Origin of the sequence: Oceanicella actignis (genome assembly GCF_900111545.1) — a bacterium.
In the GTDB taxonomy this organism is placed as follows: domain Bacteria; phylum Pseudomonadota; class Alphaproteobacteria; order Rhodobacterales; family Rhodobacteraceae; genus Oceanicella; species Oceanicella actignis.
In genome coordinates, this window is the sequence record NZ_FOHL01000003.1 from 391132 (window position 1) to 447159 (window position 56028).

49 protein-coding genes and 2 tRNA genes (1 of these 51 only partly in view) are annotated in these 56028 nt (G+C 74.2%); 29 read left to right on the top strand and 22 right to left on the bottom strand.

Features of this window, described 5'->3' with window-relative positions:
• From BMW67_RS07020 to recN, 9 genes are all read left to right on the top strand, one after another.
• Positions 1-675: the 3' portion of an APC family permease gene (locus BMW67_RS07020; RefSeq protein WP_072746572.1), read on the top strand. Its footprint begins 546 nt before the window's first position; only the last 675 of its 1221 coding nucleotides appear in the window; its start codon lies off the left edge, out of view; it ends in the stop codon at positions 673-675.
• Positions 672-1721, top strand: a complete 1050-nt coding sequence (gene murB / locus BMW67_RS07025; protein WP_072746241.1) for a UDP-N-acetylmuramate dehydrogenase — start codon at positions 672-674, stop codon at positions 1719-1721. Before BMW67_RS07020 ends, murB begins: the two co-directional genes overlap by 4 nt.
• A gap of 91 nt (positions 1722-1812) precedes the next feature.
• Entirely contained in the window at positions 1813-2745 is a 933-nt protein-coding gene (locus BMW67_RS07030; RefSeq protein WP_072746240.1) for a D-alanine--D-alanine ligase, read from the top strand.
• Positions 2733-3707, top strand: a complete 975-nt coding sequence (locus tag BMW67_RS07035) for a cell division protein FtsQ/DivIB (RefSeq protein WP_072746239.1) — start codon at positions 2733-2735, stop codon at positions 3705-3707. Before BMW67_RS07030 ends, BMW67_RS07035 begins: the two co-directional genes overlap by 13 nt.
• Entirely contained in the window at positions 3704-5035 is a 1332-nt protein-coding gene (gene ftsA / locus BMW67_RS07040; protein WP_072746238.1) for a cell division protein FtsA, read from the top strand. Before BMW67_RS07035 ends, ftsA begins: the two co-directional genes overlap by 4 nt.
• A 107-nt stretch (positions 5036-5142) precedes the next feature.
• Positions 5143-6699 carry a cell division protein FtsZ gene (gene ftsZ / locus BMW67_RS07045; RefSeq protein ID WP_072746237.1) on the top strand — a complete coding sequence of 519 codons (1557 nt, stop codon included), beginning with the start codon at positions 5143-5145 and terminating at the stop codon, positions 6697-6699.
• A 120-nt stretch (positions 6700-6819) separates the two neighbouring features.
• Entirely contained in the window at positions 6820-7776 is a 957-nt protein-coding gene (gene lpxC / locus BMW67_RS07050; protein WP_072746236.1) for a UDP-3-O-acyl-N-acetylglucosamine deacetylase, read from the top strand.
• A gap of 124 nt (positions 7777-7900) precedes the next feature.
• Positions 7901-8731, top strand: a complete 831-nt coding sequence (locus tag BMW67_RS07055) for an outer membrane protein assembly factor BamD (protein ID WP_072746235.1) — start codon at positions 7901-7903, stop codon at positions 8729-8731.
• A 3-nt stretch (positions 8732-8734) separates the two neighbouring features.
• On the top strand, positions 8735-10387 hold the full coding sequence (gene recN, locus BMW67_RS07060; RefSeq protein ID WP_072746234.1) for a DNA repair protein RecN: 1653 nt from the start codon (positions 8735-8737) through the stop codon (positions 10385-10387).
• A gap of 465 nt (positions 10388-10852) precedes the next feature.
• On the opposite strand, the gene BMW67_RS07065 is transcribed toward recN, so the two are convergent.
• Positions 10853-11290 (bottom strand): DUF1330 domain-containing protein, encoded by a 438-nt coding sequence (locus tag BMW67_RS07065; RefSeq protein ID WP_072746233.1) that lies wholly within the window; start codon positions 11288-11290, stop codon positions 10853-10855.
• Positions 11291-11307: 17 nt separating this feature from the next.
• Positions 11308-12681, bottom strand: coding sequence for an FAD-binding oxidoreductase (locus tag BMW67_RS07070; RefSeq protein WP_072746232.1), 1374 nt, complete (start codon positions 12679-12681; stop codon positions 11308-11310).
• Between the two features lie 147 nt (positions 12682-12828).
• Here BMW67_RS07070 and BMW67_RS07075 point away from each other — a divergent pair, with 147 nt between their 5' ends.
• On the top strand, positions 12829-13383 hold the full coding sequence (locus BMW67_RS07075; RefSeq protein WP_083581134.1) for a thioesterase family protein: 555 nt from the start codon (positions 12829-12831) through the stop codon (positions 13381-13383).
• Positions 13384-13677: 294 nt separating this feature from the next.
• On the top strand, positions 13678-15318 hold the full coding sequence (locus tag BMW67_RS07080) for a chloride channel protein (RefSeq protein ID WP_072746570.1): 1641 nt from the start codon (positions 13678-13680) through the stop codon (positions 15316-15318).
• A 459-nt stretch (positions 15319-15777) separates the two neighbouring features.
• On the opposite strand, the gene BMW67_RS07085 is transcribed toward BMW67_RS07080, so the two are convergent.
• The gene (locus BMW67_RS07085) at positions 15778-17583 is read right to left on the bottom strand and encodes an aminopeptidase P family protein (RefSeq protein WP_072746231.1); all 1806 of its coding nucleotides are present in this window, start codon (positions 17581-17583) and stop codon (positions 15778-15780) included.
• Positions 17584-17756: 173 nt separating this feature from the next.
• On the opposite strand from BMW67_RS07085, the gene BMW67_RS07090 reads away from it, so the two are divergent.
• Complete coding sequence (locus tag BMW67_RS07090) at positions 17757-18224, top strand: DUF2147 domain-containing protein (protein ID WP_083581133.1); 468 nt, start codon at positions 17757-17759, stop codon at positions 18222-18224.
• Between the two features lie 12 nt (positions 18225-18236).
• Here BMW67_RS07090 and BMW67_RS07095 read toward each other — a convergent pair whose 3' ends face one another.
• The gene (locus BMW67_RS07095; RefSeq protein WP_072746229.1) at positions 18237-19124 is read right to left on the bottom strand and encodes a hypothetical protein; all 888 of its coding nucleotides are present in this window, start codon (positions 19122-19124) and stop codon (positions 18237-18239) included.
• 183 nt (positions 19125-19307) lie between these two features.
• Between BMW67_RS07095 and BMW67_RS07100 the strand changes: the two genes are divergently transcribed.
• From BMW67_RS07100 to BMW67_RS07110, 3 genes are all read left to right on the top strand, one after another.
• Positions 19308-19835 (top strand): cold-shock protein, encoded by a 528-nt coding sequence (locus BMW67_RS07100; RefSeq protein ID WP_072746569.1) that lies wholly within the window; start codon positions 19308-19310, stop codon positions 19833-19835.
• The gene (locus tag BMW67_RS07105; protein WP_245728477.1) at positions 19832-20359 is read left to right on the top strand and encodes a DUF192 domain-containing protein; all 528 of its coding nucleotides are present in this window, start codon (positions 19832-19834) and stop codon (positions 20357-20359) included. Before BMW67_RS07100 ends, BMW67_RS07105 begins: the two co-directional genes overlap by 4 nt.
• A 145-nt stretch (positions 20360-20504) precedes the next feature.
• Positions 20505-20581, top strand: a tRNA-Pro gene (locus BMW67_RS07110).
• Between the two features lie 26 nt (positions 20582-20607).
• Here BMW67_RS07110 and BMW67_RS07115 read toward each other — a convergent pair.
• Entirely contained in the window at positions 20608-21585 is a 978-nt protein-coding gene (locus BMW67_RS07115) for a GlxA family transcriptional regulator (RefSeq protein WP_072746228.1), read from the bottom strand.
• Positions 21586-21743: 158 nt separating this feature from the next.
• Here BMW67_RS07115 and BMW67_RS07120 point away from each other — a divergent pair, with 158 nt between their 5' ends.
• The 3 genes from BMW67_RS07120 (at position 21744) to msrP (ending at position 25470) form a co-directional block, all read left to right on the top strand.
• Complete coding sequence (locus tag BMW67_RS07120; protein ID WP_072746227.1) at positions 21744-23123, top strand: class II 3-deoxy-7-phosphoheptulonate synthase; 1380 nt, start codon at positions 21744-21746, stop codon at positions 23121-23123.
• 10 nt (positions 23124-23133) lie between these two features.
• Positions 23134-24018 carry a phosphoserine phosphatase SerB gene (gene serB / locus BMW67_RS07125; RefSeq protein WP_072746226.1) on the top strand — a complete coding sequence of 295 codons (885 nt, stop codon included), beginning with the start codon at positions 23134-23136 and terminating at the stop codon, positions 24016-24018.
• A 465-nt stretch (positions 24019-24483) separates the two neighbouring features.
• The gene (msrP, locus tag BMW67_RS07130) at positions 24484-25470 is read left to right on the top strand and encodes a protein-methionine-sulfoxide reductase catalytic subunit MsrP (RefSeq protein WP_072746225.1); all 987 of its coding nucleotides are present in this window, start codon (positions 24484-24486) and stop codon (positions 25468-25470) included.
• Positions 25471-25678: 208 nt separating this feature from the next.
• Here msrP and BMW67_RS07135 read toward each other — a convergent pair whose 3' ends face one another.
• Positions 25679-26569 (bottom strand): LysR family transcriptional regulator, encoded by an 891-nt coding sequence (locus tag BMW67_RS07135; RefSeq protein ID WP_072746567.1) that lies wholly within the window; start codon positions 26567-26569, stop codon positions 25679-25681.
• A gap of 150 nt (positions 26570-26719) precedes the next feature.
• Between BMW67_RS07135 and BMW67_RS07140 the strand changes: the two genes are divergently transcribed.
• The 4 genes from BMW67_RS07140 (at position 26720) to BMW67_RS07155 (ending at position 30333) form a co-directional block, all read left to right on the top strand.
• On the top strand, positions 26720-27640 hold the full coding sequence (locus tag BMW67_RS07140) for a hypothetical protein (protein ID WP_072746224.1): 921 nt from the start codon (positions 26720-26722) through the stop codon (positions 27638-27640).
• Positions 27641-27662: 22 nt separating this feature from the next.
• Positions 27663-28325, top strand: coding sequence for a maleylacetoacetate isomerase (gene maiA / locus BMW67_RS07145; protein ID WP_072746223.1), 663 nt, complete (start codon positions 27663-27665; stop codon positions 28323-28325).
• A 79-nt stretch (positions 28326-28404) separates the two neighbouring features.
• Positions 28405-29382 carry an iron exporter MbfA gene (mbfA, locus tag BMW67_RS07150; protein WP_072746222.1) on the top strand — a complete coding sequence of 326 codons (978 nt, stop codon included), beginning with the start codon at positions 28405-28407 and terminating at the stop codon, positions 29380-29382.
• A gap of 138 nt (positions 29383-29520) precedes the next feature.
• Entirely contained in the window at positions 29521-30333 is an 813-nt protein-coding gene (locus tag BMW67_RS07155) for a hypothetical protein (RefSeq protein WP_072746221.1), read from the top strand.
• A gap of 34 nt (positions 30334-30367) precedes the next feature.
• Here BMW67_RS07155 and BMW67_RS07160 read toward each other — a convergent pair whose 3' ends face one another.
• The 6 genes from BMW67_RS07160 to BMW67_RS07185 form a co-directional block, all read right to left on the bottom strand.
• Entirely contained in the window at positions 30368-31162 is a 795-nt protein-coding gene (locus tag BMW67_RS07160; protein WP_072746220.1) for a TerC family protein, read from the bottom strand.
• Complete coding sequence (locus BMW67_RS07165; RefSeq protein ID WP_072746219.1) at positions 31159-31410, bottom strand: hypothetical protein; 252 nt, start codon at positions 31408-31410, stop codon at positions 31159-31161. Before BMW67_RS07165 ends, BMW67_RS07160 begins: the two co-directional genes overlap by 4 nt.
• On the bottom strand, positions 31407-32492 hold the full coding sequence (locus BMW67_RS07170; protein WP_072746218.1) for an Mrp/NBP35 family ATP-binding protein: 1086 nt from the start codon (positions 32490-32492) through the stop codon (positions 31407-31409). Before BMW67_RS07170 ends, BMW67_RS07165 begins: the two co-directional genes overlap by 4 nt.
• A 79-nt stretch (positions 32493-32571) precedes the next feature.
• Positions 32572-33354 carry an exodeoxyribonuclease III gene (xth, locus tag BMW67_RS07175; protein WP_072746217.1) on the bottom strand — a complete coding sequence of 261 codons (783 nt, stop codon included), beginning with the start codon at positions 33352-33354 and terminating at the stop codon, positions 32572-32574.
• 102 nt (positions 33355-33456) lie between these two features.
• On the bottom strand, positions 33457-35520 hold the full coding sequence (recQ, locus tag BMW67_RS07180) for a DNA helicase RecQ (protein WP_072746566.1): 2064 nt from the start codon (positions 35518-35520) through the stop codon (positions 33457-33459).
• 344 nt (positions 35521-35864) lie between these two features.
• Positions 35865-36194, bottom strand: a complete 330-nt coding sequence (locus tag BMW67_RS07185) for a HesB/IscA family protein (protein WP_072746565.1) — start codon at positions 36192-36194, stop codon at positions 35865-35867.
• Between the two features lie 156 nt (positions 36195-36350).
• Between BMW67_RS07185 and BMW67_RS07190 the strand changes: the two genes are divergently transcribed.
• The 6 genes from BMW67_RS07190 (at position 36351) to scpB (ending at position 43535) form a co-directional block, all read left to right on the top strand.
• On the top strand, positions 36351-37532 hold the full coding sequence (locus BMW67_RS07190) for a deoxyguanosinetriphosphate triphosphohydrolase (protein ID WP_072746216.1): 1182 nt from the start codon (positions 36351-36353) through the stop codon (positions 37530-37532).
• Between the two features lie 445 nt (positions 37533-37977).
• Positions 37978-39717: an arginine--tRNA ligase gene (gene argS / locus BMW67_RS07195; protein WP_072746215.1), complete on the top strand. Its 1740-nt coding sequence runs from the start codon at positions 37978-37980 to the stop codon at positions 39715-39717.
• A 75-nt stretch (positions 39718-39792) separates the two neighbouring features.
• Positions 39793-40740 (top strand): SPOR domain-containing protein, encoded by a 948-nt coding sequence (locus BMW67_RS15670; RefSeq protein ID WP_177174487.1) that lies wholly within the window; start codon positions 39793-39795, stop codon positions 40738-40740.
• Positions 40737-41747, top strand: coding sequence for a glycoside hydrolase family 3 N-terminal domain-containing protein (locus BMW67_RS07205; RefSeq protein ID WP_072746213.1), 1011 nt, complete (start codon positions 40737-40739; stop codon positions 41745-41747). The genes BMW67_RS15670 and BMW67_RS07205 overlap by 4 nt, the downstream gene beginning before the upstream one ends.
• Positions 41748-41784: 37 nt before the next feature.
• On the top strand, positions 41785-42579 hold the full coding sequence (locus BMW67_RS07210) for a segregation and condensation protein A (protein ID WP_072746564.1): 795 nt from the start codon (positions 41785-41787) through the stop codon (positions 42577-42579).
• Positions 42580-42923: 344 nt separating this feature from the next.
• Complete coding sequence (gene scpB / locus BMW67_RS07215; protein WP_072746563.1) at positions 42924-43535, top strand: SMC-Scp complex subunit ScpB; 612 nt, start codon at positions 42924-42926, stop codon at positions 43533-43535.
• Positions 43536-43553: 18 nt separating this feature from the next.
• Here scpB and BMW67_RS07220 read toward each other — a convergent pair whose 3' ends face one another.
• The 8 genes from BMW67_RS07220 to BMW67_RS07255 form a co-directional block, all read right to left on the bottom strand.
• Positions 43554-44660, bottom strand: coding sequence for a 2'-deoxycytidine 5'-triphosphate deaminase (locus tag BMW67_RS07220; protein ID WP_072746212.1), 1107 nt, complete (start codon positions 44658-44660; stop codon positions 43554-43556).
• Positions 44661-44730: 70 nt separating this feature from the next.
• Positions 44731-44807, bottom strand: a tRNA-Pro gene (locus BMW67_RS07225).
• Between the two features lie 115 nt (positions 44808-44922).
• On the bottom strand, positions 44923-45462 hold the full coding sequence (locus BMW67_RS07230; RefSeq protein WP_245728478.1) for a MerR family transcriptional regulator: 540 nt from the start codon (positions 45460-45462) through the stop codon (positions 44923-44925).
• 93 nt (positions 45463-45555) lie between these two features.
• The gene (ihfA, locus tag BMW67_RS07235; protein WP_072746210.1) at positions 45556-45885 is read right to left on the bottom strand and encodes an integration host factor subunit alpha; all 330 of its coding nucleotides are present in this window, start codon (positions 45883-45885) and stop codon (positions 45556-45558) included.
• A gap of 168 nt (positions 45886-46053) precedes the next feature.
• Entirely contained in the window at positions 46054-47031 is a 978-nt protein-coding gene (locus BMW67_RS07240) for a beta-ketoacyl-ACP synthase III (RefSeq protein ID WP_072746209.1), read from the bottom strand.
• Complete coding sequence (gene plsX, locus BMW67_RS07245; protein ID WP_083581130.1) at positions 47028-48182, bottom strand: phosphate acyltransferase PlsX; 1155 nt, start codon at positions 48180-48182, stop codon at positions 47028-47030. The genes BMW67_RS07240 and plsX overlap by 4 nt, the downstream gene beginning before the upstream one ends.
• Positions 48183-48214: 32 nt before the next feature.
• The gene (rpmF, locus tag BMW67_RS07250) at positions 48215-48418 is read right to left on the bottom strand and encodes a 50S ribosomal protein L32 (protein WP_072746208.1); all 204 of its coding nucleotides are present in this window, start codon (positions 48416-48418) and stop codon (positions 48215-48217) included.
• 269 nt (positions 48419-48687) lie between these two features.
• Positions 48688-49344, bottom strand: coding sequence for a YceD family protein (locus BMW67_RS07255; RefSeq protein ID WP_072746207.1), 657 nt, complete (start codon positions 49342-49344; stop codon positions 48688-48690).
• Between the two features lie 540 nt (positions 49345-49884).
• Between BMW67_RS07255 and bamE the strand changes: the two genes are divergently transcribed.
• Complete coding sequence (bamE, locus tag BMW67_RS15675; RefSeq protein ID WP_177174488.1) at positions 49885-50349, top strand: outer membrane protein assembly factor BamE domain-containing protein; 465 nt, start codon at positions 49885-49887, stop codon at positions 50347-50349.
• 27 nt (positions 50350-50376) lie between these two features.
• Here the strand turns inward: bamE and BMW67_RS07265 are convergent, their stop codons facing one another.
• Together BMW67_RS07265 and BMW67_RS07270 are read right to left on the bottom strand one after the other, a co-directional pair.
• Positions 50377-51630 carry an MFS transporter gene (locus tag BMW67_RS07265; RefSeq protein ID WP_072746561.1) on the bottom strand — a complete coding sequence of 418 codons (1254 nt, stop codon included), beginning with the start codon at positions 51628-51630 and terminating at the stop codon, positions 50377-50379.
• A gap of 362 nt (positions 51631-51992) precedes the next feature.
• On the bottom strand, positions 51993-55469 hold the full coding sequence (locus BMW67_RS07270) for an indolepyruvate ferredoxin oxidoreductase family protein (protein WP_072746205.1): 3477 nt from the start codon (positions 55467-55469) through the stop codon (positions 51993-51995).
• Positions 55470-56028 lie beyond the last annotated feature (559 nt).

The window sequence follows — 56028 nt, forward strand, 5'->3', positions numbered from 1 at the left end:
CAGGCGTTGGACGCCCACGGGCCGGGGCCGGTTCCGGCGGGGCTGGGCGCGGCGGTGGTGCTGGCCTTCTTCGCCTTCATCGGCTTCGAGGACATGGTGAACATGGCCGAGGAAACCCGCGATCCGGCGCGCAACATGCCGCGCGCGGTCCTGGGCGCGCTGGCGCTGGTGGCGGCGCTTTACGCGCTGACGGCGCTGGCGGCGATGCGCGCCGTTCCCGTCGCCGAGCTTGCCGCCAGCGACCGGCCGCTGGCGCTGGTGGTCGAGCGGGGCCTGCCCGGCTGGGGCGGCGCGCTGGCGCTGGCGGCGGCGGCCGGGGCGCTCAATGGCATCCTGGCGCAGGTGGTGATGGGCTCGCGCATGCTTTACGGCGTGGCGAAGTCCGTTCCGGCGCTGGCCTTCTTTCGCCATGTGCATCCGCGCCTCGGGGCGCCGGCGCGCGCGGCGGCGGCGGTGGCGGGGGCGCTGACGGCGGCGGCGCTGGCGGCGCCGGTGCTGTCGCTGGCCCATGCCAGCGCGTCGGTCGTGCTGGCGGTGTTCGCGGCGGTGAACGTGGCGCTCATCCGCCTCAAGCGCGCCGGACCGCCGCCGCCCGGCGCGCCGGACGTGCCGCGGGCGGTTCCGTGGATCGGCGTCGCCCTTTCGCTGGCCGCCCTTGCAGGAGGACAGGCATGACCGCCCCCCGCGCTTTCGATCCCGATGCGCTGGCCGCAAGCCTGCCGCGCCCGCGCGGGCGCCTGACGCCCATGCGCCCGCTGGCCGATCTGAGCTGGCTGCGCGTGGGCGGCCCGGCCGAGCTGTTCTTCCAGCCCGCCGACGCCGAGGATCTGCGCGCCGTGCTGGCCGCGGCGCCCGAGGGGCTGCAGGTGACGCCGCTCGGGGTGTGCTCGAACCTGATCATCCGCGACGGCGGGCTGCCGGGGCTGTCGGTGCGCCTGGGGCGCGCCTTCGCGCAGGTGCGCGTCGAGGGCGAGCGCGTGATCGCGGGGGCGGCGGCGCTGGACTCGCATGTGGCGCGGGCGGCGGCGGCGGCGGGCGTCTCGGGGCTCGAGTTCCTGCGCACCATTCCCGGCGCCGTCGGCGGGGCCGTGCGCATGAACGCTGGCTGCTACGGCGCCTACATGGCCGACGTGGTCGAGGAGATCGCCGCCATCGACCGCGCGGGGCGCCTGGTGCGCCTGAGCGCGGCCGAGATCGGCTTCGCCTATCGCAGCAGCGACCTGCCGCCCGACCTGATCGTGATCGAGGCGACGTTGCGCGGCGCGCCGGGCGATCGCGCGCGCATCGAGGCGCTGATGCAGGAATACGTCGCCCGCCGCGAGGCCAGCCAGCCCGTGCGCGCGCGCAGCTGCGGCTCGACCTTCCGCAACCCGGCGGGCTATTCCTCGACCGGGCGGGCGGACGACGTGCACGACATGAAGGCCTGGCGGCTGATCGACCAGGCCGGCTGCCGCGGCCTGCGGCGCGGCGGGGCGATGATCTCGGACAAGCACGCCAATTTCCTGCTCAACGTCGGCGGCGCGACGGCGGCCGATCTCGAGGGGCTGGGCGAGGAGGTCCGAAAAAGGGTTTTCGAGAACAGCGGCGTGCGGCTAGAGTGGGAGATAGCGCGGATCGGCGTTCCGGCTCCGCCCGAGGCCGCCGGCGAAGGGATCGCCGGCGAAGGGGCCGCGGGGCAGGGGGCGCCGGGCGCGCCGGCGGCGCGAGTTAACGGTTCCTAAACCATTTGCCGTCAATGATTCGTCAAACGCCGTGAACAGGGCGTAAACAACGATAAGGCGGCCTGAAAGGCCGCAAGGGAACGAGGCGGGCATGTCGAGCAGGGCATCCACCCGCGTTGCGGTCCTCAAGGGGGGCCGGTCGGCCGAGCGCGAGGTCTCTCTCGTCTCGGGCGCGGCCTGCGCCGAGGCGCTGCGCGCGGCAGGATACGCCGTCGAGGAGATCGACGCCGGAGACGATCTGGACGCGCGCCTGTCCGAGGCCGCGCCCGATGTCGCCTTCAACGCCCTGCACGGGCGCTGGGGCGAGGATGGCTGCGTGCAGGGCCTGCTCGAGTGGCGGCGCATTCCCTACACCCATTCGGGCGTGCTGGCCTCGGCGCTGGCCATGGACAAGCTGCGCGCGCGCCAGGTCTTCGCCGCCGCCGGCCTGCCCGTGGCGCCGGGGCGCGCGCTGTCGCGCGCCGAGCTGGGCGACGCGCACCCCATGGAGCCCCCCTATGTCGTCAAGCCCGTGGCCGAGGGCTCGTCGGTGGGCATCCTCATCGTGCATGAGGGCGACCCGCCCCCGCCGCCCCCCGGCCCCGACATGCCCGAGCGGCTGATGGTCGAGGCCTTCGTGCCCGGGCGCGAGCTGACCGTGGCCGTGCTGGGCGAGGCGGACGGGCCGCGCGCGCTGACGGTGACCGACATCGTGCCGCGCGCCGGCGCCTGGTATGACTATGCGGCCAAATACGCGCCCGGCGGGTCCGAGCATGTGGTTCCCGCGCAGATCCCCGACGCGGTCTTCGCAGCCTGCCTCGACATCGCCGCGCGCGCCCATGCGGCGCTGGGCTGCCGCGGGCTGAGCCGCGCGGATCTGCGCTGGGACGAGCGCCGCGGCCTCGAGGGGCTGGCGCTGCTCGAGGTCAACACCCAGCCGGGCATGACGCCCACCTCGCTGGCGCCCGAGCAGGCGGCGGCATGCGGCATCTCCTTCGAGGCGCTGAACGCCTGGCTGGTCGAGGACGCCTCATGCGACCGCTGAGCCCGCGCCCCCTCTCGGCCGCGCCCGGCCGGCCGCGGCGCGGGCGGCGCGATCCGTCGCCCTCGCTCTGGCGCTTCCGGCTCGAGCGGCTCATGCGCCGCGCCTCGGTGCGCTTCGCGCTGCGCCGCCTGGCGCCGCCGGCGCTCTTGCTGGCGCTGGGCGCGTGGCTGTGGGGGCAGGAAGCCGCATGGGTGGCGGCGCGCGAGGGGCTGCAGGACCTGCGCCGCGCGCTGGCCGAGCGGCCCGAATTCGCCGTCTCGCGGCTCGAACTCGAGGGCGGCTCGGCCGAGCTGCGCGCGCGCGTGGCGCGGCGGCTGGACCTGCGCCTGCCGGCGTCGTCGCTGGACCTGGACCTTGCCGCCCTGCGCGCCGAGGTCGAGACCGTGCCCGGCGTGCTGAGCGCCTCGGCCGCGATCACCCCGGCCGGCGCGCTGCGCGTGGCGCTGACCGAGCGCGCGCCCGTCGCGCTGTGGCGCTTCGAGGGGCAGCTGCTGCTGGTTGACGCCGAGGGCGTGGCGATCGGCCCCGTGGTCCGCCGCGCCGACCGTCCCGACCTGCCGCTGATCGCCGGGCCGGGCGCGAACCGGGCCGTGCCCGAGGCGCTGGCCCTGGCGCGCCGCGCCGCGCGGCTGGCCGACCGGGTGCGCGGGCTGGTGCGCGTGGGCGACCGGCGCTGGGACCTGGTGCTGACCGGACCGGCGGCGGCCGAGTATGCCCGCGCCCGCGCGCAGGGCGCGGTCGTCGAGCACGACAGCCCCGACATGCGCGTCATGCTGCCCGAGACCGGCGCCGAGGATGCGCTGGCGCGGGTGCTGGCGCTGGACGCGGCCGAGGACCTTCTGTCGCGCGACCTTCTGGCGGTGGACATGCGCGACCCGTCGCGGCCGACCCTGCGGCTGACCGGCCGCGCCCTGACGCAGCTGTTGCGGCTGCGCGCGATCAAGGAGGGAGAAGACGCATGAAAAGCGCCGCCTTCGCCGCGCAACGCCACATGCGCGAGCATCTCCGCTCGGCGCTCCGACGCGGGCTTGTGGGGGTTCTGGACGTGGGCACGGCCAAGACGGCCTGCTTCATCCTGCGCGTCGATCCCGCGCGGCTGGCGGCCGCGGGGGCCGAGGACGGACGCCTGGGCGGCTTCGGCGCCATGCGCGTCGTCGGCGCCGGCGTGACGCAGTCGCGCGGCGTGCGCCTGGGCGAGATCGTGGACATGGAAGAGGCCGGGCGCGCCATCCGCACCGCGCTGCAGACGGCCGAGAAGATGGCCGGCGTGCGCGTCGATCAGGTCATCGGCGTGCTGCCGGGCGCGCGGCCGGTCAGCTTCGGCGCCAGCGCCGACGTGGACGTCGAATCGGGCGAGGTGACCGAGGCCGACGTGGCCCGCGCCCTGGCCGCCTGCCCCGAGCCGCCGCTCGAGGAGGGGCGCGAGATCCTGCACGCGCTGCCGGTCAACTTCACCGTGGACGGGCAAAGCTTTCTGAACGATCCGCGCGGCATGAACGGCCGGCGGCTGTCGGTGGACATGCACGTGCTGTCGGTCGCCTCGGGCCCGCTGCGCAACCTCGCGCGCTGCGTGCGCCGCTGCGACTTGGAGCTGGCGGGGGTGGTCTGCGCGCCCTATGCGGCGGGGCTGTCGAGCCTGGTCGAGGACGAGCAGGAGCTGGGCGCCGCCTGCGTGGACATGGGCGCCGGAGTGACCTCGGTCTCGATCTTCCTGCGCAAGCAGCTGATCTACGCCGACGCGGCGCGGGTCGGCGGCGCGCATGTGACGCGCGACGTTTCCGAGGCCTTCTCGATCCCCTTCCAGCAGGCCGAGCGCATCAAGACCCTTCACGGCGGCGCGGTGGCCACCGGCATGGACGACCGCGAGCTGATCGCCGCCCCGCGCCTGGGCGCGGCCGAGGACGAGCGGCGCATCTCGCGCTCGGCGCTGATCGGGGTGATCCGCCCCCGGCTCGAGGAGATCCTCGAGGAGGTGCGCGCCTCGCTCGACCGGGCCGGGTTCGAGGCGCTGCCCTCGCGGCGGGTGGTGCTGACGGGGGGCGGCTCGCAGGTGCCGGGGCTCGAAGAGGTGGCGCGGCGCATCCTGGGCCAGCGCGTGCGCGCGGGGCGGCCGCTGCGCATCGGCGGGCTGCCGCAGTCGGCCTCGGGGCCGGCCTTCTCGGCCATCGTCGGGCTGGCCGCCTACGCGGTGCGCCCGCAGGACGAGTTCTGGGACTTCGAGGCGCCCTCGGCGCTGGACGGCGCGACGCGGCTGCGGCGGGCGGTGCGCTGGTTCCGGGACAACTGGTGACCGGCGCGGGCGCAATTCGCGCGTGACCGGCCTGTCGCTTTGAGATACTTTCGTCGCAAAGACAAAAAGAACGACACGAGCAGCAGCAACAAGAACAGGCGGTTCCAATGTCCCTCAATCTGGTAATGCCGGAGCAGTCCGAGCTCCGCCCGCGCATCACGGTGTTCGGCGTCGGCGGCGCGGGCGGCAACGCGGTCAACAACATGATCGACAAGGCGCTCGAGGGCGCCGAGTTCGTCGTCGCCAACACCGATGCGCAGGCCCTGCAGCAGTCGCGCGCCACGCGCCGCATCCAGCTGGGCACGGGCGTCACCCAGGGGCTGGGCGCCGGCGCCAAGCCCGAGGTGGGCTGCGCCGCGGCCGAGGAATCGCTCGACGAGATCGTCGAGCATCTGTCGGGCGCGCACATGTGCTTCATCACCGCGGGCATGGGCGGCGGCACCGGCACCGGCGCCGCGCCGGTCATCGCCCGCGCCGCGCGCGAGATGGGCGTGCTGACCGTGGGCGTGGTGACCAAGCCCTTCCACTTCGAGGGCGCCAAGCGCATGCGCCAGGCCGAGGGCGGGATCGCCGAGCTGCAGAAGGTGGTGGACACCCTCATCATCATCCCGAACCAGAACCTGTTCCGCCTGGCCAACGAGCGCACCACCTTCGCCGAGGCCTTCATGATGGCCGACGACGTGCTGTATCAGGGCGTCAAGGGCGTGACCGACCTGATGGTGCGGCCGGGCCTGATCAACCTCGACTTCGCCGACGTGCGCTCGGTGATGGACGAGATGGGCAAGGCCATGATGGGCACCGGCGAGGCCGAGGGCGAGAACCGCGCCATCCAGGCCGCCGAGAAGGCCATCGCCAACCCGCTTCTGGACGAGATCAGCCTGAAGGGCGCGCGCGGCGTGCTCATCAACATCACCGGCGGCTACGATCTGACGCTGTTCGAGCTGGACGAGGCCGCCAACCGCATCCGCCAGGAGGTGGACCCCGACGCGAACATCATCGTCGGCTCGACCCTGGACCCCGAGATCGAGGGCGTGATGCGCGTCTCGGTCGTGGCCACCGGCATCGACGCCGAGGCCCCCGCGGCCGCGGGCGAGGCGCCGCGCCGCGACGTGGCGACGCCGGTCTCGGACATCGCCGCGCCCGCGCGCCAGGAGGCCGCCCAGGCCCCCGCCGCGCGCGCCGAGGCCCCCGCGGCGCCGGCCCCCGAAGCCGCGCCCGCGCCCGAGGCGGCCCGCGTCGCCCCGGCCGCCGTTGCGCGCGACGACGCCTTCATCGCGCCGCCGCCCGAGACCCCGGCCCAGGCCGCGCGCGAGGTCGAGCCCTCGCCCGAGGTGCTGGCCCGCCTGCGCGAGGCGGTGCGCAAGCAGCCCGAAGACGCCGCCCCGCGGCCTCAGCGCCCCGCCGAGCGTCCGGCCGAGCGCCCCGCCGCCGCGCCCGCCCAGCCCGCGCGCCCGGCCGCGTCCGCGGCCCGTCCGGCCGCCCCGCGCGCCGACGATGCCGAGCGCGGCCGCTTCGGCATCAGCAGCCTGATCCACCGCATGACCGGCGGCGCCGAGGCCGCCGCCCCGCGCCCGCATCGCGAGCCGCGCGTGGGCGGCGCCGATCTGACCGACGAGGACCGCCAGCGCGACATCCCCGCCTTCCTGCGCCGTCAGGCCAACTGACGCGGCGCCGCGTCCCAGGCTTTGGCCCGCCCGGTTCGCCGGGCGGGTATTTCTTTGCGCGCAATGCCTTGTCCCCGCTCCGTGAGCGATGTTGCAAAGCGACATAATGCTTTATTTGCCTTGAACGTTCCCATTCCGTATCTCCACGATCACAACAAGAACGACAGGCGAGAGGACGAAGCGGTGCAGACCACGGTCAAGAGCGAGCTGAGTTTCGAAGGACGCGGCCTTCACAGCGGCGCGCCCGCGCGCATGCGCATCCTTCCCGCCTCGGGCGAATACGGCATCTGGTTCAAGCGCACCGACCTGCGCGGCGTCGATCCGATGATCCCCGCCCGCTACGACGCGGTGTGCGACACGCGGCTGTGCACGCGCCTGGCCAACGCCGACGGGGCCTCGGTCTCGACGGTCGAGCATGTAATGGCCGCCCTCGCCGGCTGCGGCGTGGACAACGCGCTGATCGAGATCGACGGCCCCGAGGCGCCGATCATGGACGGCTCCTCGCGGCCCTTCGCCGAGGCCATCGCCCGCGTCGGCCTGCGCCTGGTCGAGGGCGAGGACCGCGTCATCCGCATCCTCGCCCCCGTCGAGGTGCGCGAGGGCGGGCGCCTGGCGCGGCTCGAACCCTCGGACAGCTTCGAGATCGACTTCGGCATCGAGTTCGACGACCCCGCCATCGGCGCCCAGTCCAAGCGCCTGCGCCTGGTCAACGGCGCCTTCCTCGAGCATCTGCACGACAGCCGCACCTTCTGCCGCAAGGAAGAGGTGGACATGCTGCGCAGCATGGGGCTGGCGCTGGGCGGCTCGCTCGAGAACGCGATCGTGGTCGATCGCGGCGCCGTCCTCAACCCCGAGGGCCTGCGCCACCCGGACGAGTTCGTCCGCCACAAGATGCTGGACGCGGTGGGCGACCTGTCGCTGGCCGGCGCGCCGATCGTGGGGCGCTACGTCGCGCGCAAGGCCGGGCACGAGATGACCAACCTGCTGCTGCGCGAGCTGTTCCGCCGCCCCGACGCCTGGCGCTACGAAAGCTCCGAGCCGGGGGGCTGGCGCACGCTGGGCATCGCCGCGAACTGAGGGCGCGCGCGCCTCTTGGCGTGACGCGCGGCGCAAGGTTGTGCTAACTGACGAGGCCCGCCGCGGGATGCATCCTCCGCGGCGGGCCTCGTGGCTTGAACAGACCTGCTGGAGAAAGGCGCCCATGCCTCGTTTCGCCCTCATCGCCGCGGCCATTCTGGCGCTGTCCGCCTGCTCTTCGGGCGGCGACAAGGACCCCTTCGCAGATCCGTACGCGGGGCGTTCGGCCGCCAGCATCTACCAGGAGGCCGAGGCGCAGCTGAACGACGGCGACCCGGTCAAGGCCGGCGAAACCTTCGAGGAGCTCGAGCGCGTCCACCCCTATTCGGAATGGGCGCGGCGGGCCATGATCATGGCCGCCTTCGCCTATTACCAGGGCGCCGAGTTCGACCGCGCCATCGCGGCGGCGCAGCGCTTTCTGGACTTCTTCCCCTCGGACCCCGACAGCCCCTATGCGCAGTATCTGATCGGCATGTCGTGGTATGACCGCATCCTCGACGTCAAGCGCGACCAGCGCGCCGCGCGCATGGCGCTGCAGGAGCTGGAAGAGGTCGTGCGCCGCTACCCGGATTCGGAATACGCTCGCGAGGCGCAGCTCAAGATCGACCTGACGCGCGACCAGCTGGCCGGGCAGGAGATGCTGGTCGGCCGCTATTACCTGGGGCAGGGCAACTACATCGCCGCCATCAACCGCTTCAAGGTGGTGCTGACGCGCTACCAGACCACCTCGCACACCCCCGAGGCGCTCCACCGCCTGGTCGAGGCCTATCTGGCGCTGGGCGTCGAGGACGAGGCGCGCACCGCCGCCGCCGTGCTGGGCTACAACTTCCCCGGATCGGACTGGTATCAGGCCAGCTACGCGCTGTTGCAGGGCGCCGACATCGCGCCCTTCGAGAACCGCGAAAGCTGGATCAGCCGCGCCTTCCGCCGGGTGGTCACGGGCTCGACTCTCTGACCCATGCTGCGCAGCCTCGAGATCCGCGACATCGTCCTGATCGAGCGGCTGTCGCTCGACTTCGCGCCGGGGCTCAACGTGCTGACGGGCGAGACCGGCGCCGGCAAGTCGATCCTGCTCGACGCGTTGGGCTTCGCGCTGGGCGGGCGTGGGCGGGCGGACATGCTGCGCGCCGGCGCCGCGGAGGGCTGGGCCGCGGCCGCCTTCGAGCTGCCGCCGGGCGCGCCCGCCCGCGCCGTGCTGGACGAGCTGGGCATCGACGCCCCCGATGACGAGCTGGTGCTGCGCCGGCGCGTGGCGGCGGGCGGGCGCAGCGCCGCCTTCGTCAACGACCGCCGCGTCTCGACCGAGGCCCTGCGCCGACTGGCCGAGACGCTGGTCGAGGTCCACGGCCAGCATGACGACCGCGGCCTTCTGAACCCGCGCGGGCATCGCGCCATCCTCGACGCCTATGCCGAGGCCGAGGCCGATCTGGCGCGCCTGCGCGCCGCCTGGCGCGCCGCGGCCGAGGCCGACGCCGCCCTGGCCCGGGCGCGCGCGCGGCTTGAAGAGGCCGCCCGCGACGCCGATTTCCTGCGCCATGCCGTGGCCGAGCTGGAAGAGCTTGCGCCCGAGCCGGGCGAGGACGAGCGCCTGGACGCCGAGCGGCGCATGCTGCGCGCCGCCGCCCGCATCCGCGAGGACGTCGCCCGCGCCGCCCAGGCGCTCGGCCGCGACGGCGCCGAGGGGGCGATGAACGACGCGCTGCGCTGGCTCGACGGCGCGGCCGAGGCGGCCGAGGGGCGGCTCGACGGGCCGCTCGCCGCGCTCGAGCGCGCGCTGGCCGAGTTGGCCGAGGCGCAGGCGGGGGTCGAGGACGCGCTCGAGGCGCTCGACCTCGACCCGATGCGGCTCGAGGCGGTCGAGGAGCGGCTTTTCGCCCTGCGCGCGCTGGCCCGCAAGCATCGCGTCCAGCCTGACGAGCTGCCCGAGCTGGCGCGCGCCCTGTCGGCGCGTCTGCGCGACCTTGACGCGGGCGAGGACCGCATCGCCGAGCTCGAACAGGCGGCGCGCGCGGCGCGGGCGGATTACGACGCGGCCGCGCAGGCGCTGTCCGAGCGCCGGCGCGCGGCCGCGTCGCGGCTGGACGCCGAGGTGGCGCGCGAGCTGGCGCCGCTGAAGATGGAGCGCGCGCGCTTCGACACCCTGATCGCCCCCGACTCGCCCGGCCCCGAGGGCGTCGATCGGGTCGAGTTCATGGTCGCGCCCAACCCCGGCGCGCCCGCCGGCCCGCTGGCGCGCATCGCCTCGGGGGGCGAGCTGTCGCGCTTCTTGCTGGCGCTGAAGGTGTGCCTGGCCGGGCGCGGCGGCGCGCAGACCATGATCTTCGACGAGATCGACCGCGGCGTCGGCGGCGCCACGGCCGATGCGGTGGGCCGGCGGCTGGCGCGGCTGGCGCAGGGGGCGCAGGTGCTGGTCGTGACGCACTCGCCCCAGGTGGCGGCGCGCGCGGCGCATCACTTCCACATCGCCAAGGCGGTCGAGGGCGGCGTGGCGCGCACCACCGTCAAACCCCTGTCGGCGGCCGAGCGCGAGGACGAGCTGGCGCGCATGCTGGCGGGCGAGTCCATCACCGACGCCGCGCGCGAGGCCGCCCGGGCCCTGCTGGCGGGCTGACCGCCCGGCGCGCACCGAACCGGCGCCCCGCGGCGGCGCGGGCCGAAGGGGCCGGGGGCGCCGGCCCGCCGGGGGGCGCGCCCCGGCCGCGCCCCCGGACCCGCTCCGGCGCCGATCAATTTTCCGTCATCGGCGCCGGGCCTACGCGGCGCGAAACACGCGGCCCGGCCCGGCCCGACCCGCAGCCCGTCGCGTCCGGCGCCGGCCCGGCGCGACGCTGGGCGCGCGCCCGGCGGCAGCCTTGGGCGCGCCCCGCGCCGTCGGCGGCGGGCGCCGCGAGCGATGCGGGGCGGTTTCGAAGGCGCGGCCTCTCGCCCCGCGACCGGCGGACGCGGCGCGGCATTGCGCGTTCGCGCGCGGGAAAGGGGCGCGGCGCCGTCATCCTGGCGATCGGCGCGGCCGGAGCGGGTGCGCCGCGGCGCCGGGCCGGGGCGAAGGCGCCCCGACGGCCCCGCCGCGCGTCCGTCAGCCGAAGGCGTCGGCCCCCTCGGCGGGGGCGCAGCGGATGAGGCGCGAGGTGCGCACCGCCGCCTGTCGATGCGTCACCGCGCGGCGGTATTCGGGATCGGTGACCATGGCCAGGAACGCCGCCGTATCGGGATAGCGGGCGACGAAGGCGATGTCCCAGCGCTCGTCCCGTGGGCCGATCAGCGTCAGCTCGGGGCGCCCGCGCCAGACGATGCGCCCGCCCACGCGCTTGAACACGGGCGCCGAAGCGGCGCCGTAGCGCGCATAGGCCTGCGCGCCGGTCAGCCCCTCGGCCGCCTCGGGGCGGTCTTCGGGATAGGCCGCGCGCGCGCGCAGGGCGACGAGGTTGAGCATCTCGATCGGCGCGTCGCGGGGCAGGGCCTTGAAGGCCTCGAAGGCCGCGCGCTCGGGGTCGATATGGGCTTCGGCGGGCATGGGCGCTCCTTTCACCGTCAGTTGATCTGCACGACCTTGCCGGGGTTGAGGATGTTCAGCGGGTCCAGCGTGCGCTTGATCTGCGCCATGACCTGCCAGGCCTCGCCATGCTCGGCGGCCATGTAGGGGATCTTGCCGCGGCCGACGCCATGCTCGCCCGTCACGGTGCCGCCCAGCGCCAGGGCGTTGAGGTTCATGCGGTGGGTCAGGCGCCTGGCCTCTTCCAGGTCCTCGGGCGAGTCGGGGTCGAGCAGGTAGGCGACGTGGAAGTTGCCGTCGCCCACATGGCCCAGGATCGAGCCGCTCAGGCGGCTCTGGGCGATGTCGGCGGCGGCCGCCTCGATCGCCTCGGCCAGGCGCGAGATGGGCACGCACACATCCGTCGTCAGCGCCCGCGCGCCGGGGCGCTGCGCCTTAAAGGCGAAATAGGCGTTGTGCCGCGCGGACCACAGGCGGTTGCGCTCCTGGGCGTCGGATGTCCAGCGGAAGCCCTGCGCGCCGTGCTCGTCGGCGATCTCGCCAAAGCGCGCGGCCTGCTCGGCGACCCCGGCCTCGGAGCCGTGGAACTCGAGGAACAGGTGCGGGCGCACGGGCAGGTCGAAGCCGGCGTAATCGTTGAAGGCGGCGATCGAGGCGGCGTCCAGGAACTCGATGCGCGCGACGGGGATGCCGCTCTGGATCGTCTCGATGCAGGCGTTGACCGCGCCGCCCACGGTCTCGAAGGCGCAGGTCGCGGCGCTGACCGCCTCGGGCTGGCCATGCAGGCGCACGGTCAGCTCGGTGATGACCGCCAGCGTGCCCTCCGAGCCCACGATCAGGTTCTTGAGGTCATAGCCCGACGAGGACTTGCGCGCCCGCGTGCCGGCGCGGATCACGCGCCCGTCGGCCAGCACCGCCTCGAGCGCCAGCACGTTCTCGCGCATCGTGCCGTAGCGCACCGCGTTGGTGCCCGAGGCGCGCGTCGCGGCCATGCCGCCCAGCGTCGCGTCCGCGCCCGGATCGACCGGAAAGAACAGGCCCGTGGCGCGCAGCTCCTCGTTCAGGCGCTTGCGCGTCACGCCGGGCTGGACCACCGCGTCCATGTCGGCCTCGTGCACCTCCAGGATCCGGTCCATGCGGCTCATGTCCAGGCTCAGCCCGCCCTCGAAGGCCAGGGCGTGCCCCTCGAGCGAGGTGCCCACGCCCCAGGGCACGATCGGGCAGCGCTCTTCGGCGCACAGGCGCACGATGGCGGCCACCTCCTCGGTCGTCTCGGGAAAGGCGACGGCGTCGGGCGGGGTGACGGGGTAGTAGGTCTCGTTGCGGCCGTGGTGTTCGCGAATGGCGGCGGCGGTCGACAGCCGCGGCCCCAGCATCGCTTCCAGCCGTTCGATGGCGTTCTCGATGGACATGCGCGCCCTCCCTTGCTCGGCTTCGACGATAACGGCGCGCGCGCCCGGCGCAAGGCGCGCGGCGCGGGCGCGGGGCGGGGCGCTTGCCATGGCGCGGAAAAACGTGTGCTCTTCGCGGGCCAAGCGACAGCAAGGAGGACGGACCCCATGACAGATCGCGCGGACGCCGCCCCGCAGGGCGCATCCGGACAAGCCCCGGGCGCCGGCGCGCCCGTTTTCGAGGCCGCGCCCATCCGCGGCCCCGAGCTGGTCGTGCCGCCCGAGTGGATCGACTACAACGGGCACATGAACGTGGCCTACTACACCATGGCCTTCGACAAGGGCGCCGACCACATCTTCGACGAGGTGCTGGGCATCGGCGAGGCCTATGCCCGCGATCACCGCATGGGCCCCTATGTGGTGCAGCAGACGCTGCATTATGTGGGCGAGCTGCTCGAGGGAGAGCGCTTCTTCATCGAGATGCGGCTGCTCGACCATGACGAGAAGAAGCTGCATCTCTACATGGAGATGAAGCGCGCCTCGGACGGGTCGCTGCGCGCGACGACCGAGCAGCTGGTGGTGAACGTGGATCTGGAAAGGCGCCGCTCGACGCCCTATCCCGACTGGGCGCTGGCGCGGATCCGCGCGCTGGCCGAGGCGCAGGCGGGGCTGCCGCGCCCCGAACGGGCGGGGGCCAGCGTGGGCATCCGCCGCAAGGGCTGAGGCCGCACGCGCGCAGGCGAAGGCGGCCGGCGGGGCCGCCCCGCGAAAGGGCGAGAGGGCATGGGGAACGACGAGGCCAAGGCGCGCCGAGGGTTGGCCGCCGCCGGAGGCGACGCGGGGAACGAGGCTGGGGACGACATGGGGGACGACGCGGCGGGCGCGGCGCCCGGGCCGTCAGGCGCGGCCGGCGACGGGTCGGCGCGCGGCGGCGCCGGCGCAGCCGCGCCCCGAGCGCGCGAGCGCCTGCGCCGTCATGCCAGACGCCGCGCCGCCGCGGCCCTGCGGCGCGGGCGCGTGGCGGCCCGCCGCGCCGCCGTCGAGGGCTGGAGCGCCTTGCGCCAGCGCGGCCCGGGCCAGGCGCAGTTCTGGCTCATGGCCCTGTTCCTGGGCCTGGCCGCGGGGGGCGCGGCGATCCTGTTCCGCCTGGCGATCTCACAGATCCAGACTCTGATCTACGGCGCCGACGACGTGCGGCTGCACTCGACGCTCGAGCGCACGCACTGGGCCGTGGTGGTGGGCGTGCCGGTGCTGGGCGGGGCGCTGGTGGGATGGATCCTGAGCCGCTTCACCGATGACGGCAAGGCGCGCTCGGTGGCGCATGTGATCGAGGGCGCGGCCCTGCGCCGAGGCAGGGTCGAGCTGCGCGCGGGGCTGGCCTCGGCGGCGGCGTCGCTGGTGACGCTGTCCACCGGCGGCTCGAGCGGGCGCGAAGGGCCGGTGGTGCATCTGGCGGCGGTGATCTCGTCCTGGGTGTCCGAGCGCATCCGCGCCACGCCCATGACCGCGCGCGACCTGATGGGCTGCGCCGTGGCGGCCGCGGTGTCGGCCAGCTTCAACGCGCCCATCGCCGGCGCGCTGTTCGCGCAGGAGGTGATCCTGCGTCACTTCGCCCTGCACGCCTACGCGCCGATCGTCATCGCCTCGATCGCGGGGGCGGCGCTGGGCCGTGCGACGATGGGGAACGTGACCGAGTTCGTTCTGCCGCCCCAGTCGCTGAGCTTCTATCAGGAGCTGCCGGCCTTTCTTCTGCTGGGGCTGGTGTGCGGGCTGACGGCGGTGGCGCTGATGCGCGCCATCTTCCTGGCCGAGGATGTGGGCGACCGGGCGCAGGCGCTGCTGCGCATCCCGGCCTGGGCGCGCCCGGCGGCGGCGGGGCTGCTGCTGGGGCTGATCGCGCTGCGCTTTCCGCACATCATCGGCGTGGGCTACGAGACCACCTCGCGCGCGCTGACCGGCGCGTTGGGCCTGCGCGAGGCGGTGCTGTTCGCCGTGGTCAAGGCCGCGGCGGTGGCGATCACCTTCGGCGGGCGCATGGGCGGCGGCGTGTTCTCGCCCTCGCTGATGATGGGGGCGCTGACGGGGCTGGCCTTCGGCACGGTGGCGGTGGCGCTCTTTCCGGCCATGTCCGGGGGGCAGACGCTTTACGCCCTGGCGGGGATGGGCGCGGTCGCGGCGGCGGTGCTGGGCGCGCCGATCTCGACCACGCTGATCGTGTTCGAGCTGACGGGCGACTGGCAGGCGGGGCTGGCGGTGATGGCGTCGGTGTCGCTCTCGACCCTGGTGGCCTCGCGCATGGTGGACCGCAGCTTCTTCCTCACCCAGCTTGAACGGCGCAACCTGCATCTGGCCGAGGGACCGCATCGCTGGGCGCCCGCCACCATCGCGGTGCGCGACGTGATGCGCCTGGCCGGCGCCGAGGACGGCCCCTCGCTGAGCGCGGCGCAGGCCCTGATCGAGCAGGGGGCGGTTCTGCGCATGGACGACACGCTCGAGCGGGCGCTGCCGATGTTCGCCCGTCATTCTGGCCCGATGCTGCCCGTGGTGGCCGAGGGCGAGGACGGTCGCCCCGAGCTGATCGGCGCGGTCTTTCACCTGGACGCGCTGCGCGCCTATGTGCGCGTGCTGGAGGAGAACCTGCGCGAAGAGCATGGCTGAACGCCCCGCGCCGCCGCCCGTCCGCCGCCCGTCCGCCGCCGCCCGTCCGCCGCCGCCCGTCCGCCGCCGCCCGTCCGCCGCCGCCCCGCGCTTGCCCCCGTCGCGGCCGGGGCCCGCCGGCCGCTGCGCCTTGGGCCGGGACGCGCGCGGCCGCGGCGGCGATGCGGCAAGGCGGCGCCCCGCAGCGACGCCGCCCCGAAGCCGCCCCGAAGCGGCCCCGAAGCCGCTTCAAGCCGCCGCGCGGCGGCCCGGCGGGCGCGGCAACGCCGCCAGGCGCCGCGTCCGCGCCCGCGTCCCGGCCAGGAGATCGCGCACGGATCGCCGGGCCAGGTCGCCGGGCCAGGGTCGCGGGGCCAGGCCGCCGCGTCCGGGCGCGCGCGCCGGCCGGGCCCTGTCGCAAGGCGCATGGCGCGCACGGACCCCGGCGGCGGGATCGCGCCGCCCCTGCGCGCAAGGCGCTCAGAGCGGGGCGCAGGCCTCGGCCAGCCAGGCGGCGTCCTCGTCCTCGAGCAGCGGCCCGATCTCGGCCAGCACCCGCGCGTGATAGGCGTCGAGCCATGCGCGCTCGTCGGGCGCAAGCAGATCGGGCGCGATCATCGCCCGGTCGATGGGCGCAAGGGTCAGCGTCTCGAAGCTCAGCATCTCGCGCTCGCCGCCCTCGGGGATCTGCGCGGGCGCGACGGCCAGCAGGTTCTCGATGCGGATGCCCCATGCGCCCTCGCGATAGACGCCGGGCTCGTTGGACAGGATCATGCCGGGCAGCAAGGGCTCGTCGGTGCGGCGCGACAGGCGCTGCGGCCCCTCGTGCACGCTCAGGAAGGCGCCGACGCCATGGCCCGTGCCGTGGTCGTAATCCAGCCCCGCGCGCCACAGCGCCGCGCGCGCCAGCGGGTCCAGATCGCGGCCCGTCAGCCCCTTGGGCCAGCGCGCGCAAGACACCGCGATCATGCCCTTGAGCGCCAGGGTGAAGGCGCGCCGCGCCGCCTCGGGCGCGGCGCCGACGGCGACGGTGCGGGTGACGTCGGTGGTGCCCTCGGGATACTGGCCGCCGCTGTCGATCAGCAGCACGTCGCCCGGCCGCACCGCGCGGTTGGTGGCGCGGGTGACGCGGTAATGGACGATCGCCCCATGCGGGCCGGCGCCGCAGATCGTGTCGAACGAGATGTCGTGCAGCCGCCCGGTCTCGGCGCGCATGCGCTCGAGCTGGACGACGACGTCGATCTCGGTCAGCGCGCCGCCCGGCGCCTCGGCCGCCAGCCAGCGCAGGAAGCGGCTGAGCGCGGCGCCGTCCATGCGATGGGCGGCGCGCGCGCCGGCCAGCTCGGCGGCGTTCTTGACCGCCTTGGGCAGGATGCACGGATCGCGCCGCCACACGATCTCGGCCCCCGCCGCGCTCAGCCGCTCGGACACCGCCGCCGGCGCGCTGGCGCGGTCCACCGCCACCTTGCGCCCCTTCATGGCGTCGAGCGCGGGGCCGAAATCCTCGGCCCGCGCCAGCGAGACGTCGGGGCCCAGATGCGCGCGCAGCTGCGCGTCAAACTTGGCCGGATCGGCGAAAAGCTGCGCGCGGCCATCGGCATGCAGCAGCGCGAAGGCCTGCACCACCGGGGTGCGCGGCACGTCGGCGCCGCGGATGTTGAGCAGCCAGCAGATCGAATCGGGCAGCGTCAGCGCGGCGGCGTCCAGCCCCTCGGCGGCCAGCTCGGCGCCCAGCCGCGCGCGCTTGGAGGCGGCGCTTTCGCCCGCCAGCCGCTCGGGGTGGATGAAGGCCGGCGCGGACGGGGCCGGGGGCCGGTCGGTCCAGATCGCGTCCACAAGGTTCTCGACCGGCGCCATCTCGCCGCCGCGCGCGCGCACGGCCCTAGTCAGGCGGTCGAGCTCGTCGCGCGGATGCAGCCACGGATCGTAGCCCAGGCGCCCGCCCTCGGGCAGGGCCTCGCGCAGCCAGGCCTCGGGGCGCTCGGTCTCGATGCGGCGGATTTCGAAGCTGGCGGGGTCGGTCTGCGCGCGCGCCTGGATGTCGTAGCGCCCATCCACGAACAGCGCCGCGCGCGTCTCGAGCGCGACGCACAGCCCGGCCGAGCCGGTGAAGCCGGTCAGCCAGGCCAGGCGCTCGTCGCGCGGGGCCACCTGCTCGCCCATATGCGCGTCGGCGCGCGGGATCAGAAAGCCGTCCAGCCCGGCCGCCTTCATGCGCGCGCGCAGCGCGGCCAGCCGCGCCGGACCCTGCGAGGGATCGGCCGAATCGTCGAAGCTCTGGAACATCTGCTCTCCATTGCGCTGGGCCGCCGCGGGCGGCGGGCTTGTCCGTGGCCGCGCAGGCTAGGCCCGAAGCGGCGCCGGTGGAAGGGGCGGCGCGCGGGGGCTGGCGCCGCGGCGCGCGGGCGCTACCTTCCAACGAGCCCGTCGGCGCGGCGGGCGCAGCAAGGGAGAAGAGCATGCGTTGGTTTGCGTCAGGAGCGGCGGCGGCCATGATCGCCGCGGCGGGCGTTGCGGGGGCGGTCGAGCAGGACCCCGCCTTCGGCGAATGGCTGGTCGAATCGGGTTCGGCGATCGTGCGCATCGCCCCATGCGCGGGCGAATCGGCCTGCGGCGCCATCGTCTGGCTCGCCAGGCCGAAGGACGAAAGCGGCGCGCCGCAGACGGACGCGGCCAATCCCGATCCGGCGCTGCGCGAGCGCCCCCTGTGCGGCATGACGTTCCTTTCGGGCTTCTCGCGCGAGAAGCCGGGCGTGTGGACGGGCGGCCAGATCTACAACGCCGAGGATGGCGAGACCTACAGCGCGCGCATGGAGGTTCGCGACGACGGCAAGCTGCATCTGCGCGGCTATGTCGGCCTGCCCATCTTCGGCAAGTCGCAGACCTGGACGCGGGCCGAAGGCGATCGCGGCGGCTGCAAGGGCTGAGCGCCGCCGCCCTCAGCGCCGCAGCGCGCGGCGCAGCGTCGCGGCGGCGACGGTTTCGAGCGCGGGCGGGGCCAGTCCGGCGGCCACGACCAGCGGCCGGCCCCGCGGATCGCGCAGGGTCAGCACCTCGGCGAAGCGGCCGCGCTCGAGGCCCAGCGCGCGGCGCGATCCGGTCAGCCGCGTCGGCCCGTCCGGGCCGCGGAGCTCGGCTTCGGCCGTGTCGTCGGGCCGGATCAATACGCGCAGCCGCTCGCCCGGAGCGGGGTGGAAGGTCAGCCGCCGCGCGCCGCCTGCGGCGGGCTCCTCGCGCGAGGCGAGGGTCAGCGCCAGGCCCCAGGCCGGCCCCAGAACCCGCGCGCCGGCGCCGGGCGCATAGGCGTAGGCGTCGGGCGGAGCGGTCAGCGCGTCGCCGACCGCGATCAGCGCGCAGCCGCATCCATCCTCGCGCCCGGCCCGGCGCAGCTGCGCGCGGCACGCGGCCAGCGCCGCCATGCCCGCCTGCGCGTCGTCCCCGGAGGCGCCTGCGGATGCGGCGCGGGCCGGGCAGCTTGGGGGCGGCGCGCCGATGGCCAGCGCGCGACCCGCGGCGGGGGCGGTCAGAAAGGCGCGGCCCTCGGGCGCGCCGAAGATCAGCGGCGCATGGCGCGCGTCGGTCTTGCGCGCGCGCCGCGCGCCCGAGCGCAGCGCATGGGCGTGGGCGGCCGCGGCCTGGGCGATGTTGCCGTCATGCTCGGGCCCGTCCGAGACGAACAGCGCCGGCGCGCGCGCGATCAGCAGCGGCGCGTCGGCCGGATCGGCGGCGGCGTGCGGCGCGGTCGTGCGCGCGGGCGCGCAGCCCCAGGCGGCCAGCGCGGCGGCCAGCAGCGATGCCGCGATGCGCCCGGTCACGGGCGCGGGCATGCGGGCCGCAGCGGGCGCGCGTCCATGCGCCGGCGGCCCTGGAAACGGGCCTGCCGGATTTTTGCCGCATTTGGCCACAATTCATATTGATTCATCTGGTTTCCTTGCGGCGAGTCGTCGATTCGCCGTATAGAGGAACAGGGGCTTGGTCCGCTAGCGGGTTCATAGACATTGGGGGTTCATTTGACTGGGGAAGTTGTCAACGCGTCCCGGCTGATCAAGGGTCGGGTCAAGTGGTACGACGCCGAGAAGGGCTACGGCTTCGTGATTCCGGCCGAGGGGGGGCCGGACGTGATGGTTCATGCGGCGGTGGTGCGCGCCTCGGGGCGCAGCGGCCTCGAGGAAGGTGCGATCGTGACGCTGACCGTCATCCGCGGCGAGCGGGGGCTGCAGGCGACCGAGATCTCGTCGGTGACGGCGCCGACGCCGGCCGAAATCGCCGCCGCGCGTCCGACCGAGATCGCCAAGATCGCCGAGCCCGAGGGCGATTTCCTGCCCGCGCGGGTCAAGTGGTTCAACAAGCAGAAGGGCTTCGGCTTTCTGAACGTGTTCGGCGATCCCGAGGACATCTTCGTGCACATGGAGACCCTGCGCCGCTTCGGCTTCCAGGATCTGCAGCCGGGCGAGGCGGTCTGCGTGCGTCTGGTCAAGGGGCCGCGCGGGGCGATGGCCGGCGAGCTGTGCCGCTGGGAAGAGGTCGTCAACAAGTGAGCCGTCGCCGCGCGGCCGCCCTTGCGGCGGCGCTGGCGCTGGCGGGCGGGGCGCAGGGCGCGCGCGCCGCCCAGCCCGCCGACGCCTGCGCCGAGGACGCCGCCGTTCTGCGCCCGGCCGGGGGCGGCGCGGCGGCGCGATTCTCGGTCGAGATCGCCGACGACCCGGCCGAGCGCGCCCGCGGCCTCATGGGCCGGCGCGCCATGCCCGCCGATCACGGCATGCTGTTCGTCTTCGAGACGCCGCGCCCCGTCGCCTTCTGGATGAAGGACACGCCGCTGCCGCTGGACATCCTGTTCATCGACGCGCGCGGCGTGGTCACGCGCGTGCACGAGCGCGCGACGCCCTTTTCCGAAACCCCGTTGCCCTCGGGCGGCCCGGCGGCGATGACGCTCGAGATCAACGCGGGCCTCGCGCGGCGGCTGGGCCTGGGGCCGGGCGCGCAGCTGCGCCATCCGCGGCTTGACCAGACGCGCGCCGCCTGGCCCTGCGCCGCGCCGGACCAGGCGCGGCGGCCGGGCTGAAGCGGCCGGGCCGACGCGGACGGGCTGAATCGGCGGGGGCCCGCGCTGCGGCGACGCCCCGCGCATGTCCCGCCCCGCGCCTCGCCGGGCTGAAGCGGTCGGGGGCTGGCGCCGCGGCGCGGCTTTGTGTAATCGCTTGAATCGTCGGGGCGTGGCGCAGCCTGGTAGCGCGTCGGTTTTGGGTACCGAAGGTCCTCAGTTCGAATCTGGGCGCCCCGACCATCGCGCCCGCCCGCGCCGGGCGCGGCTCACTCCGGCCCCGAGATCCCGCGCTCGCGATACGGGGTGCGGTTGTAGCGGCTGCGGTAGCATTTCGAGAAATGCGAGGGCGAGGTGAAGCCGCAGGCCAGCGCGATGTTGATCACCGACATGTCGGTCTGCAGCAGCAGGCGCCGCGCCTTCTCGAGCCGCAGCTCGAGGTAGTAGCGCTTGGGCGAGCGATCCAGATAGCGGCGGAACAGCCGCTCGAGCTGGCGCGTGGACATGCCCGCCGCCTCGGCCAGCGCGGCCGCCGAGATGGGCTCCTCGATGTTCTCGTTCATCATGCGGATGACCTGCGCCAGCTTGGGATGGCGCACGCCGATGCGCGCGGGCACGGACAGGCGCTGGGGGTCGCCCTCGGCGCGGGGGGTCGAGTAGACCAGCTGGTCGGCCACCTCGCCGGCCAGCTCGGCGCCGTGCTCGGCGGCGATGATCCGCAGCATCATGTCCGCCGACGAGGCGCCCCCCGCCGCGGTCATCCGGTCGCCGTCCAGCACATAGACATGGCCGCCCAGATCGACCTCGGGGAACTCTTCGGCGAAGCCCTCGCGGTTCTCCCAGTGGATGGTGGCGCGCCGCCCGTCCAGAAGCCCGGCCCTGGCCAGCACATGCGCGCCGGTGCACACCGCGCCCATGGCCACGCCGCGCCGCGCCTCGCGCCGCAGCCAGTTGATGAGCGGCCGCGTCGCGCGCTTCGCCACGTCGATCCCCCCGCATATGATCGCCGTCGCCTCGCGCGGGCATTCCTGCAACGGGCCGTCCACGCGCAGCTCGACGCCGCATGAGGCGCGCACGGGCTCTCCGCTCTCGGACAGGACGCGCCAGCGGTAGAGCGTGCGCCCGGACGCCATGTTGGCGATGCGCAGCGGCTCGATCGCGGCGGCGAAGGCGATCAGGGTGAAGTCCTCGAGCAGGACGAACACGAATTCGCGCGCGGGCTGCGCGCCGGGCGTGGCTTCGGTCATCGCGGGCGGCCTTTGACCATGGGGAAGGCTGTCGACGTCTGGCCGACCATTGCGGCCTGCGCGGCGCGCCGTCAAGCGCGGCTTCGCGCGTGCCTTCTGGCCACGGGGCGCGCGCTGCGCTATAGCGGGCGCGGAAGTTCGAATGAAGGAGAGCCGCCATGACCGCGCCCTGGACCAAGGACGGTTGGCGCGCCCGCAAGGCGCTGCAGATGCCCGAATATCCCGATCCCGCCCGCCTGGCCGAGGTGGAGCGCAAGCTGGCCGGGTATCCGCCGCTGGTCTTCGCGGGCGAGGCGCGCGCGCTCAAGGCCAAGCTGGCCGAGGTGGCGCAGGGGCGGGCCTTCCTGTTGCAGGGCGGCGACTGCGCCGAAAGCTTCGCCGAGTTCTCGGCCGACAACATCCGCGACACCTTCCGCGTGCTGTTGCAGATGGCGGTGGTGCTGACCTTCGGCGCCAAGCGCCCGGTGGTGAAGGTGGGGCGCATGGCCGGCCAGTTCGCCAAGCCGCGCTCCTCGCCGACCGAGCTGGTGGACGGCGTCGAGCTGCCCAGCTATCGCGGCGACATCATCAACGACATGGCCCCGACCCCCGAGGCCCGCACCCCCGACCCCGAGCGCATGCTGCAGGCCTATCTGCAGTCGGCCTCGACGCTGAACCTGCTGCGCGCGTTCAGCCAGGGCGGCTTTGCGGACATTCACCGGGTGCATGCGTGGAACCTGGGCTTCGCCTCGGGCACGCCGGGCTCCGAGCGCTACCAGGCGCTGGCCGCGCGGATCTCGGACGCGCTCGACTTCATGACCGCCGCCGGGGTCAATCCCGACAATTCCGAGCGCATGAAGCGGGTGGACTTCTACACCTCGCACGAGGCGCTGCTGCTGCCCTATGAAGAGGCGCTGACGCGCGTCGACTCGATCACCGGCAAGCCGGTGGCCGGATCGGGGCACATGCTGTGGATCGGCGACCGCACGCGCCAGCCCGACGGCGCCCATGTCGAGTTCTGCCGCGGCGTCATCAACCCGATCGGCCTCAAATGCGGCCCCAGCCTGTCGCCGGACGAGCTGCTGCGCCTGATCGACATCCTCAACCCCCAGAACGAGCCGGGCCGCCTGACGCTGATCGCCCGCTTCGGCGCCGGGCGCGTGGCCGAGCATCTGCCCGGCCTCATCCGCGCGGTCGAGCGCGAGGGCCGTCAGGTGGTGTGGTCGTGCGATCCCATGCACGGAAACACGATCAAGTCCGAGTCGGGCTACAAGACCCGACCCTTCGACGCCGTGCTGCAGGAGGTGCGCGAGTTCTTCGCCATCCACAAGGCCGAGGGAACCCATGCCGGCGGCGTGCATTTCGAGATGACGGGCCGCGACGTGACCGAGTGCACCGGCGGCCTGCGCGAGGTGACCGACGCCGACCTGTCCGACCGCTATCACACCGCGTGCGATCCGCGCCTGAACGCGGCGCAGGCGCTCGAGCTGGCCTTCCTGATCGCCGAGCAGCTCGAGGAAGAGAACCGCGAGGCCGCGTCCGCCGCGGCGCAAAGCTGAGCGCGGTGGCATGTCGCATCTGATCGTGCTGACCTCGGCCCGGGGCGTGTCCGACGCCCAGGCCGAGGCCGCCGCCAGGGCCGCCGGCGCCGGCGCCCCCCGGCGCCTTGGCCGGGGCGGGGTCGAGCTGGATCTGGACGGCGCCATGACGCCCGAGGCGCGCGCCGAGGCTCTGGCGCGCGCGCGCGCGGCGCTGGCCGACGCCGAGGTGGACGTCAACGCGGTCCCGCGCGAGGGACGGCGCAAGCGCGTTCTGATCGCCGACATGGACAGCACCATCATTCCCGTCGAGTGCATCGACGAGATCGCCGACTTCGCCGGGGTCAAGCCGCGCGTGGCCGAGATCACCGAGCGCGCGATGCGCGGCGAGCTGGATTTCGACGGCGCGCTGCGCGCGCGCGTGGCGCTGCTGGCGGGCCTGCCGGCGGCGGCGCTCGATCGCGTGCTGGCCGAGCGCATCTCGCTCAACCCCGGCGCGCGGACGCTGGCGCGCACCATGGCCGCCCAAGGCGCCGTGACGGCGCTGGTCTCGGGCGGCTTCACGCATTTCGCCGAACCCGTCGCGCGCATGGCGGGCTTCGCGCGTCATCAGGCCAACCGGCTGCGCATCGCCGAGGGCCGCCTGACGGGCGAGGTCGAAGAGCCCATCCTGGGCCGCCAGGCCAAGCTCGAGGCGCTGCGCGCGCTGTGCGCCGAGATCGGCGCCTCGCCCGCCGAGGCGGTCGCCGTGGGCGACGGCGCGAACGATCTGGCCATGATCGAGGCGGCGGGGCTGGGCGTGGCCTATCGGGCCAAGCCCGCCGTGGCCGCCTGCGCCGACGCGGCGCTGCGCTGGTCGGATCTTTCGGCCATCCTGCACCTTCAGGGCCTCGGCGAAGATCAGTTCGAGAACTGAGCGCCCCCGCGCCCCCGCGCCCCCTTTCCCCCGCGCCGCCGGCTTCGGCATGGCGCGCCCGGCCGCGCCGATCGCGACCGCCGATCGGCGGCGCGCGCAAACGGCCGAGCCCGGCCCGCCGCCGGGCGCGATGCCGGCGCCGAGGCGGCGCGGTTCGCCGCGTCGGTCGGGACCGGCGGTCGGCAATGCCCGGGAACGGCTCGTCGCGGCCTGCCGCCGGGGCGATGCCGGCGCCGATGCGAATCGGTCCTCTGCACCGGTCGGGATTGCGGCTCGGCGATGCCCGGGAACGGCCCGTCGCGGCGCGCCGCGATGGGGCCGCGCGAGCGGCGGCGCGCACAGCTGCGTGATCGCGCGCGCGCGGCCATGGACGCCCCCGGGCCGCGCGCTAGGCTGAAAGGGCGCGCCGCCGGCGCTGCGCAGGCGCGGCCCGCGCGACTCGTCCGATTCGCAGGAGATCGCCCCATGTTCATCCACCGCCGCCCCCGCTGGCGCCTGAGCGAGAACCGCGTCACCCCCGAAAGCGTCTATCAGGGCCGCCGCGCAGTCCTTGCCGCGCTGGGCCTTGGAGGCGCGGCGCTGGGGCTGGCGGGCCTGGGCGCCGCATGGCCCGAGGGCGAGGCCGGCGCGGCGCCTTTCGAGGCCCCCATCGCGCCGCCGCCGCCCCGCAATCCGGCCTTCGCCGACGCCGGCCGCCCCCCGACGCCCGAGCGCATCGCCGCGCGCTACAACAATTTCTACGAGTTCGGCTCGCACAAGCAGATCCACGCCCGCGCCCAGGCGCTGGTCGTCGATCCCTGGACCATCGTCATCGACGGGCTGGTCGATAAGCCCTTCGAGATCGGCTTCGAGGATCTGCTTGCGCGCATGCCGATCGAAGAGCGCATCGTCCGCCATCGCTGCGTCGAGGCCTGGTCCATGGTCGTGCCCTGGATCGGCTTTCCCCTGGCCGAGCTGGTGCGCCTTGCCGCGCCGCGCGCCGAGGCGCGGCATGTGCGCTTCGAAACCGTGCTCGACCCCGAGGCCATGCCCGGCCAGCGCCAGAGCTGGTATCCGTGGCCCTATGTCGAGGGCCTGACGCTGGCCGAGGCGACGAACCCGCTGGCCTTCATGGTGACCGGCGCCTATGGCAAGACGCTGCACAAGCAGTTCGGCGCGCCGCTGCGCCTGCACCTGCCGTGGAAATACGGCTTCAAGTCGATCAAGTCGATCCGCCGCATCTCGTTCGTCAAGGAACGCCCCGTCTCGTTCTGGGAAACGCTCCAGCCCGACGAGTACGGCTTCTGGGCCAATGTGAACCCCGACGTGCCGCACCGCCGCTGGTCGCAGGCCGACGAGCGCGACATCGCCACGGGCGACCGCATCCCGACCAGGCTGTTCAACGGCTATGCCGAAGAGGTCGCGCATCTTTATGCGGGCATGCCGCAGCAGGGCCGCGATCTGTGGTTCTGAACGCCGCCCCGGCGCGCCCGCCCGCGCCGGCGCAAAAAAAAAGCCGAGCGCGAGGCTCGGCCAAGTCCAACAGGGAGGTATGTCACAGCGTCGAAGCATCGTCGCCCTGACGCGGTTGATATATGGCCGCCTTATCGAATGTGCAACTGCAACATAAGTCGAAGGCGCGATTGCATGGCGGATTTGCAACAGGCGCATGGCTCGGCGGTCAGCCCGCCAGCAGGCCCTCGGCTTCCAGCTCCTCGAGCACGAAGTCGCGGAACACGGCCACGCGCTTCGAGCGGCGCAGCTCGGTCGGGTAGACGAAATAGACCGGGATGTCGGCGCTGTGCAGCTCGGGCAGGACGTTGACCAGCGATTCCTCGCCGCGCGTCAGATAGTCGGGCAGGGCGCACACCCCCAGCCCGTTCAGCGCCGCCTTGTAGAGGCCGAAATAGTTGTTCACCGTCATGCGCGACTTGCGGTTCTCGGCCAGGAAGGGGGCCAGGAACTCGGCCCCCGCGGCCACCTGCGGCGCGCCGGGGCTGTAGCCCACAAGCCGGTGCTCGCGCAGCTCTTCGGGGCTGCGCGGCTCGCCATGGGCGGCGATGTAGGCGCGCGAGACGTAAAAGCGCATGCGCACGGTCATCAGGCGACGGCGAATCAGGTCGGCCTGGCTGGGCTCCTTCATGCGGATGGCCACGTCCGCCTCGCGCATGGGCAGGTTCAGCACCGCCTCGGTCAGGTTCAGATCCAGCTTCAGCTCGGGATAGCGCGCGAACAGCTTCGCCAGCCGCGGCGACAGCCACATGGTGCCGAAGCCGATGGTCGTGGTCACGCGCAGCTCGCCGAAGATGTCGTCCTTGCTGTCCTTGATGCGGGCGGCGGCGGTCTCGAGCTGCCGCGCCATCTCGCGCGTGGCGTGATAGAGCAGCTCGCCCTGCTCGGTCAGCAAGAGCCCGCGCGCGTGGCGGTGGAACAGCGTCGCGCCGATCTCTTCCTCCAGCGCGCGGATCTGGCGGCTGACGGCGGACTGGCTCAGATGCAGCGTCTCGCCGGCATGGGTCAGGCTGCCCACCTCGGCCACCGCGTGAAACACGCGCAGCTTGTCCCAGTCCATGTTCTTGCCCCGTTCCATCGCGCGATTCGTCTTTCGGTTGGCGCGCCCGGCGCGTCGGGTCCTGTTTGCCCTCCCGGGCGCGGAAAATCGAGTATAGAGTGCCAGCGCGCCGCGCCTGAAGACACGCCGGACCACACAGGGAGGCCGCCCATGCCCGCCATTCGCGCCATTCGCCGCGCCATCCTGCCGGCGCTGGCCGCAGCGCTGACGGCGCTCGGCCCCGGCCCGGCCCCCGCCCAGCAGGGCGGCGCCGCCCCGCCCGCCCCGAGCGCGCCCCCCGCCGCGCGCGCCGAGGCGCTGCTGGGCGCGTTCGAGGGCGCGGGCGACGCGCAGGGCATGCGGATCGTGGTCGAGGACGCCGGCGAGGTTCCGCGCGGGCGCTTCATCGATTCGAACGGCAAGGAGGCCGCCTTCGAGGGCCGCTGGGTCGAGGGCGCGATCGAGGCGCCGCTGATCTTCGACACGCGCGCGCTCTACATCCGCTTCGAGGGCGGGCCGCTCGCCGCCACGCTGACCGCCATTCCGCTGGACGAGAGCGGCGCGCCGCGCGCCGACCAGGCGCGGCGGCTGGCCTTTCTGCGCGAGGGCGTCAAGCCGCCCGAGCAGCCCGCCGGCTATCAGGATCCGCCCGCGCGCGCCGGCGGGGTGATGGACCCGGACGTGTTCCTGATCAGCTACGAGTTCTGGCCCCCCGACGGGGTGGCCCGCGGCTGGCAGGCCATCGGGCCGCGCTATCGGACCATGACGCGGCTGTTCCCGCTTGTTCTGGCGGACGTGCTGTGGAAGCTGTGCCAGGCGCCCGGCGCGACCGAGGGGCTGGCCGAGGCGCTGCGCGGACAGCGCGTCGATTGCGCCGCGCTCGAGGCCGAGATGGACCGCATCCAGCGCCAGGGTCTGTTCGCGCGCTGGAAGGCGGATGTGGCGGCCGAGCGCCGCGCGCTGACGACCATGGCCCGATGCGCGCGCGGCTATGTCGTCAAGGAAGAGGTCTGCCGCCCCGCGGCGCGGCGGGCGGCCGAGGCGGCGGCCTCGATGCGCACGGTCGCCGACGCGCTGGCCGCCTATCGCTGAGGGCGGCGCCCGGAGGAAGACGATGACCGAACTCATCCTGCACAGCTATTTCCGCAGCTCGACCTCGACGCGGCTGCGCGCGGCGCTCAACCTCAAGGGGCTCGAGGCGCGCTACGTCGCCCATCACCTCGTGCGCGACGAGCACCGCGACCCCGCCTTTCTGGCGATCAACCCGCAGGGGCTTCTGCCCGCGCTCGAGCTGCGCGGCGCGCCGGGGGGCGACGTCGCCCTGACCCAGTCGCTGGCGATCATCGAGTGGCTGGACGAGACCTGGCCCGATCCGCCCCTTCTGCCCGCCGATCCGCTCGGGCGCGCGCGCGTGCGGGCGCTGAGCCAGGCCATCGCCTGCGAGGTCCACGCCGTCAACAATCTGCGCGTCCTGCGCCGGCTGCGCGAGCAGTTCGGCGCCGACGACGCGGCGGTGGCCGCGTGGTTCCGCCATTGGGTCGCCGAAACGCTGGCCCCGCTCGAGCGCATGTTGCGCGACGATCCGCGCACGGGCGCCTTCTGTCACGGCGACGCGCCGGGCATGGCCGATCTGTGCCTTTACGCGCAGGTGCTCAACAACCGGCGCTTCGACGTGAACATGGCGCCCTATCCCACCATCATGCGCATCTTCGACGCCTGCGAGGCCGTGCCCGAGATCGCCCGCGCCGCGCCCGCCAACCAGCCGGATGCGGAGTGATGTGCGGGCTTGCCTGCGCTGCGCCGCAAAATTATAACCATTCCAAATTTGGCGGCGGCAATCAGGCAAGGAGCGCGGCATGATCGGCTTCATCACCGGACGCAAGAAGTTCTCCGAGCTCACCGAGCCCGAGATCCTGGCCCTGGCCATCTCGTCCGAGGAGGACGACGCCGCTATCTACCGCACCTTCGCCGCGCGCCTGCGCGCCGAGTATCCGGCCACCGCCGCCGTCTTCGACGCCATGGCCGAGGAGGAGGATTCTCACCGCGCCAGCCTGATCGAGCTGTTCAAGCGCCGCTTCGACGGGCCCATACCCCTGATCCGGCGCGAGCATGTGGCCGGCTATTACTGGCGCCGCCCGGTGTGGCTGGTCGAGAATCTGGACCTCGACTCCATCCGCGCCGAGGCCGCGCGCATGGAGCGCGACGCGGCCGAGTTCTACGAGCGCGCGGCCAAGCGCGCCTCGGACCCCGACACGCGCCGCCTTCTGGGCGACCTGGCCGCCGCCGAGCGCAAGCACGAGCGCCGCGCCGAAGAGCTCGAGCAGGCTCATCTGTCGGGCGACGTGCGCGACGAAGAGGAGCTGGTCGCCCATCGTCGCTTCGTCCTGACCTGGGTGCAGCCCGGGCTGGCCGGGCTGATGGACGGCTCGGTCTCGACCCTGGCGCCGATCTTCGCCACCGCCTTCGCCACGCAGGACACCTGGACCACCTTTCAGGTGGGGCTGGCGGCGTCGGTGGGCGCGGGCATCTCGATGGGCTTCACCGAGGCCGCCTCGGACGACGGCGTGATCTCGGGCCGCGGCTCGCCCGTCAAGCGCGGGATCGCGGCGGGGGTGATGACGGCGGTCGGCGGTCTGGGCCACGCCTTGCCCTATCTGATCCCGGACTTCCGGCTGGCGACGGCGATCGCGCTGGCGGTGGTGTTCGTCGAGCTGTGGGCCATCGCCTGGATCCAGAATCGCTACATGCAGACGCCGATCGGCCGCGCGGTGTTCCAGGTGGTGCTGGGCGGCGCGATGGTCCTGGCCGCGGGCATCCTGATCGGCGAGACCTGAGCGCCCTGCGCGCGAGGGGCGGGGGCGCGGCTCGCGTGAGTTGAATTTTAGATGAATGAGGTTTGTGAAAACCGCCCCGATCCGCTATGATCGATCCCGACCCGCGCCCCTGCGCGGCCGAAAACGAATGGATCGACCATGTTTGAGCGCATTGGCGGCGCAGCGGTCGCCGCGGCGGTCATCGCCGCGCCCGCGGCGGCGATGACGCTGGATTTCGACACGATGAACGGCGGAACGCCCGTCGTCTCGGGGGTTCCGGCGCTGAACGGCGACGAATTCACCAATCATGGCGTGCGGCTCAGCGTGGCTCCGAACAGATCGGGCTCGACTCTGGGCCTGTTCGACTCGAATTGCGGGCCCGATTTCGGAACCACCTGCACGGGCGGCGATTCGGACCTGGCGACGGGGCCGACCTTCGGCACCGCCCCGCAGGGCCGCGTGCTCATCATCAACTGGGGCGGCGCGAACCTCAACGACGATCCGAAGGGCGGCGAGATCACCTTCGATTTCCTCGATCCGGGCGGCGTGTCGTTCTCGGCGCTGACGCTTCTCGACATCGACGAGGCCGACCCCCTTTCGACGTCGGACATCCAGTTCCGCTTCGACTACGCCGACGGGACCAGTTCGGGCTTCTGGTCGGTGGCCGATCTGGGCGCCGCCGGGGCGCTGAGCGTGACCAATCTCAGCTCGAAAGGGCTGACCGGCAACAATTCCCTCTGGCGCTACGCCTTTGTCGGCGGCGGGCCGCTGCCCGTGGGCGCCGATGGCAGCGTCGCGTCGGTCAGCGCCTTCGCGCTGCGCTACGACAACATCAGCGGCGCCGTGGCGTCGATCGAGTACGACCGCCCGACCACCAGCGCCGTGCCCGCGCCTGGGGCGCTGGGGCTGATGGCGCTGGCGCTGGGCGGGCTGGGGCTGGCGCGCGGCGCGCGCCGACGCGCGCGCGGCTGAACGGGGGCGAACGGGGGGCGACGCCGCCCGGGCGTCACTCGCCCCCGGTCCGCGTTGCCGGCCTGCGGCGCGCGGCGCGGCGCCGGGCCAGCATGTTCAGCCCCTCGACGAAGGCCGAGAAGGCCATGGCCGCGTAGATGTAGCCCTTGGGCACGTGCACGCCGAAGCCGTCGGCGATCAGCACCATGCCGATCATCAACAGAAACGCCAGCGCCAGCATCACCACCGTGGGATTGGCGCGCACGAACTCGGCCACCGGCCCCGCCGCCAGCGCCATGATCGCGACGGCGACCGTCACGGCGGCGATCATGACGGGCACGTGCTGCGTCATGCCCACCGCCGTCAGGATGCTGTCGATCGAGAACACCACGTCCAGAAGCGCGATCTGCGCCACGGTCGCCGCCATGCCCGCCGCCGCCGCCGGCGCGAAAAGCATGCCATGCTCGGCGGGCTGGAGCTTTTCGTGGATCTCCATCGTCGCCTTCCAGACCAGGAACAGCCCGCCCGCGATCAGGATGATGTCGCGCCAGGACAGGGCGGTCTCGAAAGCGGGCGCGCCATGCGGGCCGGGCGGGCCGCTCAGCCCCAGGTCGATCACCGGCTCGGTCAGCCCGACGATCCAGGCGATTCCCGTCAGCATGACCAGCCGCAGGCCCAGCGCCAGCGCGATGCCGATGCGCCGGGCGGCGGCGCGGCGCGCCTCGGGCAGGCGGTTCGAGACGATCGAGATGAAGATCAGGTTGTCGATCCCCAGCACGATCTCCATGGTCGCCAGCGCCAGGAACGCCGCCCAGATCGCCGGGTCGGCCAGCATCTGCGCAATGGTCATCCGCGCCTCCGTGCGAAGCCGCCGGCCCAGGCGCGGCGCAGCTCGGCCCACGCCGCCGTTCCGGCCACGAAGCCGGCCATCCCCGCCAGAACCCAGCCGTCGAGCGCCAGGCATGCGCCCACCAGCGCCGCCAGCCCGCACGAGGTGAAGAACCCCTGATTGAGCCGGTCAAGCCCGCTGGCCGTGGTCAGCGCGAACAGCGCCGCGAAGGCCGCGCCGATCCCGAGCCCGGTCAGCGTCGCGCTCATGCCACGCCCTCGCGCACCAGCCGCTCGGCCAGCCGCACGAAGGCCGCGGCCTGCGGGCTGTCGGGCGCGCGCGCGACGATGGGCGCGCCCTCGTCGCCCGAAAGGCGGATCTGCAGGTCGAGCGGGATCTCGCCCAGAAACGGCAGGCCCAGCCGCTCGGCCTCGGCGCGGGCGCCGCCATGGCCGAAGATGTGCGCCTCGTGCCCGCAATTGGGGCAGACATAGGCGCTCATGTTCTCGACCACGCCCAGAACCGGCGTGTTCAGCTTGCGGAACATGGACAGCGCCTTGCGCGCGTCCAGAAGGGCCACGTCCTGCGGCGTCGAGATCACCAGCGCGCCGGTGACCTCGGCCTTCTGGCACAGCGTCAGCTGCACGTCGCCCGTGCCGGGGGGCAGATCGACGATCAGCGCGTCCAGCTCGCCCCAGCGCACCTGGCCCAGCATCTGCTGCAGCGCGCCCATCAGCATCGGGCCGCGCCAGATCACGGCCTCGTCCTCGGGCACCATCAGGCCGATGGACATGAAGCGCACGCCATGGGCCTCGAGCGGCTCGATGGTCTTGCCGTCGGGCGAGACGGGGCGGCGCGACAGCCCCATCATGCGCGGCTGGCTGGGGCCCAGCACGTCGGCGTCGAGCAGCCCGACCTTGCGGCCCGCCCGCGCCAGCGCCGCGGCAAGGTTCGCCGCCAGGGTCGACTTGCCCACGCCGCCCTTGCCCGAGGCCACGGCGATGACGTTGCGCACGCCCTCGATGCGGCGCGAGGCCTGGGGCGTGGGGTGGCGCCCGATCTTGAGCGCGGGCGCCGGGCCTGCCGCGCCCTTCGCGCCGGCCGGCGCGTGCGCGGTCATCACCGCCGAGACCTTGCGCACGCCCTCGAGCCGCCCGGCGGCCTCGCGCGCCGCGTCGAGCAGCGGGCCGAGGCGCGCCGCCCGCTCGGCCGGAACTTCGAGCACGAAGCGCGCCACCCCGTCCTCGACCGCAGGAGCGCGCACATAGTCGGCGCCGACGATGTCCTTGCCGGTCTCGGGATCGAGCACGGCGGACAGGGCCTTGAGCAGGTCTTCGCGGGTGGCGGTCATGGCGGGCCTTCGTTCGGGGAGGTGAGCGTCGCCGCATTACCTATGGCGCGCGGCCGGGCGCGGCAAGCGGCGGGCGGCCTCAGATCTCGAGCTCGGCCCAGATCGGCGCGTGGTCCGAGGGCTTCTCGCCGCCGCGCACATGGCGGTCGATCTCGCAGGCGCGCAGGCGGTCGGCGGCCTGGGGGCTGAGCAGAAGATGGTCGATGCGGATGCCGTGATCGCGCCGCCACGCCCCCGCCTGGTAATCCCAGAAGGTGTAGAGCCCCTTTTCCGGGTGCAGCGTGCGCAGGGCGTCCCACCAGCCCTGGTGCAGGATGCGGCGGAAGGCGGCGCGGCTTTGGGGCAGGAACAGCGCGTCCTCGCGCCAGGCCTCGGGGTCGGCGGCGTCCTCGGGCTGGGGAATGACGTTCCAGTCGCCGGCCAGAACGGTGGGCTCTTCGCGCGCCAGCAGCTCGGCGGCGTGCGCTTCGAGGCGCGCCATCCAGGCCAGCTTGTAGTCGTATTTCGGCCCCGGCGCGGGGTTGCCGTTGGGCGCGTAAAGGCAGCACACGCGCACCGCGCCCGCCTCGCCGGCGACGGTGGCCTCGATCCAGCGCGCCTGCGCGTCGTCGGGGTCGCCGGGCAGGCCGCGGACGACGTCCTCGATGGGGCGGCGCGCCAGGATGGCGACGCCGTTGAAGCCTTTCTGGCCATGGGTGGCGACGTTGTAGCCCAGATCCTCGATGGGCTCGCGCGGGAAGGTCGAGTCCTGGCTCTTGATCTCCTGCAGGGCGACGACGTCGGGGCGCGCCTCGCGCAGCCATTCCAGCAGGGCGGGCAGGCGGGCCTTGACGCCGTTGATGTTGAAGCTGGCGATCTTCATGGGCTTCTCCGCAGGGGGCCGGGCGGCGGAGCATATCCGCCCCTCCGGCGCCAGGGCAAGGGCGCGCGGGGTGCGCGGGGTGCGCGGGGCCGGGGCGCGGCGTCAGGGCGCCTCGTCCTCATGCGCGGCGATGATGCCCAGAAAGGCGGGACCGAAGCGCTGGGCGCGCGCGGCGCCGACGCCGGGCAGGGCGGCCAGCTCGTCGACGCTGCGCGGGCGCCGGCGCGCGATGCGCGCCAGCGTCGCCGCATCGAGCGACATGGGCTTTCCCGCCCCGTCGGCGCCGCGCGCCAGCGCGATCTGCGCCTCGCGCAGCGCGTCGAACAGGGCGCCGCGGCCCTCGGGCGCAAGGCGCAGGCGGGCGGGGTGCTCGTCGGGCGGCGGCGCGCCGGTCAGCGCCTCGAGAAAGGCGGGGCCGTAGCGCGCCAGCTTGGCCGCGCCGACGCCGGGGCAGGCGGCCAGCTCGTCCAGCGTGCGGGGCTTGCGCGTGGCCATCTCGATCAGCGTCCGGTCGGGAAAGACGACATAGGCGGGCACGCCCTGCTCTTCGGCCAGCTTGCGGCGCAGGCCGCGCAGGCGGGCGAAGAGGGGCTCGTCGGCCTCGTCGAGCAGCGCGGCGGGGGCGGGGCGCGCGTCGCCCGCGCCGCGGCGCGGCGCCGTTTCCTTGCGCAGCATCAGCCGCCGCTCGCCGCGCAGCACCGGGCGCGCCTCTTCGGTCAGCGCCCAGCCGCCGGTGGCGCCGTCGACCCGCGTCAGCCCCAGCGCCAGCAGCTGGCGCAGGATGCTGGTCCATTGCGCGCGCGAGCGCTCGCGCCCCATGCCGAAGACCTTGAGCTGGTCGTGCCCCAGCTGGCGCGCGCGCGCGTCGTCCTCGCCGCGCAGCACGGCCGCGATGTGGCCGGCGCCGAAGCGCTCTCCCGTGCGGTAGATGGCCGACAGCGCCATCTGCGCCGCCTCGGTGGCGTCGAACAGCTCGGGCGGCTGGCGGCACAGATCGCAGGCGCCGCAGGGCTCGGGGCGCTCTTCGCCGAAATAGGCCAGCAGGGTCTGGCGCCGGCAGCGCGGGGCCTCGGCCAGGGCCAGCAGCGCGTTGAGGCGCGCGTGATCGGCGCGTTTTCGCGCCTCGGGGGCCTGGCTTTCCTCGATCTGCATGCGCCGCAGCTTGATGTCCTCGACGCCGTAGAGGGTCAGCGTCTCGGCCGGGGCGCCGTCGCGCCCGGCGCGGCCGATCTCCTGGTAATAGGCCTCGACGGATTTGGGCAGGTCGGCATGGACGACGAAGCGGATGTCGGGCTTGTCCACGCCCATGCCGAAGGCCACGGTGGCGCAGATGACCAGCCCGTCCTCGCGCTGGAAGCGGTCCTGGTGCAGGGCGCGCGCCTCGGGGTCGAGCCCCGCGTGATAGGGCAGGGCGGGCACGCCCGCATCGTTCAGCGCCTTGGCCAGGACCTCGGTCTTGTTGCGCGAGCCGGCATAGACGATGCCCGAACGCCCCGCGCGCGGGCGCACGAAGTCCAGCAGCTGCCGGCGCGGCGAGGTCTTGGGCTGGAAGGCCAGGAACAGGTTCGGCCGGTCGAAGCCGCGCAGGAACACGCGCGGCGGGTCGGCGAACAGCTTGGCGGCGATCTCGGCGCGGGTCTCGGCGTCGGCGGTGGCGGTGAAGGCGGCGGTCTGCACGTCGCCCAGCGCCCGGCGCAGCTCGCCGATGCGCAGGTAGTCGGGGCGGAAGTCATGCCCCCACTGGCTGACGCAATGGGCCTCGTCCACCGCCAGCAGCGACACGCCCGCGCGGCGCAGCATGGGGCCGGCCGAGTCGAGCCGCTCGGGCGCAAGGTAGAGCAGCTTGAGCGCGCCGGAGTCGATGGCCTCGAGCACGCGGCGGTTTTCCTCGGGGCCGTTGGCCGAGGTCAGCGCCCCCGCCTCGACGCCCGCCGCGCGCAGGCCCTCGACCTGGTCGCGCATCAGCGCGATCAGGGGCGAGACGACCAGCGTCAGGCCGGGGCGGGCGATGGCGGGAAGCTGGTAGCACAGCGACTTGCCGCCGCCGGTGGGCATGATGGCCAGAACGTCCTCGCCGGCCATGATGGCGCTGACGATCTCTTCCTGGCCGGGGCGGAAGGCGTCGAAGCCGAAGACGGTCTTGAGCAGCGAGCGAACGTGATCCATGCGCGCCTTGTGCCGGATTCGCGCGTGCGGCGCCAGCGCGGCGCTTGGGCCCATCGGGGCGCGCATCAGGCGGGCGCATCGGGGCGCGCATCGGGGGCGCGCAAGGCCGCCGCGCGCCGCGGCGGGGCGGGCGGCGGTCGCGCTCGGGCGTCCTGGCGCGGCGCATCCTGCGCCAAGGGCCCGGCCGCGCGGCGATCGGCGCGGCCGGCGCGGCGGCGGGCGGCATGGTCGGCGCACGTGCCCAGCGCGGCGCGCGAGGAGAAATCAGGCGCGCCCCACGCGCCCTGCCCCTGCCCCGGCCCCGCGCCGCAAGGACAGGGGCAGGGCGCGTGGGGCGCGGGGCCTCAGATCGAGAAGGAGGTTCCGCAGCCGCAGCTTGACGAGGCGTTCGGGTTGTCCACCGCGAAGCGCGCGCCGATCAGCTCGCGCGTGAAGTCGATGGTCGCGCCCGACAGAAAGGGCAGCGACACCGGGTCGATCAGCACCATCGCGTCGCCGCGGGCGATGCGCAGATCGTCCTCCGCGGGCGCGTCGGCCAGCTCGATCCGATACTGAAAGCCCGAGCAGCCGCCGCCGTCCACCGCCACGCGCAGCAGCGCGGGGCGGCCCGCCTCGCGGGCGATCTGCGACAACCGCTCGAAGGCGCGTTCGGTGACCTTCGGGGGCAGGGCGATGTCCATGTTCCAGCGTCCGATCCTTGTGCGCCGCGCGGGCGCGTTCCCCTAGCGCGGCGATTGCGCTATAGCGTGCCGACCCATCATGTATGCGCCCGCCCCGCCGCGGCAAGGCGCCTTGCGCCGCCGGCGCGCCGACAGGAACGGAAACCGACCATGACCGCCAGCTCTCGGGCCCCGTGGGCCTGCGACCCGGCCCGCAGCCGCGGGCGCCTGCATCCCGAACCCGAAAGCGCCCATCGCTCGCCCTTCCAGCGCGACCGCGACCGCATCATCCACTCGTCCGCCTTCCGCCGCCTCAAGCACAAGACGCAGGTCTTCGTCGAGCATGAGGGCGACTATTACCGCACGCGGCTGACGCACTCGCTCGAGGTGGCGCAGGTGGCGCGCACCATCTCGCGCACGCTGGGCCTGGACGAGGAGCTGGCCGAGGCCGTGGCGCTGGCGCATGATCTGGGCCATCCGCCCTTCGGCCACACCGGCGAGGATGCGCTGCATGCCTGCATGGCGCCTTACGGCGGCTTCGACCACAACGCGCAGGCGCTCAAGATCGTCACCGAGCTCGAGACCCGCTATGCCGAGTTCGACGGCCTCAACCTGACCTGGGAGACGCTCGAGGGCATCGCCAAGCACAACGGCCCGCCCCTGGCGCCGGGGATGGAGCGCGACGGCCTGCCGCCCTGCCTGGCCGAGTGCGACGTGCGCCACGGGCTCGAGCTGACCACCCACGCCTCGGCCGAAGCGCAGGTGGCGGCGCTGTCGGACGACATCGCCTACAACAACCACGATCTGGACGACGGCCTGCGCGCGGGCCTGTTCACGCTGGACGAGGCGCGCGCGCTGCCCATCGTCGGCCCCTGCTTCGCCGAGGTCGAGCGGCGCTGGCCGGGGCTCGAGCCCCAGCGCCTGCAGCACGAGGCGCTGCGCCGCGTCTTCGGCGTCATGGTCGAGGACGTGCTGTGCGAAAGCCGCCGGCGCCTCGAGGCCGCCGCGCCGCGCTCGGCGCAGGACGTGCGCGAGGCGGGCGCGCCCATGATCGCCTTCTCGGATGCGCTGCGCGAGGATCTGCGCCAGATCCGCGCCTTCCTGTTCACGCGCATGTATCGGCACTGGAAGGTGCGGCGCATGCGGCGCAAGGCGGCGGCGGTGGTGCGCGAGCTGTTCGCCATCTTCATGGACTCGCCCGGCGTCCTGCCCGACGACTGGCGCCTGCGCGCCGAGGCGGCGCCCTCGGAGGCGGCGCGCGCGCGGGTGGTGGCCGACTACATCGCCGGCATGACCGACCGCTTCGCGCTGCAGGAGCACAAGGCGCTGACCGACCCGCAGGCGCGGGTCTGAGCGCCGCCCCCCGCGCGCCGCCGCCCGCGCCGCCCCCCGCGACGTGCGCGATCCGGCGCAAGGGCGCGCCCATGCCGCACGCCGGCCGCCCTCGGCCCGCGGGGCCCCATGGGGCGCGGCGGGCGCCGCTTTCCCGTTCGCCCCTGGCGGCGCCGCTTTCCCGTTCGCCCCTGGCGGCGCCGCTTTCCCGTTCGCCCCTGGCGGCGCCGCTTTCCCGTTCGCGCCCGGCGGCGCCGCTTCCCCGTTCGCGCCCGGCGGCGCCTCTTTTCCATTCGCGCCCGGCGGCGCGCCCCCGCCTTTCGCGCCTGGCGGCCGCCGGGCGGCGCCCGCGCCGCGCGGCGCGCGTTGACCCCGGCGCAGAGCATGATAGGACACGCCCAAGCCGCCGCCGTCCGCCGCCGTCCGCCGCGGGCGGCGCGCCCGACCCTCTGCCGGAGCCGACCCGATGAATCTTTACGCCGACATCAAGACGCTCGTCCTCGACAGCCTGAACGCGCTCGCCGCCGAAGGCGCGCTGCCCCAGGGGCTGGACCTGTCCAACGTCGCGGTCGAGCCGCCGCGCGATCCGGCCCATGGCGACATGGCCACCAACGCCGCGATGGTGCTGGCGCGTCCGGCCGGGCTCAAGCCGCGCGACATCGCCGCCATGCTGGCGCCGCGCCTTCAGGCCGACGCGCGCGTGCTGTCGGCCGAGGTCGCGGGCCCCGGCTTTCTGAACCTGCGCCTGTCGCCGCAGGTGTGGCGCGACGCGGTGGCGGCGGCGCTGGCGGCGGGAACCGATTTCGGCCGTTCGGACATGGGCCGCGGCCAGCGGGTCAACGTCGAATACGTCTCGGCCAACCCCACCGGGCCGCTGCATGTGGGCCACACGCGCGGCGCGGTGTTCGGCGACGCGCTGGCCAGCCTGCTCGATTTCGCCGGCTATGACGTCACGCGCGAATACTACATCAACGACGGCGGCGCGCAGGTGGACGTGCTGGCGCGTTCGGCCTACGAGCGCTACCGCGAGGCGCACGGCCTCGAGCCCGAGATCGCCGAGGGCCTCTATCCCGGCGACTACCTCATCCCCGTCGGCGCCGCGCTGAAGGAGAAATACGGCGACGCGCTGCTGGACAAGCCCGAATCCGAATGGCTGCCCGAGGTGCGCGAGTTCGCCACCGCCATGATGATGGACCTGATCCGCGAGGACCTTGCCGCGCTGGGCGTGCGCATGGACGTGTTCTTCTCGGAAAAGTCCCTCTACGGCTCGGGCCGGATCGAAGAGGCGCTGGACGCGCTCGAGAAGAAGGGGCTGATCTATGTCGGCGTGCTCGAGCCGCCCAAGGGCAAGACCCCCGAGGACTGGGAGCCCCGCCCCCAGACCCTGTTCCGCGCCACCGCCTTCGGCGACGACGTGGACCGGCCGCTGAAGAAGTCGGACGGCTCGTGGACCTATTTCGCCCCCGACATCGCCTATCACTACGACAAGGTGCGCCGCGGCTTCGATCAGCTGATCGACGTGTTCGGGGCCGATCACGGCGGCTACGTCAAGCGCCTCAAGGCCGCCGTCGCGGCGCTGAGCGACGAGAAGGTGCCCCTCGACGTGAAGCTGTGCCAGCTGGTCAAGCTCTACAAGAACGGCCAGCCCTTCAAGATGTCCAAGCGCGCGGGCTCGTTCGTGACGCTGCGCGACGTGGTGGACGAGGTGGGCCCCGACGTCGCCCGCTTCATGATGCTGACGCGCAAGAACGACGCGCCGCTCGACTTCGACTTCGCCAAGGCGCTCGAGCAGTCGCGCGACAACCCGGTGTTCTATGTGCAATACGCCCATGCGCGGGCGCGCTCGGCCCTGCGCGCGGCCGCCGAGGCGGGGATCGACGTCGCCGCCGTGCCGCAGGCCGACCTGGCGCCGCTGGCCCACCCGGCCGAGCTGGCGCTGGCCGCGCGCATCGCCGACTGGCCGCGCCAGGTCGAGGCCGCCGCCCGCAGCCACGAGCCGCACCGCGTCGCCTTCTTCCTGCAGGAGCTGGCCGCCGAGCTGCACGGGCTGTGGAACAAGGGCAAGGACGAGCCGGCGCTGCGCTTCGTCCAGCCCGACGATCCGGCGGGCACGCTGGCGCGTCTGGCGCTGCTGTCGGCCGCGGCGGTTGTCATCGCCGCCGGTCTTGGTATTCTGGGGGTGACCCCGATGGACGAGATGCGGTGAACGCACGCTAGATGTCGGGGCTCGGGCGGCAGGCGGCGCAGCATGGCGCCGCCCTCGATACAGGCGAAGCTCCTCATGGCGCAGCACGCGCAGGATGATCCCATGGACGCCGCGGCGGCGCGCCGCGCCGGCCCCCTTTGGGCGGGGCTGGGCGCGGCGGCGGCGCTGACGCTGATCGGCGCCCTGGCGCTGTGGAGCTGGCGTCTGGTTCAGCGCGACCCCGCCCAGGTGCCGGTCATCCGCGCCGTCGAGGGGCCGATGAAGATCCGCCCCGAAGATCCTGGCGGGCTGACGCTGGACGAGGCCGACCGTGCCGTGACCCGCATCGTCTCGGGCGAGGCGCAGGACGGCGCCGAGCGCCTGGCCCCGCCGCCCGAGCCGCTGGCCGACGAGGATCTGCCCCCCGCGCTGCTGCCCGCCCCGACCCGCTCCCCGGCGGGGACCGAGGGCCCGAGCGCGCCGGCGGACGACGACGCGGACGCCGCGGCGGATGCTGGCGCCGGCGCGCTCGACGCGCTGGTCAGCCGCGCGCTGGGCGAGGCCGACGACGCGCCCGCCATGCCTTCCGCGCCCGCAGCCCCCGCCGAGTCCGCCCCCGCCGCGTCCACCCCCGCCGCGTCCGCCCCGGCCGCGGCCGAGGCGACGCCCGACCCGGTCGACGCCAGCGCCCTCGCGCCGCGCGTCGCCCCCATCGCCCCCGGACGCCCGGCCGCCGGCCGCGCCGCCGCCGCGCCCGAGGCGCCGCCCCCCGCGCCCCCGGTCATCAAGCCGGGCGACGTTCTGGTGCAGCTGGGCGCCTTCGCCAGCCCCGAGGTGGCCGAGGGCCAGTGGCGCGAGCATCTGCGCCGCAACGGCGCGCTGCTGGGCGGGCTGACCCATGTGGTCGTGCCGGTCCAGTCGGGCGGCCGCACCCTGCATCGCCTGCGCGCCGGCCCCCTTCCCGACCGCGCCCGCGCCGAAGAGCTGTGCGCCGCGCTCAAGGGTCGGGGCGAGGCCTGCATCGTCGCGCGGGCGGGCCGATGAGCACCCCGCGCGCCGTCATCTTCGGCCTGTCCGGCCCCGAGCTGACCGCGGACGAGCGCGCCTTCTTCGCCGAGGCCGACCCCTGGGGCTTCATCCTCTTCGCGCGCAACGTCGCGGCGCCCGACCAGCTGCGCCGCCTGACCGGCGCGCTGCGCGAGGCGGTCGGGCGCGAGGCCCCGATCCTGATCGACCAGGAGGGCGGGCGCGTCGCGCGCATGCGCGCCCCCCATTGGCGCGAGTGGCCGCGCCTACCCGATTTCTGCGCCCGCCTGCCCGACGCCGCCGTGCTGACGGGGCTGCGCCTGCGCCATCGGCTGATCGCGCACGAGCTGCGCGCCGTCGGCATCGACGTGAACTGCGCGCCGATGGTGGACGTGGCGCGCCCCGACGCCGATCCGATCATCGCCGACCGCGCCCTGGGCGACAGGGCGGGGCCGGTGGCGCGGCGCGGGCGCGCGGCGGCCGAGGCGCTGCTCGAAGGCGGGGTGCTGCCGGTGGTCAAGCATGTGCCAGGCTATGGCCGCGCCACGCTGGACGCCCACCGCGCGCTGCCGGTCACGGACGCGCCGCTCGACGCGCTCGAAGAGGACTTCGCCCCCTTCCGCGCCCTGGCCGACATGCCCATGATGATGACGGCGCACATGATCTACCGCGCCATCGACCCCGAGCGCTGCGCGACGGTCTCGCCCGACTGCATCGCCCTCATCCGCCGGCGCATCGGCTTCGACGGGCTGCTGATGACCGACGACATCGGCATGGAGGCGTTGTCGGGGCCCGTCCCGCAGCGCGCGGCCGAGGCCATCGCCGCGGGCTGCGACGTGGCGCTGCACTGCAACGGCGACCTTGCCCAGATGCGGCAGGTGGCGGCCCGGACCCCGCTTCTGGCCGGCGACGCCCTGCGCCGGGCCGAGGCCGCGCTGGCGCGCCGGCGCGCGCCCGCCCCCTTCGACCCCGACGAGGCCGACCGCCGCCACGCCTATCTCAATCAGGAGCGCGCCGATGTCTGAGCGCGCGCCGCGCCCCGGCGCGCCGCTTGCGCGCGAGATGGCCGACGGTCGCGCCGGCCCCGAGCCCCTTTCGCCCGAAGCGCGCCGCGCGGCCGAGGCGCTGGTGGTCGATCTGGACGGCTTCGAGGGCCCGCTCGATCTATTGCTGACGCTGGCGCGGACGCAGAAGGTGGACCTGCGCCGCATCTCGATCCTGCAGCTGGCCGAGCAATACCTGACCTTCGTCGAGGCCGCGCGGCGCCTGCGCATCGAGCTGGCCGCCGACTACCTGGTCATGGCGGCGTGGCTGGCCTTTCTGAAATCGCGCCTGCTGCTGCCGCCCGAGCCCTCAGAAGAAGGCCCCGACGCCGAAGAGATGGCCGCGCGCCTCGCCTTCCAGCTCGAGCGGCTCGAGGCCATGCGCCGCGCCGGGGCGCGGCTGATGGCGCGCGACCAGCTCGGGCGCGACGTCTTCGCGCGCGGCGCGCCCGAAAGCGTCCGCGCGGTGCGGCGGGTGGAATACGATGCGCGCCTGATCGACCTGATGCGCGCCTATGCCCGCCTGCGCACGCGCGACGAATACCGCCCGCTGCACCTGCGCCGCGCGCAGGTCTTCACCATGGAAGAGGCGCTCGAACGCTTGCGCGGCGTGATCGGCGAGGCGCTGGAATGGCGCAGCCTGCGCGCCTTCCTGCCGCCCGAATGGCGCGCGCGCCCCGAAAAGCGCCGCTCGGCGCTGGCGGCGGCCTTCGCCGCCTCGCTCGAGCTCGTCAAGCGCGGCGAGGCCGAGATCCGCCAGACCGAGACCTTCGGCGAGATCAGCCTGCGCCGCCGCGCGGGCCCCGCCGCATGAGCGCGCGCGACGACGCCCCGCGCCCGCGCGCCGACGCCCCGCCCGCGCCGGCGGGCCGCGCGCCCTCGGCCGGCGCGGGCCGGGCCCCCGGTGCCGGCGCGCCCGACGCCGGCGCACGCGGGAATGCCGCGAAAGGGCGCGCCGCGCCCGACGCCGCCGCCCCCGGGACCGCGCCCGAAAGCGCCGCCCCCGGGACCGCGCCCGACGCGGCCGCCGCCGGGACTGCGCCCGACGCCGCCGCCCCCGGGACCGCGCCCGAAAGCGCCGCGAAGACGCGCGCCGCGACCCGAGCCGACGCGCCCGAAGCCGGGCCGGACGCCGCGCCCAGCGCCGCGCGCCCGGCGATGGAGGCGCTGTTCTCGCCCCCCTCTCTGGCCGAGCAGGAGCGCATGGTCGAGGCCATTCTCTTCGCCTCGGCCGAGCCGCTGAGCGTCGCCGAGATCGAGGCGCGCATGCCCCCCGGATCGGATGCGCGCGAGGCGCTGCGCCTGCTGGCGCGCCGCTACGAGGGCAGGGGGGTGACGCTGCGCCGCGCCGGCGAGCGCTGGGCCTTTCGCACCGCGCCCGATCTCGGCTTCCTGATGAGCCGCGAAACCGTCGAGACCCGCCCCCTTTCGCGCGCCGCCATCGAGACGCTGGCCATCATCGCCTACCACCAGCCCGTCACCCGCGCCGAGATCGAAGAGATCCGCGGCGTGGCCGTGTCCAAGGGCACGATCGATCTGCTGATGGAGCGCGGCTGGATCCGCCTCGGGCGGCGGCGCGCGACGCCCGGCCGGCCGGTGACCTTCGTCGTCACCGACGCCTTCCTCGACCATTTCGGCCTGGAAAGCGCCAGGGATCTGCCCGGCCTGCGCGAGCTGCGCGAGGCGGGCCTGCTGGACGCGCGCCTGCACGAGGCCGACGAGGACGGCGCCGACGATCCCGGCGCCCCCCAGCAGGACATGTTCGACTGACCCCGGACGGGGCCGCGCTCAGCCGCCCGCGGGGTCGCGGAACTGCTTGGCCAGCTTCAGCCCCTGGCCCTGGTAGTTCGAGCCCAGCCCCGCGCCGTAGAGCACCTCGGGGCGCTCGGCCATGCGCTCGTAGACCAGCCGCCCCACCACCTGCCCGTGCTCGAGCGCGAAGGGCGCCTCGTAGCAGCGCACCTCGAGCACCCCGCGCGAACCCGCGCCCCCCGCCGCCGCATGGCCGAAGCCCGGGTCGAAGAAGCCGGCGTAATGCACGCGGAACTCGCCCGCCATGGCCAGGTAGGGCGCCATCTCGGCGGCGCAGTCGGGCGGAACATGCACGCTTTCGCGGCTGACGAGGATGTAGAACGCGCCGGGGTCCAGAATGACCGAGCCCGAGCGCGCGGGCAGCACCGGCTCCCAGAAGTCGAGGGGGTCGTAATGGCCGATGCGGTCCAGGTCGACCAGCCCCGCATGGGGGCGCGCGCGCCAGCCCGCCGGGCCGCCGCCGGGCATGGACAGATCGACCGAAAAGCCCAGCCCCTGGTCGATCACAGGCTCGACGTCCACCAGCCCGACCCTGGCGTGCAGGGCGCGCAGCTCGTCGTCGGCTAGCGACGCGCGGCCGCGCCGGAAGCGGATCTGGTTCAGCCGCATCCCCGGCCGCACCAGGACCGAGAAGGAGCGCGGCGAGATCTCGGCGTAGAGCGGGCCTTCGTAGCCCGCCTCGACGCGGTCGAATTCCTGCCCGCGATCGGCGATGAGGCGGGTGAGCAGGTCAAGCCGCCCGGTCGAGCTCTTGGCGTTCGCCACCGCGTGCACGTCGGCCGGCAGCGCCAGCGATTCGCGCAGCGGCACGACATAGACGCAGCCCTTCTCCAGCACCGCGCCGGGCGCGAGGTCGATCTCGTGCATGGCGAATTCGTCCAGCCGCCGGGCCACGCTGCGCCCGCGCGCCAGGAACGAGGCGCGCACCCGGTAGGCCCGCGCGCTCAGGCGCAGGTCGAGGCTGGCGGGCTGGATCTGGACCGGCTCGATCGGGCCGTCGGCGCGGATCATGCCGCGGGCGATCATGGCGCGGATGCTTTGGGCCGGCAGCACGCCCGGCCCCGGAGCGATGGCATCGGTCACGGCGTCTCCTCCCTCGCGGTGCGATGCGCGCAAACGCAAGACGCCAGCCCCGCAGGGCTGGCGTCCCATATGGTCGGGCTGGCGAGATTCGAACTCACGACCTTCCGTCCCCCAGACGGACGCGCTACCAAGCTGCGCTACAGCCCGTTGATGGCACGGGGTTTACTGCGCCGCGCGCCGTCTTGCAAGGGGGCAGGGGCGGGAAATTACGCGCCCGCGCGGGCGCAAGCCGCAAGCCGGGGCGCCCCCGCCGGGCGCGGGCTCAGAGCGCGGCGGGATCGGTGCGCAGGCGCTCGCGCAGGGCCTCGAGCTTGCGGATCACCGCCAGCACCCGCGCCCGGTCCGGCCGCGCCGGGGCGCTCGGGGCGGGCCCGGCGGCGGGATCGGGCGCACCCTGCGCCGCGGGCGCCGACCGGTCGGGCAGGGCCTGGTCGGGCAGGGATTCGGTGGGCAGGGATTCGGCGGGCTGGGGCCGGGCGGGCGCGTCGGCCGCTTGCGCCGCGCCCGCGCCCTCGTGCAGGGCCGCGCCGCGGGCGATCACATGCTTCGCCCCCTTTTGGCGCAGCACCTTCTGCGCGCCGCGAATCGTCAGCCCGTCCTCGTAGAGCATCTCGCGGATGCCCAGAAGCAGGTCCACATCCTCGGGGCGGTAGTAGCGGCGGCCGTTGCCGCGCTTGACCGGCTTGATCTGGGGAAAGCGCGTCTCCCAGAAGCGCAGGACATGGGCGGGCACGTCCAGCAGCTCGGCCACCTCCGAGATGGTGCGGAAGGCCTGGGGCGACTTTTCGACCGATCTCGGCACGTTCCCTCCCTGCGCCCGCATGGGGCGCGCTCATCGCCTTCGCCGCTTCGGGCGGCGCCTGCCCGCCCTGCGCCCGAGCGGGCGCGCCCGTCGTCAGACGGCGTCTTCGCGCTGCGACTCGGGCGCTTCGGCCTTGCCCCCGTTCACCCTGTCCTTGAGGATGTGCGAGGGGCGGAACACCAGCACCCGCCGCGGCTCGATGGGCACTTCCTCGCCCGTCTTGGGGTTGCGCCCCATGCGCGCGCCCTTCTCGCGCACCACGAAGGTGCCGAAGGACGAGATCTTCACCGTCTCGCCACGCACCAGCGCGTCGGAGACATGCCGCAGGATGCTCTCGACGAGCTCGGCCGATTCGTTGCGCGACAGGCCCACCTCTCGATAGACCGCCTCGCTCAGATCGAGCCGGGTGTAAGTCTTGGGCATTGCGCGCCCCTTCCCTGTCGTTGTCCGGCGGACCGTTCTTTGCGGCCCGATCGTTGCGCGCGGCGCGCCGCGCCGCATGGCGCAAAGCCTAGGGGGTGGGGGGAATTGGAGTCAATATCAACGCCTTGGCCCGGCGCGATGCTGCGGCGCGTCAAGACGCGCCGCGCCTTACCAGCGCACCAGCGCCGCGCCCCAGGCCAGGCCGCCGCCGATGGCCTCCATCAGCAGCAGGTCGCCGCGGCGGATGCGGCCCTCGGCCGCCGCCTCGCTCAGCGCCAGCGGGATCGAGGCGGCCGAGGTGTTGCCGTGATTCTGGACCGTGACCACGACCTTCTCCATCGGCAGGCCGGTCTTGCGCGCGGTGGCCTCGATGATGCGGATGTTGGCCTGATGGGGCACCATCCAGTCGATGTCCTCGGGGCGCGCCCCGACGGCCTCCATGGCCTCGTGCGCCACCTCGGCCAGCTTCTGCACCGCGTGCTGGAAGACCTTGCGCCCCTCCATGCGCAGCACGCCCACGGTCTGCGTGGCCGAGGGGCCGCCGTCGACGTAGAGCAGCTGGTTGTGCGCGCCGTCCGAGTGCAGCCGCGTGGCCAGCACGCCGCGATCGGCCAGGGTGCCCTCGCCCTCGTCCGCCGACAGGATCAGCGCGCCGGCCCCGTCGCCGAACAGCACGCAGGTCGAGCGGTCGGTCCAGTCCATGATGCGGGTGAAGGTCTCGGCGCCGATGACCATGACGTTGCGCGCCTGGCCCGAGACGATCATCGAGTTGGCGGTGGACAGGGCGAAGATGAAGCCCGCGCACACCGCCTGCACGTCGAAGGCGAAGCCGCGCGTCATGCCCAGCGCGTGCTGCACCCGGGTCGCGGTCGAGGGGAAGGTCTGGTCGGGCGTGGCCGTGGCCAGGATGATGGCGTCCAGCTCGTTCGCCTCCATCCCCGCATTGGCCAGCGCCGCGCGCGCGGCGTGGGTCGCAAGATCCGAGGTCTTTTCGTCCGGCGCGGCGAAGCGCCGTCGCTCGATGCCCGAGCGCGAGCGGATCCATTCGTCGCTCGTGTCGAGCGTGGCCGCGAACTCGGCATTCTCGACCACCCGTTCGGGCAGGTAGTGTCCGCACCCCACGGGCGCCGCGCGCCTTACGCTCATGTCTCTCCACCCCTGGACTGTGACGATTCGGCCGCCGCAGTCTCGGGGGCGCGGAGCGCCTTTGCAACCTGCTGCGCCACGCGCTGCGGAAAGCCGGTGCGCGCCATGCGCGCCGCCAGGCGGATCGCGGCGGCGAATCCGGTCGCGTCGGCGCCGCCATGGCTCTTGACCACGGCCCCGTTCAGCCCCAGGAACACGCCGCCGTTCACGCGCCGCGGGTCGATGCGCTTGCGCAGCCTTTGCAGCGAGGTGTAGGCGGCCAGCGCGCCCAGCCGGCTGAGGGGGCTGTGGGCGAAGGCGGCGCGCAGCAGCTCGTTGATGAGGCTGGCGGTGCCCTCGGCGGTCTTGAGCGCGATGTTCCCGGTGAAGCCGTCGGTGACGATGACGTCCACCCGGTCGGACAGGATGTCGCCGCCCTCGACGAAGCCGACATAGTCGAAGCCCGCGCCCGGCTCGGCCGCGCGCGCGCCGATCAGCGCCGAGGCCTGGCCGCGCTCGGCCCCGCCCTTGTGCGCCTCGGAGCCGACGTTCAGCAGGCCCACCCGCGGCTTGTCCAGCCGCAGGCCCAGCCGCGCGTATTCGGCGCCCATGACGGCGTATTGCAGCAGGTTGTGCGGGTCGGCGCGGATGTCGGCGCCCACGTCGAGGACGATGTTGTAGCCCGCCGGATTGCGCGAGGGCCAGAACACGGCGATCGCCGGGCGGTCCACGCCCGGCGCGCGCCGCAGACGCAGCACCGACAGCGCCATCAGCGCGCCCGTGTTGCCGCAAGAGACGGCGGCGCCCGCCTCGCCGCGCGCCACGGCGTCGATCGCGCCCAGCATCGAGGTGCCGCGCGCGTTGCGCATCACGCGCGAGGGCTTGTCGTCCATCGACACCTCGCCCTCGGCATGGCGCAGCTCGACCCGCGCCGCCAGGCCCGAGCGCCGGCGCAACAGCCGGCGCAGCTCGGCCTCGTCGCCATGGACGATGAAGCGCAGGCCCGGATCGTGGCGCGCCGCCTTGGCCATGCCGGCGACCACCGCGGCCGGGCCGCGGTCGCCGCCCATGGCGTCGATCGAGATCACCGCCGGGGGCCGCTCGGCGCCCTCCGGCGCCGCGGAACCGGCGGCGCGGGACGAGGCGCGTTGTGCTTCATCCGTCTCGATCATCCGGCGGGGGCCGCTTCGTCAGAGGGGGGCGATCACGCCTCGTCGTCGAGATCCACGTCCTCGACCATCGCCACGACCTCGCGGCCGCCGTAATGGCCGCAGGCGCCGCAGACATGATGCGGGCGCTTGAGCTCGCCGCAGTTGGGGCACTCGTTCGAGCTCTCAGCCACCAGCGCGTCATGGGCGCGGCGCATGTTGCGCTTGGAGCGCGTGACTCGGTTCTGGGGGACCGCCATGTTCTCAACTCCGCATCTGCGTCGCGCCGGCCTTGGCCGGGCGTCGCCGGTTGTCCGTTCATGTCCATCGGCGCGGGGCGCCGTCCGATCCGGGCGCGGCGCGGCGCGCCAAGCGCCGTCTCCGCCCCCGCGTCATCCCCGCGCCGGCCGCCGCGCGCCCGGTCGGGGCCGACCGCGCCCGCGCCCGCATGCAGCCTCGGGGAAACGAGACGCGGAACATACTCGATCGGCCGCCGAGGGCAAGGGGTTTTCTCCGCCCCCGGGGCGGCTCAGGCGTCGCCCTTGCGGGGCCCGGGGTCGGGCGCGTCGTCCTCGGCGCCCTCGGGGCGCGGGGCGTCCGCCTCGGCGCCGTTCTCGCGCGCGGCGAGGCGCGCGCGCAGCTCGGCCAGCGCGGCGAAGGGGCGCGGGGCGTCCTCCTCGATCGGCGCGGCGCCCGGCGGAAGGGCCGAGTCGCGCGCCAGCGCCGCGCCGGGCCGGCGCGGATAGGGGTCGATGGCCAGCGCCGCCGCCTCGGCCGCCGCCTCGCCGGGGTCGAGCGTCTCGCCCAGCGGCTCGGGCGGGTCCTCGGCGTCGGGGTCGAGGTCGGGCCCCAGCGTCTCGGGGTCGGGGGCGCCGGGCAGGTAGAGGCGCGAGAAAGGCTCCTCGATCACCTGCTCGACCGGCTCGAGCGAGACGACGCAGCTTTGCGTGACGCGCGCGCGCACCACGCCGCGCATGCGCCAGCCGTTCTTCTCGGGCTCGATGCGCCCGCTGGTCGAAAAGGCCCCGACCTCGAGCACGCCGTAGCGTCGCGCCAGGGCGGCGCGCTCGTCCTCGGTGGCGGTTTCGTCGAAGGCCAGCCCCTCGGCGGGCAGGCGGGCGACGCGCCGCTCGCGCCGCATCTCGGGCCGCGGCGGGGCGGCGGGGCGCGGGGGGGATTTCTTCATCGCATGCTCCTTGCCCGGCGCGCTCGGGCCGCGGCGGTCCGGGATCGGGGCCATCCTCCGGGCCGGCATCGAGGCCGGCGACCGGCGGGGCGGGACGCGCCGCGATCGCGCCAAGGCTCAGATAGCGCGGCGGCGCGCGCGGCTCAAGGGCGCGCGCCGCCCGGTTCCCGAGGCGGCGCGGGCGCGCGGCGGCGGGGCAGGGCGCGGGGGGCAGGTTCGGGCTGGGCGCGCGGGGGCGGGGCGCGCGGGCAGGTTCGGGCCGGGCGCGTTGCGCGGCGCGGTTTGCGAGCGGCGCGGGCCGGCTGCGGGCGGCGGTGCAGGGGCGCGGCCGCGGGCGCGGCGGGGCAGGGTTGCGGCCTGGGGGCCGGGGCCCGCCCTGCGCGCCTGTGCGTGCGGACCCTTGCGCACCCTTGCGCCGGCGCCGCCCTGCGCGCCCGCGCATGCGCGCCGGCACGCCCCGGGGGCTTGCGCGCGCGCTTGAATTCGGGTCCCGCGCGCGCTAGGCATCGCTGCAAGATGAACCGCGGCGGGAGAGCCCCAGTGTCCAGAGCAATCACGGCCGGCGCGTTCGCGCTTGCGCTGGCGGCCGCAGGCTGCACGCCCATCGTCACCACGCATGGCTACGCCCCCGCCCCCGAGCAGCTGGCCCAGATCCAGCCGGGCGTCGACACCCCTCAGACGGTGGCGCGCAAGATCGGCCGGCCGCTGACCGGCGGCGTGCTGCGCGACGATGCGTGGTATTACGCCTCGTCGCGGTTCGAGACGGTGGGCGCCTATCCGCCGCGCGTGACCGACCGGCGCGTGGTGGTGGTGCGCTTCGGCCCCGACGGCTTCGTTCAGGGCGTCGAGACCTACGGGCTCGAGGACGGGCGCGTCATCAACCTTGTCACCCGCACCACCCCGACCTATGGGCGCGAGCTGACGGTGCTGCAGCAGCTGTTCGGCAACCTGGGCAATGTCGGCGCGACCGCGACCGAGGCGGGGATGGGGCGCCCGGGCGGCTGAGCCAGCGCCCCGCGCCCGGCGTCGCGCTCAGGCCGCCGGGCGGCGCAGGGCGAACCAGATCAGCGCCCCGCCCGCCAGGGTCAGGAAGGGGATCATCGCCAGGTTCACCGCGCTCCACCCCGTCTGCGGGTCGCCGCCCACGCAGTTCATCAGCCCGCCCGAGGCCAGCGACGCCAGCGTGACCATCCCGAACACGGCGAAGTCGTTCAGCCCCTGCACGCGCGCGCGCTCTTCGGGCGCATGGGCGCCGGCCAGCATCGAGGTCGCGCCGATATAGCCGAAGTTCCACCCCAGCCCCAGCAGCACGAGCGCGAGGTAGAAGTTCGACAGCTCGACCCCCGCCAGCGCCGCCGCCCCCGCGCCCGCCAGCAGCAACAGCCCGAGCGCGATGATCCGCGTCTCGCCGAAGCGCGCGATCAGCGCGCCGGTGAAGAAGCTGGGCGCGAACATGGCCAGCACATGGGCCGAGACGATGTCCGCCGCGTCCGAGGCGCCGAACCCGCAGCCGACCACCGCCAGCGGCGTCGAGGTCATCACCAGGTTCATCAGCGCATAGGACACCATCGCGCAGATCATCGGCGTGAGGATGCGCGGATCGCGCAGCAGCGCCCCGATCGGCCGGCCCCGGGGCGCGTCCGCGCGCGGGCGCGGGCGCGGGATGTCCAGCAGCAGGAACAGCGGCGCCCCGAGGATGTTGAGCGCCGCCACCGCCGCATACGCCCCCGCGAAGGGAACGGGCGCCATGGCGTCGGCGGTCAGCTTGACCAGCTGCGGGCCCAGGATCGCGGCCGCCAGCCCGCCCGCCATCACCCATGAGATCGCCTTCGGCCGAAAGGCGTCCGACGCCGTGTCGGCGGCGGCGAAGCGGTAGAAGCCCTGCGCGCTCATGTAGACGCCGGTGCACAGCGCGCCGGCCAGAAACAGCGCGAACGAGTCGAACATCAGCCCCAGCGCGCACAGCGTCGCGCCCGCCGCGCCGCCCGCCGCGCCGGTCAGGAACCCGACCCGCCGCCCGCGCCGGCCCATGAGCCCCGAAATCGCCGGCGCCGACAGCATCGAGCCCAGCACGATGAGCGAGATGGGCAAGGTCGCCAGGCACTTGTCCGGCGCCAGGATCTGCCCCGCGAGGCCGCCGAGGATGAAGTTCACCGGCATCTGCGCGCCAAGGATCGCCTGCGCGGCCACCAGGGCCAGCACGTTTCGCCGCGCGCGGCGATCGTCGACGGCCTCGGGCGCGGCGTCGGCGACGAGGGGCTTTTCGGGAGCGGGGCGTTCGGACATGTCGGTCATGGCCGCGTTCTAGACCCGCGCGGGGCCGACGCAAAGGCGCGGCGCCAGCGGCGCGAGGTCGCGTCCCGGCGCGCAACGGCGCGACATGGCGCCAACGACCCGGCCGACGCCCCGAACCCGGCGCATCGCCGCGCCCGCGCCTTGCCAGGCGCCCCGAACCCGGCCCGCCACTCCGCCCGCGGCTCGCGCGGCGCCCCGAACCCCGCTCCTCAAAGCGCCGGCGCCCCGAACCCGGTCCGTCAGTCCGCCTGCGGCTCGCGCGGCGTCCCGGAACCAGCCCGTCACGCCGCCCGCGGCTCGGCCGCCGCCCCGAACCTCGCTCCTCAAAGCGCCGGCGCCCCGAACCCGACCCGTCACGCCGCCCGCGCCTCGGCCGGCGTCTCGAGCCGGGCGCGCAGGCGCGTGCGCCGCGCCTCGGCGCGCTGGGCGGCGGCGGCGCGCACATGCCCATAGCCTCGGATCGTTTCGGGCAGCGCCAGCAGCTCGCGCACGGCGTCGAGCGTGTCTGGCGACAGGCGCGCGGCGGCAAGCTCCAGATCCTCCAGATACGCCGCCTCGAGACGCCGGGCCAGCTCGGCCTCTTCGCCGCGGCGGAAGGGGTCGAGCCATGTGCCGCGCAGGAAGCGCAGCGCCGACATGACCTTGAAGGCGCCCATCGCCCAGCCGCCGACCTCGCCCTTGACGTGCTTGCCCGTGGCCGGGTCGAGGCGCCCGAAGGGCCAGGCGCCGATGTGGAAGGTCAGCTTCAGATCGCCCTCGAAGGCGCGCTCGAGCTCGCGCCGGAACTCGGGCCGGGCGTAAAGGCGGGCGACCTCCCACGGATCCTTCGGCGCCATCAGCTTGAAGAGGCCCTGCGCCGCCGCGCGCGACGCCCCGTCGCCCCGCCCCAGCGCGGCCTCGGCCGCCAGCAGCGGCGCCAGCCGCGCGCGGTAGCGGCGCGCCAGACGGCGGCCGCCATAGGCGCGCAGCCGCGCGGCGCGGTCCTCGATCAGCGCCTCGAGCGGCGTCTCGCGGCGCGCGGCCAGATCGACCGGCGGCGCCGGCGCCGCCTCGCGCGCCATGCGCTCGACGCGCTCGGGATCATGCGCAGCCAGGCGGCCCAGGGCGAAGGCGCGGCGGTTCAGCTCGACCTGCACGCCGTTGAGCTCGATGGCGCGCATGATCGCCTCGTGCGAGAGGGGCAGGGCGCCCAGCTGCCAGGCGGCGCCCAGCAGCATCATGTTGGCGTAGATCGCGTCGCCCAGGAGCGCGGCGGCGATGCGCTCGGCATCCAGGATCAGCGCGCGCCCCTCGGCCGCCGCCGCGCGCAGGCGCGCCGTCAGCTCGTCGGCGTTGAGCGCCCAGTCGGGGTTGCGCGCGAAGTCGGCGGTCGGGGTCAGCGTGCGGTCGGCCACCACCCGTCCGCCGTCGGGGCGGAGCGCGGCCAGCGACTCGGCCCCCGCGGCCACCACCAGATCGCAGCCGATCAGCAGGTCGGCCTCGCCCGCGGCGATGCGCGTGGCGGTCAGCTGCGCCGGGTCGCGGGCGATCTTCACATGGCTGTGAACGGCGCCGTATTTCTGCGCCAGACCCGTGACGTCGAGGTTCGAGCTGAACAGCCCGTCGGCATGCGCGGCGATGGCCAGCGTCTGGCCCATGGTGACCACGCCCGTTCCGCCGATGCCCGCGATCAGCACCGCCGTCGCGCCGTCCACCGGCGCGGGGCGCGGGGCGGGCAGGGCGGAATCGTCGATCTGCGCGGCCTCGACGCGCGCCTTGCGCGGGCGCGCGCCCGACACGGTGACGAAGCTGGGGCAGAACCCCTCGACGCACGAGAAATCCTTGTTGCACGAGGACTGGTTGATGCGCCGCTTGCGGCCAAGCTCGGTCTCGAGCGGCTCGATGGCCATGCAGTCCGAGACCGTCGAGCAGTCGCCGCAGCCCTCGCACACCTCGGCGTTGATGAAGACGCGCCGGTCCGGGTCGGGCCATTTGCCGCGCTTGCGCAGGCGCCGGCGCTCGGTGGCGCAGGGCTGGTCGTAGATCAGGGCGGTGACCTCGGGAATCTCGCGCAGCTCCTTCTGCACGGCCTCGAGCTGGGCGCGCGGATGCAGGGTCACCCCCTCGGGCAGGGGCAGGTCCTTGTGGCGCTCGGGCTCGTCCGCCACCAGCGCGATGCGGCGCACGCCCTCGGCGCGCAGCTGCTCGATCATGCGCGCGGGGCTCAGCTCGCCGTCCACGGGCTGGCCGCCGGTCATCGAGACGAAGCCGTTGTGCAGCAGCTTGAACGTGATCGGCACGCCCGCCGCCACCGCCGCGCGGATGGCCAGGATGCCGGAATGGAAATAGGTGCCGTCGCCCATGTTGGCGAAGACGTGGCGCTCCTGGGTGAAGGGCTGCTGGCCGATCCACATCGCCCCCTCGCCGCCCATGTGCGACATGCCGTTGGTGCGCATGGGATCGCGCATCATGGCCATCGAGTGGCAGCCGATCCCCGCCAGCGCGCGGCTGCCCTCGATGACCTTGGTCGAGCGCCCGTGCGGGCAGCCCGCGCAGAACGAGGGCGCGCGCGTCGGCCCGCCCGCCCGCGCGGCCTCGGGCAGGGGCGCGTTGGCGCCGCCGACGCCGCAATCGGGGTCGAGCGACAGCGCCGTGCGCGCCACCACCTGCGCCACGCGCCCGGGGTCCAGCTCGCCCACGGCGGGGAAGGCGGGCTCGGCCGCGCCGGCGCCGTAAAGGCGGCCGTCGAAGAACTTGCCGATCAGGCGCGGCGGGTTGGGCGCGCCGTAAAGGATCGAGCGGATCTGGTCCTCGATCAGCGGGCGCTTCTCCTCGACCACGACGATGGCCTCGAGCCCGCGCGCGAAGTCGCGCACGATCTCGTCGTCCAGCGGCCAGGTCATGCCCAGCTTGAGCAGCCGGACGGGCATGCGCCCCAGCATCCCGTCGCGCATGCCCAGCGCGCGCAGCGCCTGGCGCAGGTCCTGCCAGGACTTGCCCGACGAGACGATGCCGATGCGCGCCTCGGCCGGGCCCTCGATGCGGTTGAGGCCGTTGAGCCGCGCGTAGTCCAGCGCCCGGCCGATGCGCCGCTCGTAAAGCATGGCCTCCTGCTGAAGGAAGGGGCGGAAGACCTGCGGGCCGACATCGGCCTTGCCTTCGGGCATGACGATGGGCGGGCTGTCGGGGCCGACCAGCACCGAGCCGCCGCCCTCGATCACGTCGGTGACCAGCTTCATGCCGACAAGGCAGCCCGACCATCGGCTCATGGCGATGCCGTGCAGGCCCAGATCCAGCACCTCCTGCGCGTTCGAGGGGGCCAGCAGCGGCGCGCCGATCGAGACGAAGTTGTAGTCCGAATAGCACGCGACGGTCGAGCTCTTGGCCCCGTGGTCGTCTCCGACCAGCAAGAGCGCGCCGCCGCGCGGGCTCGCCCCGCTGAGATTGGCGTGGCGCAGCGGGTCCATCGAGCGGTCCATGCCCGGCGCCTTGCCATACCAGATCGAGAACACCCCATCGACCGTGGCGCCCGGATAGAGCCCGACCATCTGCGCGCCCCAGGCGGCGGTGGCGGCCAGATCCTCGTTCACGCCGGGGCGGAAGACGATGTTGTGCGCGCGCAGCGCCTCCTGCGCCTGCCACAGCTCGATGTCGTAGCGCCCCAGCGGCGAGCCGCGATAGCCCGAGATGAAGCCCCCCGTAATCAGCCCCGCCGCCGCGTCGCGCTTGCGCTGCTGGATGGGCAGACGCACCAGCGCCTGCATGCCGGTCATGTAGAGCCAACCCTCTTCGGCCTCGATCCGGTCGGCAAGGGTCATGTTCAGGCGCTTGGGGGCGACGTTCACGCTCATGGCTGCTCCTCCGCGGTCGGCGCCCGGCCGCGGCGGGGCGCTTGCAGCATTCAACGGCCCCGGGGCGGGCGCGTCCATCCATTTTCTTTGCGCAGAACGGAATGACGTTTCGCGCCGCCCGCGAATGCCTCCGCCCCCGCCCCGCGCACGGGCGGCGTCGCCTTGCGCGCAAGTGGGCGTGGCTCGCGCCCGCAACGTCGCCGCGCGCGTCGGCGCGGTTGACGGCGTGGTTGGCGGCGCGGGCGGCGCGCCGGTTGCTGTGCGGGGCGGGCCTGTTTGCGGGCGCGCCCTGCGGGTTTGCGGCAGATCCGCCGCGCCCCGGCGCCTCGGATCCCGGCGCGCCGCGGGCGGACGGGTCCTTGGCCGCGCCGCCGCGCAAGGCCCGCGCCGCCGATCTTCGCCGGCCCGGTCGGCGCGCGGCGGCCGCTGGCCGCGCGCCCTCGCGCGCGTCGGGCCGATGATGGCCGGGGCGGCGCAGGCCGCTCGGCCCGTGTGTCGGGCGGGCGACGCGGATCAGGGAGGCGATCGGCAGGGGCAGGCTTGCGAAAGGGCGCGCGCT

Bases quoted from the DNA above. Each gene is read 5' to 3' on its own strand.
- BMW67_RS07155 (WP_072746221.1), top strand. From the start codon at position 29,521: ATGTTTGAGCGCATTGGCGGCGCAGCGGTCGCCGCGGCGGTCATCGCC.
- scpB (WP_072746563.1), top strand. From the start codon at position 42,924: ATGGAGGCGCTGTTCTCGCCCCCCTCTCTGGCCGAGCAGGAGCGCATG.
- BMW67_RS07205 (WP_072746213.1), top strand. From the start codon at position 40,737: ATGAGCACCCCGCGCGCCGTCATCTTCGGCCTGTCCGGCCCCGAGCTG.
- BMW67_RS07170 (WP_072746218.1), bottom strand. From the start codon at position 32,492: ATGACCGCCACCCGCGAAGACCTGCTCAAGGCCCTGTCCGCCGTGCTC.
- BMW67_RS07265 (WP_072746561.1), bottom strand. From the start codon at position 51,630: ATGTCCGAACGCCCCGCTCCCGAAAAGCCCCTCGTCGCCGACGCCGCG.
- BMW67_RS07240 (WP_072746209.1), bottom strand. From the start codon at position 47,031: ATGAGCGTAAGGCGCGCGGCGCCCGTGGGGTGCGGACACTACCTGCCC.
- BMW67_RS07035 (WP_072746239.1), top strand. From the start codon at position 2,733: ATGCGACCGCTGAGCCCGCGCCCCCTCTCGGCCGCGCCCGGCCGGCCG.
- BMW67_RS07075 (WP_083581134.1), top strand. From the start codon at position 12,829: ATGACAGATCGCGCGGACGCCGCCCCGCAGGGCGCATCCGGACAAGCC.
- BMW67_RS07030 (WP_072746240.1), top strand. From the start codon at position 1,813: ATGTCGAGCAGGGCATCCACCCGCGTTGCGGTCCTCAAGGGGGGCCGG.
- argS (WP_072746215.1), top strand. From the start codon at position 37,978: ATGAATCTTTACGCCGACATCAAGACGCTCGTCCTCGACAGCCTGAAC.
- BMW67_RS07135 (WP_072746567.1), bottom strand. From the start codon at position 26,569: ATGGACTGGGACAAGCTGCGCGTGTTTCACGCGGTGGCCGAGGTGGGC.
- BMW67_RS07085 (WP_072746231.1), bottom strand. From the start codon at position 17,583: ATGTTCCAGAGCTTCGACGATTCGGCCGATCCCTCGCAGGGTCCGGCG.
- msrP (WP_072746225.1), top strand. From the start codon at position 24,484: ATGTTCATCCACCGCCGCCCCCGCTGGCGCCTGAGCGAGAACCGCGTC.
- plsX (WP_083581130.1), bottom strand. From the start codon at position 48,182: ATGATCGAGACGGATGAAGCACAACGCGCCTCGTCCCGCGCCGCCGGT.
- mbfA (WP_072746222.1), top strand. From the start codon at position 28,405: ATGATCGGCTTCATCACCGGACGCAAGAAGTTCTCCGAGCTCACCGAG.
- BMW67_RS07140 (WP_072746224.1), top strand. From the start codon at position 26,720: ATGCCCGCCATTCGCGCCATTCGCCGCGCCATCCTGCCGGCGCTGGCC.
- recN (WP_072746234.1), top strand. From the start codon at position 8,735: ATGCTGCGCAGCCTCGAGATCCGCGACATCGTCCTGATCGAGCGGCTG.
- BMW67_RS07255 (WP_072746207.1), bottom strand. From the start codon at position 49,344: ATGAAGAAATCCCCCCCGCGCCCCGCCGCCCCGCCGCGGCCCGAGATG.
- ftsA (WP_072746238.1), top strand. From the start codon at position 3,704: ATGAAAAGCGCCGCCTTCGCCGCGCAACGCCACATGCGCGAGCATCTC.
- BMW67_RS07065 (WP_072746233.1), bottom strand. From the start codon at position 11,290: ATGCCCGCCGAAGCCCATATCGACCCCGAGCGCGCGGCCTTCGAGGCC.
- BMW67_RS07095 (WP_072746229.1), bottom strand. From the start codon at position 19,124: ATGCCCGCGCCCGTGACCGGGCGCATCGCGGCATCGCTGCTGGCCGCC.
- serB (WP_072746226.1), top strand. From the start codon at position 23,134: ATGTCGCATCTGATCGTGCTGACCTCGGCCCGGGGCGTGTCCGACGCC.
- xth (WP_072746217.1), bottom strand. From the start codon at position 33,354: ATGAAGATCGCCAGCTTCAACATCAACGGCGTCAAGGCCCGCCTGCCC.
- BMW67_RS07120 (WP_072746227.1), top strand. From the start codon at position 21,744: ATGACCGCGCCCTGGACCAAGGACGGTTGGCGCGCCCGCAAGGCGCTG.
- BMW67_RS07270 (WP_072746205.1), bottom strand. From the start codon at position 55,469: ATGAGCGTGAACGTCGCCCCCAAGCGCCTGAACATGACCCTTGCCGAC.
- BMW67_RS07160 (WP_072746220.1), bottom strand. From the start codon at position 31,162: ATGACCATTGCGCAGATGCTGGCCGACCCGGCGATCTGGGCGGCGTTC.
- maiA (WP_072746223.1), top strand. From the start codon at position 27,663: ATGACCGAACTCATCCTGCACAGCTATTTCCGCAGCTCGACCTCGACG.
- rpmF (WP_072746208.1), bottom strand. From the start codon at position 48,418: ATGGCGGTCCCCCAGAACCGAGTCACGCGCTCCAAGCGCAACATGCGC.
- murB (WP_072746241.1), top strand. From the start codon at position 672: ATGACCGCCCCCCGCGCTTTCGATCCCGATGCGCTGGCCGCAAGCCTG.
- BMW67_RS15670 (WP_177174487.1), top strand. From the start codon at position 39,793: ATGGCGCAGCACGCGCAGGATGATCCCATGGACGCCGCGGCGGCGCGC.
- BMW67_RS07090 (WP_083581133.1), top strand. From the start codon at position 17,757: ATGCGTTGGTTTGCGTCAGGAGCGGCGGCGGCCATGATCGCCGCGGCG.
- recQ (WP_072746566.1), bottom strand. From the start codon at position 35,520: ATGGATCACGTTCGCTCGCTGCTCAAGACCGTCTTCGGCTTCGACGCC.
- BMW67_RS07165 (WP_072746219.1), bottom strand. From the start codon at position 31,410: ATGAGCGCGACGCTGACCGGGCTCGGGATCGGCGCGGCCTTCGCGGCG.
- BMW67_RS07070 (WP_072746232.1), bottom strand. From the start codon at position 12,681: ATGTCCATCGAGAACGCCATCGAACGGCTGGAAGCGATGCTGGGGCCG.
- BMW67_RS07115 (WP_072746228.1), bottom strand. From the start codon at position 21,585: ATGACCGAAGCCACGCCCGGCGCGCAGCCCGCGCGCGAATTCGTGTTC.
- BMW67_RS07210 (WP_072746564.1), top strand. From the start codon at position 41,785: ATGGCCGACGGTCGCGCCGGCCCCGAGCCCCTTTCGCCCGAAGCGCGC.
- BMW67_RS07055 (WP_072746235.1), top strand. From the start codon at position 7,901: ATGCCTCGTTTCGCCCTCATCGCCGCGGCCATTCTGGCGCTGTCCGCC.
- ftsZ (WP_072746237.1), top strand. From the start codon at position 5,143: ATGTCCCTCAATCTGGTAATGCCGGAGCAGTCCGAGCTCCGCCCGCGC.
- BMW67_RS07190 (WP_072746216.1), top strand. From the start codon at position 36,351: ATGACCGCCAGCTCTCGGGCCCCGTGGGCCTGCGACCCGGCCCGCAGC.
- ihfA (WP_072746210.1), bottom strand. From the start codon at position 45,885: ATGCCCAAGACTTACACCCGGCTCGATCTGAGCGAGGCGGTCTATCGA.